This window comes from Rhizobium sp. 862_C5_N1_2 (genome assembly GCF_051811205.1).
GTDB classification, from domain to species: Bacteria; Pseudomonadota; Alphaproteobacteria; order Rhizobiales; family Rhizobiaceae; genus Rhizobium; species Rhizobium leguminosarum.
In genome coordinates this window covers 1,573,837-1,630,114 of record NZ_JBPWPT010000001.1, presented here as the reverse complement: position 1 = coordinate 1,630,114, position 56,278 = coordinate 1,573,837, and the positions used below count along the sequence as shown (strand labels likewise).

The window sequence follows — 56,278 nt, the reverse complement described above, 5'->3', positions numbered from 1 at the left end:
CTTTCATGAGATCTATGTCAGACACCCTCGCACGCCTTGCTGCGCTGCGAGGAACCCTTCGCGCCCAACCCACGCAGGGCAGCCCCGATCTCGTCGCCTTGGACGCATTTGGCTCAAACCCAGGCGCCTTGGGGGGCTACACCTATTTGCCGTCGAAGCGCGGGAAAGATATGGCTCTGGTCGTTGTCCTGCACGGCTGTACCCAGACTGCCGCCGGGTATGATATCGGATCCGGCTGGTCTGGATTGGCCGAGGACTATGGCTTCGCGCTGCTGTTTCCCGAGCAGCGAAGGGCAAACAATGCAAATCTCTGCTTCAATTGGTTCAACCCGGAGGACATTCGCCGGGATCACGGCGAGGTCTTTTCCATTCGCCAGATGATCGCAAAGGTCGTCACGGAACACGGTATCGACAGCAGGCGCGTGTTCGTGACCGGGCTTTCGGCCGGCGGCGCCATGACCGCCGCCATGCTTGCCACCTATCCCGAGGTTTTTGCGGGTGGCGCGATCATTGCCGGCCTGCCATATGCAAGTGCTGCAACCATTCCCGAGGCGTTCGACCGAATGCGCGGCCATGGCGGCCCGACTGCCAAAGAGCTGGAACGGCGGTTGAGAAACGCTTCAGGACACAAGGGCCGATGGCCGACATTAGCAATATGGCAGGGAACCGCAGACAGCACCGTCGTGCCATCCAATGCGAATGCGATCGTGGAGCAATGGAAAAATATCCACGGCGTCGACGCATCGCCAAGGCGCGTCGAAGATTTCGGACGACATCAGCGAAAGGTCTGGACTGATGCTCATGGCGTTGAAGTGATCGAGCTCTATACGATTGCCGGTATGGGTCACGGCACGCCTCTCGATGTCGGCACCGGCTACGGGGCAAGCGGCCCCTTCATGCTTGACGTCGGAATTTCCTCGACCGTCGAAATTGCCAGGTCCTGGGGTCTGGTGCCCTCATTTGAAAAACGGCGCAACACGAAAGCCCCTGCTGCGCAACCGGAAAACGCTGCAGATCCATTCGGCACGGGCAGCGATCGTGGCGGCATTCAAAAAATCATTGAAGACGCCCTCCGGTCCGCCGGGCTGATGCGGTAGTCGCAAGGCACACGACGGCCATCGGCGAGATTGCCGCTATCGGTTTTGAGACTTGGGCAGTGGTCCGTTTTGATGGCTGAAGACCAGTTCGCTCTGGACATCTTGCTGAAACTGCAGCACCCGCTGACCGACATCGCTCTCCGGTATCCCGGCCGCCAGAAGCTGATCGGCAAGCCTCCGGCATTCGGCCTTCCAGAATTCTATCGCATCTGCGCCATGCCGGCGGCCGAGTTCGCGAGCGCAACGCTCAATATTCGCAATTCCGGTTCCAGCAGGAAAGGCAATAATTCTGCCTTCATTGGCGCCGGCAGGCCGGCGGGTCATTTCAGTAGCCATCGAACACAGGTTCCTTTGATCCTGTTCGTTGTCTACGAGACTATGGTTAACGCTTTCTATTTGCTGCAGTAAGAAGATCAATCAGGTGGAATTTTGGCGGGCCGCAACGTCACCAGACGATCGGATGGGTTTTGCCGGTGAGCACGTTGACGAACCCCTCCGGCGCCAGCTCCGACGGCGCGACCAGGACCCAGCGCCAGGGCGAGCAGGTCAGCGTCGCAAATGACAGGCGTTCGGGAAAGCCTGGCCACCATCGAGGTGAGAAGGTCGGCTCGTACATCCAGTCGATCCCGGCGCCGGCCGCATAAAGGGCCTGCATCTCCGCATCGAGCGCTTCTGCCGAACGCGCCGTCATCAGACCACCGACCTCGTATCGGACACGAGCAAGAATCTTGCCGCCGGAGACCAGCGCCCAGCCGCCCTGCTGCTCGTTCAGGGCATTCACGGCCATCGCCATCGCCTCGTCCGATGAGCCGACCGTCCAGATATTATGCTTGTCGTGCCCGAGTGTGGAGGCGAGCGCAGTCTCCGGCGTGCGCGGTCCGGTGCCCAGCCAGAACATCCTGGAGACCTTGGCCTCCCCGGAAAACCGGTCGACAATCGAGAATTTGGTGACATTGCGCGCGGGATCCCGCTGTACGGCGCCATCCTCCACCGGCAATTCCATGGTGATGAAATCGTCGTGCCAGTGAAACGGCCGCAAAAGTGCTGCGTTGACCGTGGTCCGGTTCGTCGGCGCCTCGATGCGGAAATCGTCAGCCGTGACCGTCCTGTCTATTTTCACGGTGCGCGTCGCCCATTGCGGCCAATCGATTTCGGGACGCACGCCAATGAATGTCGCACCCTCGGACACAGGACGCCCGTCCGCCCATACTTTTTCGATCGACAGGCTGGCGACGTCGCTGACAAGAACGAAATCGGCGAAACGGCCTGGCGCGATCGATCCGACCCACGGCGTCAGCCGCATGTGGCGTGCCGGATTGAGGGTGACGCACTGGATGGCGATCTCCGGCGCAAGGCCGTTTTCGATGGCGAGGCGGACATTGTGATCGGTCGCGCCGATTTTCAGTGTGTCCGAGGCGCTGCGGTCGTCGGTCACCAGAGCGATCTGCGACCAGTCCGTCAGCCCCTTGTCGATCAGCCCGCGGATCACCTCCGGCAGGGAATGCGGCCTCAGCTCGATGAAAAGACCGTGGAGGAGCTTCTGCCAGATCTCATCGAGAAACCAGCCTTCGTGATCGGAGGCGAGACCCGCTGCGGCGAAAGCATTGATCGAGGCCATGTCGCGCAGCCCGGCGCCGTGGCCTTCGACCACGCCGCGCTGCTCGAAGGTCGCGCCGATCATGCCCCATAGCCGATCGTAGGAAGGATTACCGGGATCGGATATGGACGGCCAGTCCATGACCTCGTCGAGCCCGGCGACCATCAGGCTTTCGGAAAGGAAGGCCTTCTGCTCATCGTAACCGAACCAGCCGCCACCCCATTCATAGGCGGTCGGTGGCACGGCGGAGCCAGGCAGGGGAAAGATTTTCATCGGCGATCCGCGCCGGCGCGCTTCCAGCCAGAATTCCAGATTGCGGGCGCCGTTGACGTTGGAAAACTCGTGGCTCGCCTCGCATGTCCAGGTCACGCCATGCGGCATCACCAGAGCCGCCTCCCATTCGGGCGTCAGGTGGGAGCTTTCGATATGTTTATGCGCCTCGCCGAAGCCCGGCACGGCCGCAAGATCCGGCTCGGATAAGCGCTCGCTCACCTCGCCTGCGTAACTGCCGGCGGGGCCGACATAGGCGATGCGGCGGCCCTTGATGACGATCTCCTGATCGTCGAGCCATTTCCTGGTGTGGACATCGAGCAACCTGCCCACGCGCAACAGCCTGTCGGCGGGCCGGCGTCCGAGCGCCGTCAGCACCAGATCCTGGCGCGTCAGCACCTCGTCGGACGCGTTGATTAGCAGATCATCTGGAAGAGCAGTGCGCGAAGTGGCCATGAATGAAATGCCCGTGAGAAGCTGGAACCGCCGGACCGTAAAGACCACACCCGGATGTGTAAAGCGCTGATGAACCACACGTTTCGTGAGCGGCGACAAGGCGTCGGCAACCGGGAGCTACTGACGGGATCGGTCTGGGAAAATTTCCCGCATAAGAGCGTATTTGCTCAATTATTGAGCTTGCGACCTGACCGATCAAAAAATAGTATCCCTCAAATCCAGGGGGTTGATCCCGATTATCAAATCCGTTTTTCACAGAAGGACATTGCTCATGAAGGCCAGACGTTTTGCCCGAATCCTGTCTCTAGCGCTGCTTGCCGCCGTCGGCAGCACCGTTGCGGCACATGCGCAATCGAAGACTCTGACCATCTCCTGGTGGGGCTATAATGGCGAGAAGATGAATGCGAACATCATCACGCCCTTCAAGAAGATCTGCGGCTGCGAGATCGTGTTCGAGACAGGTAACAATGCCGACCGGCTCAACAAGCTGAAACTGCGCGACGGCAAGGGCGTCGATGTCATCTATCTCACAGACAGCTTCTCGCAGCTCGGCATCGAACAGGGATTGTTCCAGGAAATCGATGCGTCGAAGATCCCCAACCTCGCTGATATCTACGAGCTGGGCAAGGCGCCTCAGGGCAAATACGGGCCTGCCTACACGATCGGACGCGTCGGCATTGTCTATGACTCCGCCAAGGTCAACCCACCGATCACCGCCTGGGGAGACCTGTGGCGCGAAGATCTGAAAAGCTCCGTCTCCTTGCCCGGAATCACCACTACGGCCGGCCCGCTGGTCGTGCTGGAAGCCGGCAAGCATGGCGGTGCGGATGCCTATGAAGACGCCGACAAGGCCTTTGCGGAAATCGAGGCACTCAAGCCCAATGTCGTCAAGAACTACAACACCGGCTCGGAGCTGGTGAACCTGATATCAACAGGCGAAGTTCGCGTTGCGCTGGCCCAGGACTTTACCCTGGCATCGATGCAGGCGGCCGTTCCGACGATGACATGGGCCAAGCTCAAGGACGGCGACATCGCGACGCTGAACACCGTGAACATCCCGAAGGGTTCCGAAAATGTCGAACTCGCCCATCAGTTCATCAACTTCATCCTGTCCAAAGAAGTCCAGCAGGCTGAAGCCGAACAAGGCGTCGACGCGCCGATCTCGACAAAGGTCAGCCTGACGCCGGACCAGGCGAAGATCTGGACCTATGGCCCGGATATGGTGGCAGGCCTTACCCGCATCGACTATGCCAAGATGAATGCTGCCAAGGCCGACTGGATCGACCGGTGGAACGAAGTCTTCGGTCAGTAAGCTGCGCGATATTCTCGGCCTGAGGCCGGTTTATTGCCGGACCTGGGCCAGACCTAGGCCAGACATGGAAGCGCCGCACGTCCGAGATGCGGCGCTCGTGATATCAGGACATGCCACGAGTTTTAAGATGAAGCATTTTGCCAGGTGGGGATTGACGATGCCGGCGACGATTGCCGTCGTTGTGCTTCTCATCGTTCCCGTCGCCATCACCATCGCGGCAACGTTCGCGGAGCCGAAGGGCGTGTTTGCGCCCTATGTGACATTCTTCAGCAGCGGTTTTCGCCGGGCGGTTCTTTATCGGACGCTGGAGGTCGCCCTGGTCACGACGGCGATTTCGCTCACTGTGGGCTTCATCACCGCCTATGTGATCGCGCAAATGCCCGGTCGCGCAAAGAGCATCATGATCATCGCAGCGGTTTTTCCGCTGCTGACGGGTGTCGTCGTCCGATCCTTCGCATGGCTGATCATTCTCGGGAAGAATGGCATCCTGAATGCCATGCTGATCTCGACCGGCATTATCGGGGAGCCGCTTTCGATGCTCTATACCGAAGGCTCGGTCATCGTCGCCATGGTCTATCTCTTCGTTCCCCTGATGATCCTGACGCTGGTCGGGGTGCTTGAAGGCATCCCGCGCGATCTGATCGACGCCTCCGCCTCGCTCGGCGCGAGACCACTGATGACATTCTTTCAGGTGATCCTGCCGCTCGCGACACCCGGCCTCATCGTCGGCGCGGTCCTGGTCTTCACCGGCAGCTTCACCTCCTATGCGACACCGCAACTGCTCGGCGGAGAAAAGCAGATGATGATGGGGACCTTCCTCTACCAGCGCGCCATGGTGACCTTCGATTGGGTGGGCGCATCGACGATCGCCGCCATCATGGTGGTGCTGACGCTCGGCGTCGTCCTCATCATGAGCCGCATCGCACGCCGGCTCAATCCGATGGCGGTATGATGGACAGGCGCGTTCACCCGATCCTCGCCGCCTTTGCGGCCTGCGTTTTCTTCTTCCTGCTCGCACCGCTGGTCATCATCGTGGGTGCGGCCTTCAGCGACACGACCTATCTGACCTTCCCGCCGCAGGGCCTGACATTGCGCTGGTTCGTCAATATCTTCGAGATCGAGGCCTTCCGCACGACCGCGCTGACCAGCCTGCAGGTCGCCTTTTTCGGTACGGCGCTGTCTCTGCTGATCGGTGTCCCGGCGGCCTATGCGATCAACCGCTACCGGGTGGAATTGCCGCGCTGGCTTTCCACCATTTTCGTACTGCCGATCCTGGTGCCGGAGATCGTCTTCGGATTTTCGCTGATGAAATCGGTCACAATTGGCCTCGGGCTTCCGATCTTCATCAGCCTGCTGGTCGGCCATGCGCTGCTGATCCTGCCCTATTCGGTGCGCGTCGTCGGCGCCAGCCTGGCGGCCTTCGATTTTTCCGTCGAGGAGGCGGCGATCAGCCTGGGTTGCCCGCCGCTGAAAACCTTCCTGACCGTGGTCCTGCCGAATATTCGGGCCGGGGTCATTGCCGCCTTCATCCTCGCCTTCATCACCTCGATCAACGACGTGTCGGTTTCGGTCTTCCTGACCGGGCCGGGCATCTCGACGCTGCCGATCCAGATCCTTGCGCATATGGAACAGTTCTTCGATCCGACGATCGCATCGGTATCGGTGCTGCTGATGTTCCTGACAGTCGGCGTCATGGCCGTCGTCGAGGCTACGCTCGGTCTCACCTTCCTGACAAAGTAGAACGCTCTTGACCGTATCCCTCACCATCGATTCCATCTCCGCCCATTACGGCAGCACCCAGGTGCTTAAGGACCTGTCGATCTCAGTCATGGCCGGGGAGCTGGTCTCCCTGCTCGGCTCCAGCGGCTGCGGAAAGACGACGACATTGCGCCTCGTCGCCGGTTTTCTGCAGCCGAGCAGCGGCAGCATCAAGCTCGGCGAGCGCGACCTCACCGGCCTTCCCGCGCATGCGCGCGACATCGGCCTGGTCTTTCAGAACTACGCGCTTTTTCCTCATCTGAGCGTCCAGGACAATGTTGCCTTCGGCCTGAGGCAGCGTCGCATTCCCCAGCCGGAACGGTCGAAAAGAACGATGGCCATGCTGGACCGCGTCGGCCTTTCGGCCTTCGCCGACCGGCTGCCGTCGGCCCTGTCAGGCGGCCAGAAACAGCGCGTGGCTCTCGCCCGGGCACTGGTCATCGAGCCGCCGCTTCTGATGTTCGACGAGCCGCTTTCCAATCTGGATGCAAAGCTCAGGATCGACATGCGCGTCGAGATCAGGCAGCTCCAGCGCGCCAACGGCACGACATCGCTTTACGTCACCCACGACCAGGAGGAGGCATTCTCGATCTCCGACAGGGTGGCGATCATGAATGCCGGGCGCATCATGCAGCTCGACGCGCCGGAGGTGCTGTATCGCCAGCCGACCAACGCTTTCGTCGCCCGCTTCGTCGGATTCGAGAACCTGATCGGCATGAAGGTGACCGCGCGCAACGGCGCGCTTGTGATGGCCGAGACGACCGGCGGAGCGCGGCTGCAGCTGTCACAGGAAACGTTCGGACCGATCAAGGACGACTTCGTGCTGGCCTGCCGCGCAGACGGTCTTGCCGTTAGCCGTGACGGTGGTGGCATCGCGGCCGTGCTCGGCACGCGCACCTATCTTGGCCGGGCCTATCAGTACAAATGCACGACATCAGCGGGAGAGATCACCGCCAATGGGGCTTTGTCCGACCCGCTGGAAACGGGGTCGTCCGCCGTGCTGATACCGCTCGCCGAGCAATGCTGCATTCTCGATCCGGAAGATTGAACCGCTGAGGAGAGACGATGACTAGTGCCATGGATCAAGATATCGATGCCGTTCTTGCCCATGTGGACGAAAGCCTCGATAGTAGCCTGGCGCGGCTTTTCGAGCTGATCCGCATTCCGAGCGTCTCGACCGACCCGGCCTATCGCGATCACTGCCGCACTGCTGCCGAATGGCTGAGCCGGGATCTGGCTGCGATCGGCTTCGAAGCATCGGTGCGTAAAACGACCGGGCATCCGATGGTCGTCGCCCATGAAAAGGCGGCGTCCGGACCGCATCTGCTGTTTTACGGCCATTACGATGTCCAGCCGGTCGATCCGCTGGCGCTGTGGACGAGCGATCCGTTCGAGCCCCGCATGGAAGCCTTGCCGAACGGCGATACCGCGATCGTGGCGCGCGGCGCATCCGACGACAAGGGACAGCTGATGACCTTCGTCGAAGCCTGCCGCGCTTGGAAGAGCGTCACGGGTAAACTGCCGGTGCAGGTGAGCATGCTGTTCGAAGGTGAGGAAGAGGCCGGCAGCCCGAGCCTCGCACCCTTTCTGGATGCTACGGCGGACGAGTTGAAGGCCGATGCGGTTTTCGTCTGCGACACGGATATGTGGGATCGCGAAACGCCTGCCGTCACGACGATGCTGCGCGGTATCTTTAGTACGGAAATCGAGGTCACCTGCGCCGATCAAGACCTGCATTCCGGCATGTTCGGCAATGCCGCGCGCAATCCGCTGCAGGTGCTGTCAGACGTGGTTTCGAGCCTGCGGCGTGCCGATGGCGGCGTCGCAGTCGAGGGTTTTTATGATGGCGTGAAAGAGCTCCCCGACGCTATCAAGGCGCTGTGGAAAAGACTGCCCTTCGACGAGGAGGCCTTTCTCGGCGATATCGGCCTGAGAGATCCGGCCGGCGAGGCAGACCGTTCTGTCCTCGAACAGATCTGGGCGCGGCCGAGTTGCGAAATCAACGGCATGAGTGGCGGCTATACAGGAGAAGGCTTCAAGACCGTCATTCCGGCGAAGGCAAGCGCCAAGATTTCGTTTCGCCTGGTTGAAGGGCAAGATCCTCAGACAATCCGTGATGCCTTCCAGCGGCACGTGCGCGCACGTATCCCTAGGGATTGTTCGGTCAGCTTCAGGGATTACGGGCTTTCGCCGGCAACCGTCATGCCGATCGACAGTCCGTTTCTCACCAGGACGCTTCAGGCGCTTTCGACGGAATGGCAATGCGAAGCTGCCCTTGCCGGCACGGGAGGTTCGATCCCCATCATCGGCGAATTCAATCGCCGGCTCGGATGCGATGCCCTCCTCGTCGGCTTCGCCCGCTTCGACAACCGCGTCCATAGCCCGAACGAAAAATACGATCTCTCAAGCTTCCATAAAGGCATGCGATCCTGGGTCCGTATCCTGGCCGCCCTCGCCGACTGACGCCGTAGCACTTTGAATTGCTGCATAATTTTATCCTTCGATCGATTCCGATTTAAGGAATTATGCCGTAGGCTATGGTGCAGCCAGCGCACCCCGCTGATCCTGCAGGCCGAGAATAACGGACAATCCCACATCGACACCGAGGCAGCAGAGACCACCGATGACGATATCAGCTCCCCGCGATTTTCTGAAAAGCCTGTTCGACGCGGCGGTTCGCGCCGCCGATCCGCTGACTGGCATCAAGGCGAACCTCCCTGATAGGCCGAAGGGAAGGACCGTGGTGATCGGCGCCGGCAAGGGCGCGGCGCAGATGGCGCGGGCGCTCGAAAGGGTCTGGGACGGAGCGCTCGAGGGTCTGGTGGTCACCCGCTACGGATATGGCTGCGAGACACGCGGCATCGAGATCTTCGAGGCCGCCCATCCGGTGCCGGATGCGGCTGGCCTTGCCGCCGCAAAGCGGCTGATGGAGACGGTGAACGGGCTGACGGAAGACGATCTGGTGATCGCGCTGATCTGCGGCGGTGGCTCGGCGCTGCTGCCCGCCCCGCCGGACGGGCTGACCCTTGAAGATGAGATTGCGCTCAACGAAATGCTGCTTGCCTCGGGCGCACCGATTTCGGCAATGAATGTCGTGCGCAAGCATCTCTCCACCATCAAGGGCGGAAGACTTGCAGCAGCGACCAAAGCGAGGGTCGTCAGTCTGATCGTCTCCGACATTCCCGGCGACAACCCTGCCCATGTCGCCTCCGGGCCGACGGTCCCTGATGGTTCGACACGGCACGATGCGCTCGAGATCATCAGGCAATACGGATTGCAGCTGCCGCAGGCCGCATTCGACCATCTGAACTCGCCGAAGGCCGATGCACCGCGACCGGACGATCCGGTATTCTTACGGCACGCGCATCACATCATCGCCTCCGCCGGCGTTTCGCTGGAGGCGGCGGCCGCACTGGCGAAGTCGCAGGGGATCGAGACGGCGATCCTTTCGGATGCGATCGAGGGGGAATCGCGCGACGTGGCGCTGGTGCATGCGGCGATTGCCCGCGAGGTATTGGGCCGCAACAGGCCGTTTTCCAAGCCGGTCGTCATCCTTTCCGGCGGCGAGACGACGGTGACGCTGAGAGCCAAGGGTGGCAAGGGCGGACGCAATGGCGAATTCGCGCTCGCCATGGCGCTTGCGATCGACGGACAGGAGGGTATTCATATCCTCGCCGCCGACACGGACGGGATCGACGGCTCGGAGGATAATGCCGGCGCTTTTGCCGATGGCGGCACGGCAAGGCGCCTTCGCGCCGCCGGGCTCGATCCGCGCCGGCTGCTCGACGGCAATGACAGCTATTCTGGCTTTGCGACCACCAGTGATCTCTTTGAAACCGGCCCGACCGGAACCAACGTCAATGATTTCAGGGCTATTCTGATCCGTTAGGATCCGGCGGCGATGGCGGATCAGGTCTTGATCCGCCCCTGCCCGACCAGCCAGCTGACCGATTCCTGCACTGCCTGCAGGGATGTGTATCTTGGGGTGTAACCCAGCAGGCGCCTCGCTTTGGCGATCGAGCAATTCGGGCTGCGGGCGATATGTTCCCATGTCGCCTTCGCATCCTCAGCCGTCTGACCTTCGGCCCAGGCGTCGAATGGCGCGAAGCTGAGCTTCGGCTCGTGCCCGAACCAGCGAGACATTGATTCGGCATAGCCGCGAAGGGTCAATGCCTGCTCCGAAACCGCGTGAAAACTTTCGCCGGTCGACGTGTTCCAGTTGGCGATCGCATCCATGAACATCGCCGCCACGTCATCGGCATGGACGTGATGAACGGTCTCAAGGCCGAAATTGGGCAGCGCCAGGACCTCTCCGCGGGCAAGGGTCGAAAAGACCTGCAGGTTGAAATTGCCGGCCGGATTGAGCGGCGCCCAGCCGGGACCAACAATATGGCCGGGATGGATGATGGTTGCCGGAAATCCGCGCAGCCTTGCCTGCTGCAGCAGATAGGTTTCGATCGCCGCCTTCTGCGTGCCGTACTCGCCGAAGGGAAATTTCGGCGCCTCTTCCAGTGTCGGCACGGCTGTCGGCTGGCCGTGCGTCCAGATCGTGCCGGTATGCAGGAAATGACCGACATGCCCCGATAGCGCCGTCACCAGGTGCTCGGCACTTTCCAGCGAGAAGCAGATCATGTCGATGACGATATCGGCTTTCACACCACGCACGGCCGGGCCGAAATCACCCGTCCGCTCCATGGCTGTCCGATCCATCTGACGCTGATCGACGGCAGCCCAGGCGTGGTTTGCCGTATAAGGCTTTGCCGTGCCGCGGCTGATCGTAACGACGTCGTGGCCGGCTTCCACCAGACGGGGAACGAGATAGGTTCCGACATGGCCCGTTGCCCCGATTACCAAAACCCGCATCATCGCTCCTCCCTTTGCATTTCCGTGTCGAATACGCTGCGCTTAGCTGATCCTGCAAGCAGACTTTTCGTGATCAATTCGGCTCAACCAGGCCCGCTATTCCTGAAAACAAGGCAGGTGCCGCCCTGTTTGCGGATCTGGTTGCAGAGGTCGTTGGCTTCCAGGCGTGTCTGCCGGCCGATGCGGGCAGCATAACGCGGGCGAAAACCAAAGCTGCGATCGCGCTGGCGCAGGATCAGCGGCTGCTCCGCATTCAGGGGCGCGGGCAGATCCTGCACTGCATCGAGAAACATGCGCCTGACTACCGCGACATTCGCATTCGCCGCAAGCTGGACGCCCCAGGGCGCCCATTCACCCTCCTGACGCCAGGGCGTGTCCTTCAACGTCCGTCTCTTCGCAAGCGCCACGCAAGCATCGAGGAAGGACTTGTCCTTGTCGAGCGGGGCAGCCGCATCTTCCGGAGGATTATCCTTCCATTCCTCGATGGTATGCGCGGTGATTGCCAGGACGTAACCGCGTGTCTCGTAAGGTAATCTCCCTGACGTTAGGTAAGAGGAAAGTCCGTTTTCGCCAGCATTATAGGCGGCGGCGGCAAGGCCGAGATTGCCGAAACGATTGCGCAATTCGTCGAGATATTGAGCCGATTTCCGCAGGGCTTCCAACACCTGGTAGCTGTCTTCAAGACCGCGCAGTTTCGCCGTTCCGGGCATGAACTGCGCAATGCCCTGCGCTCCTTTGAAGCTGACTGCATCGGGGCGAAAGGTGCTTTCCCGCCAGATGAGACGGGCGAAATAATCCGGCGGCAATTGATTGGCGCTGGCGAAATGCTCGATCGCGACGCAAAGGTCTCGATTGAAACTGTCCTTACGGATGCAAAGCGTCTCACCCGATTCCGACGCCGAAGTCCCCGAATAGAGACAGGCCGGCGCCCCAGCGCTTCCTTCCGGCTGGGCCCTTACCGTGTCTAGTTGGGAAAACAGAAGGCAGAGCGAAAGCATGGCTTTCGCCGATCTCCTCCCCATGTCGGACTGACATTTCCGGCCTATCATCGGATCTCGGCGGGTTCGAACTTCCATCGCGACGCTGAATTCTCAATACCATCGATACGGGTAGGAAGCTTCCCCCATTTCCCTCTCTGCACCAGGTTTCTAATTTCGCCAGCAATTTTGGAACAGATATATTCGACCTGCCACGGTCGCAGCGTCATCCTCTTCACCAGGACTATCTAAGCGAACGAGGATAAGCAGATGATTGATCTCCACTACTGGCCGACGCCGAACGGCAAGAAGGTTTCGATCTTCCTGGAGGAAACCGGCACGCCCTACCGGCTGGTGCCGGTCAATATCGGCCGGGGCGACCAATTCAAACCTGATTATCTCAAACTCAACCCCAATCACCGCATGCCGGCCATCGTCGATCACGAGCCTGCCGATGGCGACGGTCCGTTGAGCGTGTTCGAATCCGGCGCGATCCTCTTCTATCTCGCCGAGAAGACCGGTAAATTCTGGCCGCAGGATCTGCGCGGCAAATACGAGGTCACGCAATGGGTGATCTGGCAGATGGCGAACCAGGGGCCGAAACTCGGCGAAGCCGGTCATTTCCGTCGCCTTGGCGATCGCGAAGGCGACCAGTCCTATGCGGTGCGGCGCTTCACGGACGAAGCCAACCGCCTCTACGGCGTTCTCAACATGCGGCTTCGCGACCGGCGCTATCTGGCCGGTGAGGAATTCACCATCGCCGATATCGTCAGCTATCCCTGGACCGTCAACTGGCAGGCACAGGGTCAGGACATCGACGAGTTCAAGCATTTCAAGCGATGGTTCGAGGAGGTCGGCGCACGGCCTGGTGTCCAACGCGGCCTGGCGGTCGGCGCCGATCTTGGCACCGACAACAGTAAGCTCTCCGAAGAGGAGCAGGCGCGCATCCGCAAGATCCTCTACAACCAGCGCGCCCTTCCCGTTCCGGATTGAGCATCGGCTGCGATAGCTCTTGCACCGTCATTGCGGCAAAGGATATCCATAGTGACAACCGGGCCCGCAGCCAGCCAAAGGCCGGTTCCCGCTTCGCGTCGTTGCAGATCACCTGCCCGCGGATCTTGACGGTTTGGGCAGCAGCTGGCGTTGCGACTTGGGGTGTGGCCAGCAATGACGAGACCTGTAATCGGCATCATCGGGAACGCCCGCATCGTCGAAAGCCGCTTTGCGGCCCAGCTTGTCGGAGAAAATAATCTGCGAGCAGTGGCCGATGTTGCCGAAGCCTTGCCGCTGATGTTTGCCGGCAATCCTAAACTAGCCGATATCGCGGATCTGCTGGCTGTCGTCGACGGCATTCTGCTGACGGGCGCCAGAGCTAATGTCCATCCCAGCCGCTTCAACATGGTGCCTGATCCCAAGCACGAACCTTACGATGAAGATCGTGACGGGCTGGCGCTACCATTGATTGAAGCCTGTGTTGCGCAAGGCGTTCCTGTTTTCGGTATATGCCGCGGTTTTCAGGAAATGAACGTCGCCGCCGGCGGCTCGTTGCATCCTGAAATCCGGGAATTGCCAGGACGCATGAACCACCGAATGCCGCGCCTGGAGACCGGCGAAATCCATCCCGACCCCGCCATCGTTTTCGGCGATCGTCACGATGTTCGACTTATCCAGGACGGGATGTTTGCGCGCATTCTCGGCCGAGAGACGATCCGGGTGAACTCGCTACATGGACAGGGCATCCTCGAACTTGGCGAGAGGGTCGTTGCCGAAGGAATTGCCGAGGACGGGACGATCGAGGCGATACGGTTCAAAGACGCGCCGGGATTTGCGCTCGGCGTGCAATGGCACGCCGAATACGATCCGCAAACCAACCCTGTGAATCGTGCGCTGTTTCAGGCATTCGGCGACGCTGTGAGAGCCCGCAAAGCCATCACCTAAGGTTCGATCGGTTACGGCCGACACTTCACCGCTATCAGCACCACAAAGAAAAGCCGCCGCGAAGATGTTTTCGCGACGGCTCTGTAGAGGTTCGGGAGCCGGATCAGGCGGTCGGCTGCTTGGTCTTCCGGAGATAGGGCAGAACCGTATCGAAGGAGCCGAAACGCGTAATCGCGTCTTCGTTGGAAACCGCGGCAGTGATGATGACGTCTTCGCCCTGGTTCCAGTTCGCCGGTGTGGCCACCTGGTGCTTGGCCGTCAGCTGGATGGAGTCGATGGCGCGCAGGATCTCATTGAAATTGCGGCCCGTCGTCATCGGATAGGTCAGGATCAGCTTGATCTTCCTATCGGGACCGATGATGAAGACCGAACGCACCGTCGCGTTGTCGGCAGGCGTGCGGCCTTCCGAGCTCTCGCCGGCGCCGGCCGGCAGCATGTCGTAGAGCTTGGCGACCTTAAGGTCCTTGTCACCGATCAGGGGATATTCAACGTCGAAGCCAGTGGCGGTCTTGATGTCGTTCTTCCACTTGGCATGGCTTTCCACAGGATCGACGGAGATGCCGATGATCTTGGCGCCACGCTTGGAAAACTCTCCCGCAAGGCCGGCCATGGCGCCGAGCTCGGTCGTGCAAACAGGCGTGAAATTCTTCGGATGCGAGAACAGGACGGCCCAGCCGCTGCCGATCCACTCATGGAAGCTGATCGGTCCCTGCGTGGTGTCGGCGGTAAAATCGGGGGCAATATCGTTGATGCGTAAGCTCATGGTCGGCCCTCCAAAGCCTTGTGTTCAATGTTTTTCGTCTCAAATCGAGGCCATGGGATCCGTCCGCCGGAAGCGGTCGAGAGATTGCGGTCAACAGGATCGCGCCGGCCGAAGGCAAAGACTTCCCATTCCTGGATTTTAAGTAAGTTATATATCACGATCACCGAAGGCATGCTCTTTCGATTTCCGGCCTGCTCCGGCATTATTTTTCCGGCAAGTGCGCGCGATGAAGAGACCGATGGTTTTTCCATCGGTCCCGTCAAAAGCTGCAGGCGAACCGCCCTGCCTCTTGCTCAGGCGGCCTGGACGGATTTGATTCTGTCGATGCCACCGACAACAGGTGCGAAATCGTCCCACACACCCTGGGCGCCCTTCTGCCATTCCTCGAAGGCTTCCGGCTTCAAGAGCTTTCCGCCGTTGGCAAGCGCCGTCTCGACGGATTTGGACTCGTCGTCGACGATCAGCTGGTTGAAATAGGTGGCCCCTTCGCTGGAAGCCTGCTGGAATACCGCCTTCTGCTCGTCGTTGAGGCCGGCCCAGAAGGTCGAGGCATAATAGATGACGCCGGATGCCCAGATGTGGCCGGTCTCGGTCATATCGGGCACGACCTCATAGAGCTTGAAGCCGGCATAGGCCGATTTGGTCAGATCCATCGCGTCGGCGACACCGGTTGCGAGCGCATTATAGGTCTCGGTGATCGGAATGCCGATCGGCGTCGTGCCGAATGCACTCCACAGCTTGGTGTGCAGCGGGCTCTGGATGACACGGATGCGCTTACCCTTGAGCTGCTCCGGCCGTGTCACCGGTTCCTTGGTCAGGAGATGGCGGGCGCCGTAATTGATGAAATCGCCGACGACGAAATTCTGCGCCTGCAGTTTCTGCTTGAGATCGGCGCCGACATCACCACCAACAGTCCGGCGCACGTGGTCGGCATCGCGGAAGAGGAAGGGCAGATCGAGGATCTGCAGTTCCGGCGCCCAGCCGGAGAGCGACGAGACCGTCGAGAGACTGGCCTGGATGGAGCCGAGGCGCACGCCCTCGGCCACTTCCTTCTCGCCGCCGAGCGCACCGTTCCTGACGATATTGAACTTGAACTGGCCGGGCAGCTTCGCTTCGACCAGTTCGCCGATCTTCACCCAGATCTTCGTTTCCGGCTTGTCGTCGCCGAGCAGCGAAGCGATCGTGATCGTCGTCGTGCGGGCGGCGGCGGTGCGGACGAAAGCGGGCGCTGCAAGCACCGTTCCGGTGAGAGCAGCGGTCTTCAGGAAATGGCGTCGATTGAAATTATCCATGGGGTTGTCCTGTTTACGAGAAGATGATGGCCCAGGCGCAAAGGATTGCGAGCGAGACCAGGAGAGCGAGCAGATAGGGAACCACCGCCCGGAAGAGTTCCGAGGCGGGAATGCGCGTGACGCCGCTGACGACGAAGATCAGCATGCCAAGCGGCGGCGTCAGTCCGTGGATCATCAGGTTGACGACGATGATCACCCCGAACTGAATGGGATCGATGCCGGCGGCAACAGCTGCCGGCAGCAGGATCGGGCCGAACAGCAGGATCGCAGCGCCGATATCGAGAACAAGGCCGACAACCAGCAGGATGACGTTCGACAGCAGGATGACCGCAAGCGCGCTGCCGCCGAGTGCCGTCGTCAGATGCGAGATCAGCCCGGACACGTCGTCGACAGCCAGCAGGAAGGCAAAGGGGCCGGCCGTGCCGATGAGGAGACCGATTGCCGCCGCTTCAACTGCTGCCTGGCGAAAGGCGGCATAGAGCGAGAGAATGCCGAGCCGCGCGCCGATGCCGAGCAGCAGCGTGTAGAAAGCAGCAAGCGCAGCCGCTTCCGTGGTCGTGACGATGCCGATGCGGATGCCGACGACGACGATGATGCCGAGCCCGAAGGCTGGGATAGCCTGGACTGCCGATTGCCAGCGCTGTCTCGCGTTTGCGCGCGGCAAAGGCACCTGTTCGCTGACCGTCAGATGGATGGCGACTGCCAGGCATATGGCCATCAGCCCGCCGGCAAAGAAACCGCCGACGAGCAGCGAGCCGACGGAAAGATTGGTCGCCGTCGCAAGGATGAGAAATGCGATCGACGGCGGGATGACGTTGTCGAGAACCGATGTCGAGGCGATGATCGCCGCCGCCTGCGCCGGCCGATAGCCGTGTTTGACCAGTTCGGGCTGGAAGGTCGACGCGCCGAAAGCGGCATTTGCGACCGACGAGCCGGAGGCGCCGGAAAAAAGGACGCTGGTCAAGAGCGTCGTCTGCGCCAGCCCTGCCCGGCGATGGCCGACCATGGCGGCGGCGAAGCGCACGAGCTGGTTGGCGACGCCGGAGGCCGTCAGCAGGCCGCCGGCAAGCAGGAAGAAGGGAATGGCGAGCAGCAGGAATTTCGAGATGCCGGTGACGGTCGCGGAAACGATCGCCGGCTCCGGCAGGCTGCTGCCGAAGGCGATGACGACATAGGCTGCGGCAAGAAAGGCGTGCGGCAGCGGCGCAGCAAGCACGAGACCGATTGCCGCAATAAGTCCGAGGAAGATGCTCGGCGGCCAGTCGAGATCGAGCGCGACATGCGGGATACCGGCATAGAGCGCGACCCCCACGGCAAGCGAGAGAGCAGCCGGCAGGAGCTTGCCTTCGGCGATGCGCTGCAGAAGCAGCACGACGAGGATCAGCGCGCCGCCGGCGCCGAGGAAGCCGAAGCGGATCCATTCCGGCACGCCGAGCGTCGGCGAGACACCGCCGAGCATCGTCATGATCTCGCTGCCGCCAAAACTCAGGATCAGCGCCGAGAGCACGGTGAAGACATCGGCGCCGATCCGCGAGACCTTCTGCAGGCCTTCCGGCAGTATCCTGACGAAAACGTCGAGGCGCATGGCAAGCGCGCTGTTGAGGCTGAGCGGCGCGCCAAGGGCGATCAGGCCGACATGCAGCCAGATGCCGAGATCCTCGGCACCGATGAAGCCGGCGCTGAAGAAATAGCGCAGGCAGACTGTGACGAGCACCATAAAAAGCAGCACGGCGAGAACAAGTGCCGCGGCAATGCCGAGAATCGCCTCGATCGCCCGCAGCAGGCGCGCTGCCACCCCGGTGTCCGGAGCGGCCTGTTCGATCGGATGAAATTCACTGGTGGCCACGAAACTTACCTTCTGGCGAGAGGATCAGGCATTCTTGACGGTCGAAAGATCGCGATCGAAGAGCGTCGACCAAGTGTAGTTGCGCGCCTTCGAGACCTCCCTGCTGACATCGAGCCGCGGCAGCACCTTTTCGCCGAAACGATAGGCTTCCTCAAGCAGCGGCATGCCAGAAAGAATGAAAGTATCGACACCAGCCTTCTGATAGGCTTCGAGCGTGCGCAGAACCGTATCCGGAGAGCCGACGATCGCCGTGCCGGGGCCGGGCCTGACCAGGCCGATGCCGGCCCAGAGGTTCGGTGCAACTTCGAGATCGCGCAGATTTTCCGGCTTCAGGCCGCCGTGCAAGGCCGTCATGCGCTGCTGACCGACGGAATCGCTTCTTGCGACGAAACGCTGGTTGGCGGTGATCGCCGCATCATCCATGCGGCCATAGAGATCGGCCGCCGCCTCCCAGGCCTTTTCGTCGGTGTCGCGAACGATGACGTAGAGACGGATGCCATATTCCAGTTCACGGCCGTAGTGGGCGGCCCGCGCCTTTACCGCTTCGACCTTCTCGCCGATCTGGGCGGGCGTCTCGCCCCAGGAGAGATAGGTGTCCACATGTTTCGCCGCGACTTCAAGCGCCTTATCCGAGGAGCCACCGAACCAGAGCGGCGGCGGTGCGATGCTCTCGCCGACCGGCAAGGCGAGCTTGGCGCCGTCCGTCGAGAAATACTTGCCCTGATGGGTAACGCTCTCGCCGGCAAAGAGCCGGTGCCAGAGCTGCAGATATTCGTCCGCCATGTCATAACGCTCGTCATGCGGCAACATCATCCCGTAAGCGCCGAGCATCTTGGCGTCGCCGGAGACGACATTGATCAGCAGCCGGCCGCGGGCGAACTCCTGGAAGGTCGCCGCCATCTTGGCAAGCAATGTCGGCGCGACGAGACCGGGATGGATGGCGACGAGAAATCGCAGCCGCTCGGTGTGAGCAAGCAGCGCACTCGCCAGCACCCAGACGTCGTGGGCGCCGGTCGCAAACAGGGCGCCGGTGTAACCCAGATGGTCATAGGCCTGGGCAAGCTGCTTGTAGTAGCCGTAGTCGACCTGACGTGAGCCTTCCGGCTGCCAGGGATAGGCGCCGTCGGGTGCGCACATGTACCAGAAAACGTTCATCTCCCGATTCCTTGTTATTTCGTCATTTCCGGGCGTTTCAGCACGATGGGCTTGGCGAAGTGGCCGTGACGCAGCAGCGTGTCGGCCTCTTCCTGTTGTTCGGCAATGATCTCGTCGTCGATCGGAAACACCGTGAAGTCGCGCGAGCGCACCACCTTTTCCCAGGCATCGATATCCGTTCCGCCGCGGTCGCCAGATCCGCCGCGGTCGCCCGATGCAAGAAGTCTGGCAGCAGTGCGTGGATCGGTAGCGATCTCGTTACCGATCCGGCTGAGTTCGGAGACGACCGCCCGAATTTCCGCCGCCGAAAGGCCGTTCCGCTCCAATGTCCAGAACAAAGAACGGTTGGGAATGGCCGCGCCGCAACGGACGATCAACCTGACGTCGTCGCGCTCCAGCGCCTTTTCGAGACGCGGCGACATGGCGACCCAGGCATCGACACGCCCTTCGAGCAGATCGGCGAGCGAGTCGCGCGCGCCGCTTTCGACCCGCTCAACATCGGGCAGGCTCATCCCCTCACCTTCGAGGCTACGGGCCAGCAAATAGGTGTGAAACGAACCGTCGACCAGCGAGATCCGGCGGTCTTTCAGCTCAGCGACGGAGCCGATCGGACTGTCGCTCCTGACGAAGATAGCGCCGTTGGCCGGGCGCGGCGCGGAGGCAGCGATATATTCGACGCCGAGCCCGCGCATATCCGCCTCGATCGGCGGCGTCGAGCCGGTGCCGCCGAGATCGATGTCGCCACTTTCCAGCAGCGCCCCGGTATCGCGGCCTTCGGCATAGGAGACGAATATCGGCTGCAGATCGACAAAGGCGCCGGGCCAGAGCCGCGCGAGACGAAGATGCAGGTTATTGGGATGAACACCAATTTTCATTCTGTGCGACCGATAACGTGGCTCATAGCAGTCAATTTACTTTTTTATAAATTGACTGCGAGGAAGCGATTGTCGTCAGCAGGAGAAAATCGCCTTTGAAATCCCATAAAATCGATAGGCAATGAAATCTTTTACCAGATCGAGCGAAGTGAGCGAGCCGGAGTTGAAAATTCAGCGCCGTCACTTTACTTTTTTATAGAACCTTCAAGGACGATACCGTTGACGAAGCCCGTTTCCTCAAGAGTCTGCCGCGATGTCGGCGCAGCCAGCGAATTGCTGAAGCTGATCGCCAATGCCAACCGCCTGGCGATCGTCTGCTATCTGATGGAGACGGAAGCCCCGGTCTCGGCGATGGAGGACGAACTCGGTATCCGCCAGCCGACGCTTTCCCAGCAGTTGAGCGAGCTTCGCGAGGCCGGTGTGATCGAAGGACGCCGCGACGGTAAGGCGATCGTCTATCGCGTCATTGACCCGCGCGTCGAGACGATCGTGCAAACTCTGCGGGACATGTTCTCTGGCCTCGACGATGTCACCGGGCGCTTCGGAATGACGAAGCTGCCGGTCGACGAAATGATGTTCGATTGAACCTGGGATGATCGACCTCTATACTTGGATCACGCCGAACGGGCTCAAAGTATCCATCGCACTCGAAGAGTTTGGCCTTTCCTATCGCCCCCATGCGATCGACATCACCAAGGGGGACCAATTCCTGCAGGATTTTCTCGCCATCAATCCGGGCAGCAAGATTCCTGTTATCATCGATCACGAGACCGGCATTACGCTTGCCGAATCCGGCGCCATCCTGCTCTACCTCGCCGAAAAGGCCGGCCGCTTCCTACCCCGGCAGGGTGCCGCCCGGCATCACACGATCGAATGGCTGATGTGGCAGATGGGGGGGGTCGGGCCGACGCTCGGTCACGCCCATTATTTCCTGACCTACAACAGCGGCGAAGCGCCATTCGCGGAGGATCTCTTTCGCAGGGACACCCGCCGCCTGTACGAGACGCTGAACGCGCGGCTCGAAGGCCGCGACTATCTCGTCGACGATTATTCCATCGCCGACATGGCGGTCTGGCCTTGGGTATCCCGTTTTAAGCGCCACGAGATCGACCTGAATGCATTCCCGAACGTCAAACGATGGTATCTCAGGCTTGCGGCGCGGCCACAGGTCAAGCGCGGCTATGATGTTCCGCATTTCACATCCGAAATACCGCAGCCCTGAAGACCTTGCCGACGTGGCGTATTGATCCAGCCCGAAATTTCGGCAATTTGATTAATTTTTGCACATACCTCTTTTTGCACATTTTTCAGGCGGACGCCTTGCTAAATTTGCTGCACTGCGTCATGAATATAGCAATGACGCATCTCGATCTGACAATTCTGGTGATCGACGAAAATGCCATTCGCGCCTCCATCATCGAAGAAGGCCTGCGCGAGGCAGGGCATGTGCGCGTCACCGTGGTCCATGAGGTCAACGGCATCGCGCGAATCATCGAAACGCTGATGCCCGACGTGATCATCATCGATATCGAAAATCCCAACCGCGACATGATGGAGCACCTGTTCCAGCTGACGCGCACCGTCAGCCGCCCGATCGCCATGTTCGTCGATCGCTCCGACACGGCCTCGATCGAGGCTGCCGTCGATGCCGGCGTCTCGGCCTATATCGTCGACGGATTGAAGAAGGAACGCGTCAAACCGATCCTCGACATGGCTGTCAGCCGCTTCAATGCCTTCAACCGGCTGCGGCGGGAACTTGCCGATGCCCGCTCCGCGCTGGAGGAACGCAAGCTGGTCGAGCGCGCCAAGGGCATATTGATGAAGATGCGCGGCCTCTCCGAGGAAGAGGCTTTCGCCCTGCTGCGCCAGACAGCGATGAACGAAAAGAAGAAGATGTCGGAAATCGCCCAGAGCGTCGTCACTGCCGCGGGGCTGTTGATGTAATGGCCGACCTGATGAATTTCCGGAGGAAACCGGAGTGGATATGATGACAACGACCTCCAACTCCGGCGGCGAGCTGCCCTCCCTCGTGCGGGTGAACAACGAAGGACCGAAAGTGCTGCGGGCCGGTTTCATTCCGCTCGTCGATGCATCGGTGCTGATTGCGGCGGCGGAATTCGGCTTCGCAAGGAAGGAAGGCCTGACGCTCGATCTCGTCAAGGACGTCTCCTGGGCGAATGTGCGCGACCGCCTGGCATTCCGCCAGTTCGACATCGCCCACATGCTGTCGCCGATGCCCGTCGCCTCCATGCTCGGTCTCGGCTCCAATCCCTCACCGACGATCACACCATTTTCGCTGGGGCGCGGCGGCAACGCGATCACGCTGTCGACGCGGTTCTTCGACAGGATGCGGAATGACGTGGGATTGCCGGAAACGGCAAGCGCGCTCGACAATGCCCGCGCCCTGGCAAAAACATTGGCGGCGATGAAGGCCCGCGGCGAGCCGCTGCCGACCTTCGGGGTCACCTATCCTTTCTCCTCGCACAATTACGAATTCCGCTACTGGCTGGCGGCCGGCGGCATCGACCCCGACAAGGATGTCAGGCTTGTCGTGGTGCCACCGCCCATGACTTCGGATGCGCTGGCAGCCGGTGCGATTGACGGTTTCTGCGTCGGCGCGCCGTGGAACATGGTCGCTTCGGAGCGCGGCGTCGGCCGCATCGTCGCCGCCAAACAGGATATCTGGCCGTCGGCACCGGAAAAGGTAATCGGCATGCGGCCGGACTGGGCGGAAAGCCATCCGGAAACCGTTTCCCGGCTGATCGTGGCCCTCGACGCGGCAGCCCGCTGGTGCGACCGGCCGGAAAATCACGACGCGCTGGCGGCAGCTCTAGCCGACCCGCGCTATATCGCTGCCCCCGTCGAGATTATTCGCCGTGTGCTCGCCGGCGAATTCAGCCTCGACGCAAAAGGTAACCGCCGCATCATCACCGATTATTTCATGTTCCATTCCGGCTTCGCCAATTATCCCCGGCCAAGCCATGCGCTGTGGATTTACAGCCAGATGATCCGCTGGGGACAGGCCGAGGTCAGCCTTAACATGGCAAGGGCCGCAGCATCCGCCTACCGCCCGGATCTCTACCGGACGGCTCTCGGCGACGGCAACGCACCCGACGATGCCGATATCCGCATCGAAGGCGGCGACGAGGGCGACCGCTTCATGGACGGCCACGTCTTCGACCCGGCCAGGTTGCCTGATTATGTCGCAGGCTTTGCCGTTAAAAGCGCCCTGCCCTTCATGTCCGACGACGAGGCCTGATTGACGCCGGCCTGCACAAAACGCCAGCAAGGATCTGCCTGCCTCACAACAAGCGCACAAAAGATTTGCACGACTGATGGCGGCCTGAAAAACATGCATCCGTCAGATTTTTGAATAATATGATTTACATTCAATGGCTTGCAGAAGTGACAACAAACTGGCACGCGGTTTGCATTACCATTATTGCACCGGTCAATGGCGATCAGCGCAGAATGAGCGCGCGATAGGCGCTCATAGGAGACACAGAGGTTACCCCTTCAGATCGAAGATGTAATCTAAGCTTGAGCAAGCCGGCATACGGATTGCTTCCAGGCAACAGGGCTAGAAGGCCCAAGAATTCGGCGTCCAACGGCGGGCGCCACCAGCAAAGCCGCTGATCAGGATATTTCGCGCACCTCGTGTATGCGCGTCCTGACCAGCGGCTTTTTGTTTTAACCCTCAGCGATGGATCGGCACGACCTTGTCGGGCCCCGGAGAAGTTATGTCTGTCATCGAGAAAGCACAGCCCATGTCGGCCGGCGAACCAGCCAAAGCATTGTGGATCTCCACTGTAGCCTTCACCCTCTGTTTTGCCGTGTGGACGATCTTCGCGATCATCGGCATTCGCATCAAGCAGGATCTCGGGCTGAACGAGGCCGAGTTCGGATTGCTGGTCGGCACCCCCGTGCTGACCGGCTCGCTCGTGCGCATCGTCCTTGGCATCTGGACGGGGCGCTACGGCGGCCGTCTCGTTTACACGCTCACCATGCTGGCCGCCGCATTGGCGACTTTCCTGCTCTCCTACGCCCAGACTTATACGCAGATGTTGATCGCCGGCCTTGGCGTCGGCCTCGCCGGCGGCTCCTTCGCGGTCGGTGTCGCCTATGTCTCGCCTTTCTTCCCGGCTGAGAAGCAGGGAACCGCGCTCGGCATCTTCGGGGCCGGCAATGTCGGCGCGGCTGTGACCAAATTCGCTGCGCCTTTCGTGTTGCTCGCATGGGGCTGGCAGGCGGTTGCCGAGATCTGGGCCGTCTGTCTGGCACTGATGGCAATCGTCTTCTGGTTCACCACCACCGATGATCCGGCCTACCGTCTCCGCCGCGAACGCCGCGTCGCCACCAAGAGTTTTGCCGAGGAATTCGCGCCGCTGCAGAACGTCCAGGTCTGGCGCTTCTCGCTTTACTATTTCTTCGCCTTCGGCGGTTTCGTCGCCCTGTCGCTGTGGCTGCCGCGCTATCTGGTCGGCGTCTACGGCTTCCACCTGGAAACCGCCGGCATGATCGCGGCCGCCTACTCCATCCCGGGCAGCATCTTCCGCGCCTTCGGTGGCGTGCTGTCGGACAAGAAGGGCGCGCGCAGCGTGATGTATACGATGCTTGCCGTATCGGCCGTGGCCACCCTCATCCTTTCGCTGCCGGCTGCTTCTGGGGCCGGGACAGGTCCGGCCTTCGGTATCACCCCCGTCATCTTCATCGTCGTCATCTTCGTGCTCGGGTTCTTCATGAGCCTCGGCAAAGCTGCCGTCTACAAGCACATTCCGGCCTACTACCCAGAAAACGTAGGCGCAGTCGGCGGCATCGTCGGGATGATGGGCGGCCTTGGCGGCTTCATCCTTCCGATCGCCTTTGGCCTCCTCAAAGACATGACCGGCCTCTGGTCCAGCTGTTTCCTGCTGCTCTTTGCGATCGTCGTGATCTCTCTCATCTGGATGCACCTGTCCGTCAAGCAACTGTCGCGCCAAGGGCACTCGGCGCCCCTGGCTGCAACCTGATCAAGGACCTGGAAATATGACCGAAAAACTTGTCATCATCGGCAATGGCATGGCGCCCGGGCGCATGCTGGAGCACCTCTTCGAGCAGGCGCCGGGTCGCTATGAAGTTACGATCTTCAATGCCGAGCCGCGCGTCAATTACGACCGCATCATGCTGTCGCCGGTTCTCTCAGGAGAAAAGGACTACGAACAGATCATCATTCACGGCGACGGCTGGTATATCAAGCATGGCATCATGCTCTACAAGGGCCACAAGATCGTCAACATCGATCGCGCCGCCAAGACCGTCACCTCCGACCACGGCGTCACCGAAAGCTACGACAAGCTGGTGATCGCAACCGGGTCCGTGCCCTTCATCATTCCCGTTCCCGGCAAGGACCTGCCCGGCGTCATCACCTATCGCGATCTCGATGACGTGCAGGCGATGCTGCTTGCCGCTCAGTCGCGCGAAAAGGCTGTCGTCATCGGCGGCGGTCTGCTTGGCCTGGAAGCGGCGGCCGGCCTTGCCCAGCGCGGCATGGACGTCACCGTCCTGCATGTCATGCCGACGCTGATGGAACGCCAGCTCGACCCCGCCGCCGGCTACCTGCTGCAGAAGGCGGTCGAGGAACGCGGCATTAAGGTCATTTGCAAGGCCAATACCAAGGCGATCGTCGGCAACGGCAAGGTCGAGGGCATCGAGCTTGACGACGGCCGCATCATCCCGGCAACGCTGGTCGTCATGGCCGTCGGCATTCGTCCGAGTGTCGGCCTGGCGAAGGACGCCGGCATTGCGGTCAATCGCGGCATCGTCGTCGATGCCGGCATGCAGACCTCGGACGGCGATATTCTTGCGCTCGGCGAATGTGCCGAGGTCGGCGGCATGGTCTACGGCCTCGTTGCGCCGCTCTATGAAATGGCCCGCATCGCCGCCGCGCATCTCTCCGGCGATCGCTCGCCCGCCTTCGTTCACGCGGATACGCCGACCAAGCTCAAGGTCACCGGCATCGAGCTTTATTCACTCGGCGATTTCGCCGACGGCGACGACCGCGAGGAGATCGTGCTGCGCGATGCTTCAGCCGGCGTCTACAAGCGTCTGGTGCTGAAGGACAACAAGATCATCGGCACCGTGCTTTACGGCGAAACCGCCGATGGTGCCTGGTTCAATGACCTGAAGAAGAAGGCAACCGATATTTCGGAGATGCGCGAGACGCTGATCTTCGGACAGGCCTATCAGGGAGGGTCGCCGCTGGACCCTATGGCGGCCGTTGCAGCCTTGCCGGATGACGCGGAGATCTGTGGCTGCAACGGCGTATGCAAGGGCAAAATCACCTCGACAATTTCAGGCAAAGGGCTGACGTCGCTCGACGACGTGCGCGCCCATACCAAGGCATCCGCCTCGTGCGGCTCCTGTACCGGCCTCGTCGAGCAACTCATGGCACTGACGCTCGGCGACAGCTACAATCCGGCTGCCGTCCAGCCGATGTGCACCTGCACCGAACTCGGCCATGACGATGTCCGCCGCCTGATCAAGGCGAAGGGGTTGAAGAGCATCCCTGCCGTCATGCAGGAGCTCGAATGGAAGACTTCCTGCGGCTGCGCCAAATGTCGGCCGGCGCTCAACTACTACCTGGTCTGCGATTGGCCCGACGAATATGCCGACGACTACCAGTCGCGTTTCATCAATGAGCGCGTGCACGCCAACATCCAGAAGGACGGCACCTACTCCGTCGTTCCGCGGATGTGGGGTGGCGTCACCAATGCGAACGAGCTGCGCGCCATCGCCGATGTCGTCGATAAGTTCGAAATCCCGATGGTAAAGGTCACCGGCGGCCAGCGCATCGATCTGCTCGGCATCGAGAAGGAAGACCTGCCCGCCGTCTGGGCCGATCTCGGCAAAGCCGGCTTCGTCTCCGGCCAGGCTTATGCCAAGGGTCTGCGCACGGTGAAGACCTGCGTCGGCTCTGACTGGTGTCGCTTCGGCACGCAGGATTCCACCGGTCTCGGCATCCGCATCGAGAGGTTCATGTGGGGCTCCTGGACGCCGGCCAAACTGAAGATGGCCGTGTCCGGCTGCCCGCGCAACTGCGCGGAAGCAACCTGCAAGGACATCGGCGTGATCTGCGTGGATTCCGGTTTCGAGATCCATTTTGCCGGTGCAGCCGGTCTCGACATCAAGGGCACGGAGGTCCTTGGGCTTGTCCGGACCGAGGACGAGGCGTTGGAGCATATCGTGGCACTGACGCAGATGTACCGCGAGCAGGCCCGCTATCTCGAGCGGATCTACAAGTGGGCCAAGCGCGTCGGCCTGGAGGAAATCCGCCGCCAGATCATGGGCGATGCCGAAAAGCGCAAAGCCTATTACGAACGCTTCGTCTTCAGCCAAAAATTTGCCCAGGTCGATCCCTGGTCAGAGCGTGTCTCCGGCAAGGACAAGCACGAGTTCAAGCCGATGGCGACGATCGGCTATCCGCAGGCTGCAGAGTAAGGAGATGGATATGAACTGGATCGCAATCGGTGACATCTCCGATATCCCGCTGCGCGGCGCGCGCTGCGTGAAGACGCCGCAGGGCAAGATCGCCGTCTTCCGCACGGCCGAAAACGAGGTCTTCGCCATCGAGGATCACTGCCCGCACAAGGGCGGCCCGCTCTCCCAGGGCATCGTCCACGCCAAGTCAGTCACCTGCCCGCTGCACAACTGGGTGATCTCGCTGGAAACAGGCAAGGCGCTCGGTGCCGACGAAGGCGAGGTCCGGACGATACCGGTGCTGAACCAAGACGGCCGGCTGTTCATCGCCTTGGAAAGCCTGATGATGGCGGCGGAATAGATGGCGGCTGAGGTCAAAACCACCTGTCCCTATTGCGGCGTCGGCTGCGGCGTTCTCGCCACGATCGACGAGGCAGGCGCAGTCAGCGTCAAAGGAGATCCCGAGCATCCGTCGAATTTCGGCCGGCTCTGCTCGAAGGGTTCTGCCCTTGCCGAAACCATCGACCTCGATGGCCGGCTTCTTTATCCCGAGATCGGAGGCGAACGGAGCGACTGGGACGAGGCGCTTGATCTGGTCGCCCGGCGTTTTTCTGAAACGATCGCCGAACACGGGCCTGACGCGGTTGCCTTCTACGTCTCGGGCCAGTTGCTGACCGAGGATTACTACGTTGCCAACAAGCTGATGAAGGGCTTCATCGGTTCCGGCAATATCGACACCAATTCAAGGCTCTGCATGTCCTCCTCCGTGGCGGGGCATCGCCGCGCCTTCGGCGCCGATACGGTGCCCGGGACCTATGAGGATATCGAGCTTGCGGATCTGGTGATCCTGACCGGCTCCAATCTTGCCTGGTGTCATCCCGTCATTTACCAGCGGCTTGCCGCCGCAAAGACGGCGCGGCCAAACATGCGGATCGTCGTCATCGATCCGCGCCGGACGATGACATGCGACATCGCCGACCTGCACCTCGCCATCCGTCCGGACGGCGACGTCGCGCTGTTCATGGGACTGCTTGCCCATCTCGCGACAAGTCCGGCAATCGACCAGAATTACATCGGCGCCCATACCGAAGGTTTCGCCGAAGCTTTTGCGGCTGCCGCCGCGCTTGATATCAACGATCTCCTGGAACGGACTGGCCTGCCGGCCATGCAGATCAGGGAGTTCTTCCGCCTGTTCGAGACGACGCCGAAGGTCGTGACCTGCTACAGCCAGGGCGTCAACCAATCCTCCTCCGGCTCCGACAAGGTCAATGCAATCCTCAACTGCCACCTGGCGACCGGTCGCATCGGCCGTCCCGGCATGGGACCGTTCTCGCTGACCGGCCAGCCGAACGCCATGGGCGGGCGCGAGGTCGGCGGTCTCGCCAATATGCTTGCCGCCCATATGGCGATCGAGAATGCCGACGATCGGGATCGCGTGCAGCGCTTCTGGAACTCGCCCGTCATCGCCGCAAAGCCCGGCCTGAAGGCAGTCGACATGTTCCGCGCCGTGGCCGACGGGCGCATCAAGGCGCTCTGGATCATGGCGACCAATCCGGTCGTCTCGATGCCGGATGCCGACAGCGTCGAAAGCGCGATCGCCGCCTGTCCCTTCGTCGTCGTGTCGGACATCCTCAAAGAGACGGACACGACCCGGCACGCAGATGTGCTTCTGCCCTCGCTCGGCTGGGGCGAGAAGGATGGCACCGTCACCAATTCCGAACGGCGCATTTCAAGGCAACGGCCGTTTCTCGACATCCCCGGCGATGCGAGGGCCGACTGGTGGCAGCTTGCAGAGGTCGGACGCCGCATGGGATTTGCTGCCGCCTTCGATTTTGATGCGCCGGACGCAATCTTTGCGGAGCACGCGGCGCTTTCCGCCTTCGAAAATAACGGCAGCCGCGATTTCGACATCGGCGCGCGCGCCGGCATGAGCAGCGGCGCCTATGAGGAGCTGTCGCCCTTTCAGTGGCCGCACGCCGCTGGGTCCGCACCCAGCGTCACCCGCTTCTTTGCCGAGGGCGGTTTCTTCCATCCCGATGGCAAGGCGCGCTTCGTCGCGGTCAAACCGCCCGCAACCGATCGCACCAATGCCGAGTACCCCTTCTCGCTGAATACCGGGCGCATCCGCGACCAGTGGCACACGATGACGCGAACCGGAAAAAGCGCACGGCTTTCTGCCCATATCGCCGAACCTTTTGCGGAAATCCATCCGCGCGACGCGATCGAGACCGGTATATCGAGCGCGGGCCTCGTCGAAATCGACAGCCCGCACGGCAAGGCAATCGTCAGGGCGCTGGTCACCGATCGCCAGGCACGCGGCGGCATCTTTGCGCCGATGCACTGGAACGACCAGTTCGCCGCAAGAGCGCGGATCGACGCCGTGGTCGCGCCGATCACCGATCCTGTTTCCGGTCAGCCGGCATCGAAGAACGTTGCCGTCGCCGTCCGGCCGTTTCGCGCCACCCATTACGGTTTCGCCGTCTCCGCCACAAAACCCGCTACGCCTGACGCGGCCTATTGGGCACTGGCGAAAGCCGCCGGCGGCTGGCGGCTGGAGCTTGCTTTCGGCGAAACCGTCGAAGACTGGACGGCCTGGTGCCGCGCGGTTTTCGCCATTCCGGCAGAGATCGAACCGCTTGGTTATGCCGACCGGCAATCCGGCGACCTGAGGCTCGCCTTCTTCGATGGCGAGGTCTTGCTTGCCGCGCTGTTTCTCGCCCGCGAGCCCGTCGCCGTCGCACGCAACTGGGCGATCTCGCAGCTTTCAGCCTCGCATGGCGACCTCAGGAAACGCTTTGCGCTCGTTGCAGGCCGTCCCGGCGCCGGCAGGCCGGATCCGGGCGCAACCGTCTGCTCCTGCTTCAGTGTCGGGGTCAACCAGATCGCTGCTGCCGTGCGCGGCGGATGTCACAGCGTCGAGGCGGTCGGCAAGGAAACGAGCGCTGGAACCAATTGCGGCTCCTGCCGCAGCGAAATCGGCAGGATCATCGATCGCTGTCTTGCCGCAGCCGCGGAATGAGACGTACAAAAGCAAGCAGGACGCAGCCGGAGCATTGTCAGGCCCTGTTCGGGACGATCAGCATCCTGTGTTCGGCGGCGATGCGGACGGAGACCTCGTCATAGGATGAGAGGGTCGGGTGCTGCGTCTCCATCTTGTGGTGATGTGTTGCCGTGATGACCATGACATCGGCACCCGCCGCCTCGCCGGCGGTGATGCCGGCTGCGACATCCTCGAACACCAGGCAATCCTGGGTGCTGACGCCGAGGCGCTCGGCTCCCAGAATATAACATTGCGGGTCGGGTTTTCCGACCTTGACGTCCTCAGCCGTCACCATGAATCTCGGCACCGGCAAGCCTGCTGCCTCCAGTCGCCGGTGAGCAAGGCGCAACGGCGAGGAGGTGACGATCGCCCAGCGATCCGGGGGCAATGAACTCAGAAAGGTCGCGGCGCCGGGAATGGCAACGACATCGCTGACATCGGCGATTTCAGCCTCGGTCACAAGTCTTGATTCATGTTCGGGATCGACGCCGGGCAAGTTCAGCCGGGTGATCGTGTCAATGCCGCGCGATCCATGCATCTTCGGCAAAAACGTGGCGACATCGAGCCCATGGCGCCTTGCCCAGTCACTCCATGCACGCTCGGCCGCATGGATCGAATTGAGGATGGTGCCGTCCATATCGAACAGGAAGGCGGCATAGGGCTTCTCGAAGCCGCGGGGCATCGGCATAGACAAAAGGCTGAATCCTTCAGGGAAAGAGTCGAACGGTGGTCGCTGTCTCGATGAAACGGCAAATCATGGCGTTTTGCAAGCTTTCGGGAGGATGGCGGTGACGCCTTCCAAACGCCTTCGCCTAGAAGGCCGCCGTACCCGAGGTGACGATCAAGTCGCAGGAAAGCCGGAGGCCAATCGGGTCGTGGCAGAGGTCATCGGCACCATCGGCGAGTTCCAGTGCGGCCGAAGCATCGGCGCGCAGGTAGGCTTGCGTAGCCGGATCGACGCGCATCGGTGCGGCGGTCCAGAGCGAGGGACGGCTGACGTCGATTGCGGAAATTTTAGCCTTGTCATTCCTGACGGCGTAGGAGGCGACCGCCATGCCACTCATCGTTAGGGTGAGCACAAGTGCGATCTGGAGACCGAGATCTGCGGCTTCGCGAAAGGAGATGAACATAGCGGCCTCATGCCACGGTTTTTTAGTATCTCCGCATGCAAGTAGGACATGCGCCGGCGCCGATCCAGCGACATCGCCCGTTAAGGTTTACGCATAACCATGCCGGGTACGCAGCGAGGCTTGAATGCATGTTTTCGGCAAATTTCGGAACAACGATTCCATCAGCCGGTTACCCCTGGGTCATCCAAGATGAAAATCCAAGGAGGATATCCCATGTCTAAGTCCCTTATCGCCGCTTCGCTGCTTGCGATCGGCATGGCATCGTCAGCCTTTGCCCAGTCGAACCCCGATCCAATCGGGCCGACGAATGGCGGCTCGATTGATCCGAATTCGGGTACCTATTCATCCGACTACACCAACGATGACAACGGCATTCGTCCGGTACCCGTCTCGCCGGTCGATCCGACAACGACTCAGAGCATCGGCCAGCCGAGGACGATGGAATGCCCCGGCATGCCGGAACAGATGTCCGGCGTCGACACGCGCGGTGGCCAGAGCGGCGCATCGATCAGCGAAGCCTGCCGCGAATACGACAACTAACCGACAGACTGCCGCTCTCAGAAAAGGCCGGTTCACGCCGGCCTTTTTTAATGTCGCGAAGGCCATGAAAGCTTTTCCGCCGGATGAAACTTTTGATCCGCGCGCTCCGTACATCCGTAGCAGATTGAAAAGAACACGAACGGAGCGGCTTCATTGGCAAAGGACACCGCAAACCCTGTTATCCTCTGGTTTCGCAAGGACTTGCGCCTTGACGACAACCGGGCTCTCGATGCCGCCCATCGCTCCGGGCGTCCTATCATCCCCCTCTATATAAGCGAGCCGGAGGCAGCAGGCACCGGTCCGCTGGGCGCTGCGCAGGCCTGGTGGCTGCATCATTCGCTGGAAGCGCTCGACAGATCGCTGCGCAAGCGGCAAGGGCGGCTGGTGCTGGCAAGCGGCGAGGCGCTCGAAGTGCTCCGCGCCTTCAGCAGGGATAGCGGGGCCGAAGCCGTCTTTTGGAACCGGCGCTACGATCCAGCCGGCATCTCCATCGACGTCCGTATCAAGCACGAATTGGAAAAGCAGGCGATCGAGGCAAGAAGCTTTGGGGGCCAGTTGCTGCACGACCCTTCCCGGCTGGTGACCGGCAACGGCACGCCCTATCGCGTCTACACGCCGTTCTGGTGCGCGCTGGAGGGCGGCGGCGAACCGGAGCCGCCGCTGGAGGCGCCGGCAAAACTTCGGCTTGCGTCGCAATTTCCGAAATCAGAAGCGCTGGAGAGCTGGAAGCTGCTCCCGACGAAACCAGACTGGGCGGGCGATTTTGCCGATCTCTGGACTCCCGGCGAAGATGGCGCGCATGAGAAGCTGCGTGCCTTCATCGAAGACGCGCTCGACGGCTACAAGGAAAACCGAGACTATCCTGCGAGACCCGCGACGTCGATGCTGTCGCCACACCTGGCGTTCGGCGAGATATCCCCTGCCCGCGTCTGGGATGCCACACGCGGCCTGTCGAAACGGGTGGCAGCGGCCGATGTCGTGCATTTTCGCAAGGAGATCGCCTGGCGCGAATTCTCCTATCACCTGCTTTTCCACTTCCCGCGTCTTGCATCGAACAACTGGAACAAGCGTTTCGACGGCTTCGAATGGCGCAACGACGACGACGATTTCAAGGCGTGGCGCCGCGGCATGACCGGCTATCCGATCATTGATGCCGGCATGCGCCAGCTCTGGCGCCATGGCTGGATGCACAATCGCGTGCGCATGATCGTCGCCTCCTTCCTCATCAAGGATCTGATGATCGACTGGCGCCGGGGCGAAGCCTGGTTCCGGGATACGCTTGTCGATGCCGATCCCGCCAACAATGCGGCAAGCTGGCAATGGGTGGCGGGCTCGGGAGCTGACGCCTCGCCGTTTTTCCGCATCTTCAATCCGGTGCTGCAGGGTGAAAAATTCGATCCCGACGGCAAATATGTCAGGACCTATGTGCCAGAGCTTCGAGAGCTCGGGGCAAAATACATCCACCGGCCGTTCGAGGCGCCGAGGAGCATGCTCGACGAGGCCGGCATCGCGCTTGGCCAGACCTATCCGAAACCGATCGTCGATCACGCGAACGCCCGCAACCGGGCGCTCGCCGCCTACAATGCCACGAGGGATGCCGCATGAACGCGCACTTCCGTGCAGCTCCACGCCGGCTGAAGATCGCCGTCATCGGCTCCGGCATCTCGGGCGCCTCCGCGGCCTGGGCTTTAAACCCAGTGCACGACGTTACGCTTTATGAAAGCCAAGCGCGGGCCGGGGGCCATACGGCGACCGTCGACGTGGATTACGACGGGGGGGTTGAAATTGCGGTCGATACCGGCTTCATCGTCTATAACGAACAGAATTACCCCAACCTGACGGCGCTGTTTGCCGAGCTCGGCATCGCGACACATGCAAGCGATATGAGCTTTTCGCTCTCACTGGATCGCGGCAAGCTGGAGTGGAGCGGCGGCGGGCTGTCCTCGATCTTTGCGCAAAAGCGCAACCTGCTGCGGCCATCGTTTCTATGGATGATCCGCGAGATTTTGCGCTTCAATCGCAGCTGCCTCGAAGATCGCGCTGCCGGCCATCTCGCCTCGCGCTCGATCGGCGATTATCTCGACTGGCGCGGCTTCTCGCCCGGATTCACCAACAACTATCTCGTGCCGATGGCGGCGGCGATCTGGTCGACACCATCAACCCGCATGCTGCAGTTTCCCGCCGAGCATTTCGTCAATTTCTTCGACAATCACCGGCTGATCTATCGCCGGCAGCACCAGTGGCGCACAGTGACCGGCGGCAGCCGTACCTATCTCGACCGGCTGCTTCGGCCGCTCGGCGAACGCGTGAAACTTTCCTGCGGCGTGCGCAGCGTCATCCGCTCCGAGCGCGGCGTCACGATCATCGACGAGACGGGGATCGCACACCCGTTCGATAAGGTGATCTTCGCCTGCCATAGCGATCAGACAGCCCGCCTGCTCGCCGATGTCACCGATCGGGAAAGCAGGCTGCTCGCCGCCATCCCCTATCAGCCGAACCGCGTCGTCCTGCACCGCGACCAATCGCTGATGCCGCAGCGGCGCAAGGTTTGGGCCTCATGGAACTATCTCCGTTCGAGCCGTGAAGATGGAAAGGCCGACGTCGCCGTGACTTACTGGATGAACCGGCTGCAGGGCATCGACGATAAATTCCCGCTATTCGTGACCCTCAATCCCGACCGCGAGCCGGAACGTTGCAAAGTGTTTGCCGAATTCACCTACGAGCATCCGCAATTCTCGGCGGAAGCCATGGCTGCGCAACAGGCGCTTGTCATCATTCAGGGACAAAGCAATTGCTATTTCGCCGGTGCCTGGACGGGGTACGGATTCCATGAGGATGGTCTCGTTTCCGGTCTAGCTGCGGCAGAGGCCTTGGGCGGGATCATACCCTGGCGGACTGCCCGAACCTGGGAACCTCAACCGGACGTGGCGGCATGACAGGACGCGGCAAAAAGCGTGGCATGAACGCGGCGGCCAACGGCGCTCCACCGGATGCCGCCGCAGCACTCTATGTCGGCGAGATCATGCATCAACGCATGAAACCGTTCAGCCATCGCTTCGGCTACCGCGTCTTTTCGCTGCTTGTCGATCTCGACAGACTGGACGAGGCCGGCGGGTTATCGGTGCTGTTTTCCGTCAATAAGCCCAACCTCATCTCGTTTCACGAGAGGGATCATGCCGATACCAGAGACACATCACTGCGCGCCTATGCCGACCGGCTGCTCGCTAAGGCGGGGCTCGACCGCGCGGACAGGATCCTGCTCGTCTGTTATCCCCGAATTCTCGGCTATGTCTTCAACCCGCTCTCTGTCTATCACGCCTATGATGCCGGTGGCGCAGTCGTCGCGATGATCTATGAGGTGCGCAATACTTTCGGCGAGCGGCACAGCTATGTCTGTCCGGTCGGCCGTGGCGAGATGTCGGAGAGCGGGCTTCGCCAGAGCTGCGACAAGCTCTTCCACGTCTCACCCTTCATCGGCATGGCGGCGCGCTATCATTTCCGCATGCTGCCGCCCGGCGCCGAAATCCGCTGGCGCATCCTTGAAACCGATAATGAAGGACCGCTGCTCTCGGCGACATTTTCCGGACGACAGGTGCCGTTGACCAGCGCCTTGCTGCTGGGGTTGACGGCGCGCATCCCCTTCCTCACCTTCAAGATCATCGCCGGCATCCATTGGGAAGCGTTGAAGTTGTGGCTGAAGGGGGCGCGCTACGTCCGGCGTCCTGCGCCCCCGCCTGAAGCCAGCGTCCGCCAGCCCCGCCCGCTTGCGGAAGCGGCGGAATGACATTAGCGTTCGATGCAATGGTCGGGGGGCGGCCGCGCGTATCATTAAGGGTGCTTCGTCCCTAACCGGCAGGAAAATGCTGGAGGAGGAGAAATGAGCAAGGCGCAGGACTGGAATCTGCTGGCTCGTGATGCAGTGACGCTGACGGCCGAAAACATGTCCCGCATGGTGAAGGGTCTGCCCTTCAAAGCAAAGCTGGCGCTGCGCGGACTTCTGCACATGCAGCACGGTTCGCTTGCCGTTACCCTTCCCGACGGCCGCAGGCTGCTGGTCGAGGGCAAGAAGGCCGGGCCAAAGGCGGCGCTCAGCCTCCACAACTGGAACCTTGCCTATCGGGCGCTGACGAGCGGCACGATCGGGGTCGCCGAAACCTATATGGACGGCGATTGGGACAGCCCGGACATCGCCGCCTTCCTCGAACTCTTCCTCGTCAATGGCGAGGCCGCGTTCAGCTATGCGCATGGCAAGGGCGGTCTTGGCCGCCTCTTCGAGCGCGTCCGCCATTGGATGAACACCAATACCAAAACGGGCTCGAAGCGCAACATTTCCGCCCATTACGATCTCGGCAACGATTTCTACAGGGAATGGCTCGATCCGAGCATGACCTATTCCTCAGCACTCTATTCCACCGGCGCCAACGATCTGCAATCGGCCCAGAACGCCAAATACCGGGCGCTTGCCGAGGCGACCGGCATCGGGCCCGGCGACCATGTGCTGGAGATCGGCTGCGGCTGGGGCGGTTTTGCCGAATTTGCCGCAAGCGAGCTGAAGTGCAAGGTGACAGGGCTGACGATCAGCCGCGAGCAGCTTGCCTTTGCCGAGGAGCGCATCCACAAGGCCGGCCTCGATGACCGCGTGGAATTCCGCTTCCAGGATTACCGCGATGAAGCAGGGCTCTACGACCGGATCGTTTCGATCGAGATGTTCGAAGCGGTCGGCGAAAAATACTGGCCGTCCTATTTCTCCAAGCTCAGGCAATGTCTAAAGCCGGGCGGCAAGGCTGGCCTGCAGATCATCACCATCCGGCCGGAATCCTTCGACCAGTATCGCAGCAACCCTGACTTCATCCAGAAATATGTCTTTCCAGGCGGCATGCTGCCGACGCGCAACCATCTGGCCGAACTCGCCGGCAAGGTCGATCTGTCGCTGGTCAAGGACTTCGGCTTCGGGCTCGACTACGCCCGCACGCTTGCCGAATGGCGCGAGCGTTTCTGGTCGGTCTGGGAGCGCATTCGCCCGATGGGCTTCGACGAGCGCTTCAAACGGCTCTGGGAATTCTATCTGTTCTATTGCGAGGCCGGCTTCCGCGCTCGCAATATCGATGTGCGCCAGGTCGTGTTTTCGCGTCGTTGATCATTCCGCCGCATGCGGCGTCACCGGATGGTGACCAGGCAATGGCGGCCGCTCCCGCCAGCCGGTCACGCGGTTCACCAGCGTGAAATAAGCGCCATAAGGGAGCAGGCGCGCGAGCTTCAGCATGGTGGTGAAGCGCTTCGGGAAAGTGATCTCGAAGGCCTGCGATTTCAATCCGGCAGCAATCTCCCGGGCGGCTTCCTCGACCGATACCAGGGCCGGCATCGGAAAGGCATTTTTCCTCGTCGCCGGCGTATCGACGAAGCCCGGGCTGACGAGCTGGATGCGGATGCCCATCTTGTCGAGATCGAATTTCAGGCTTTCGGCCATATTGATTAGCGCCGCCTTGGTGGCGCCATAGGCAGCTCCTGTCGGCAAGCCGCCATAGCCGGTGACGGAGGAAACGATGGCGATCTGTCCCTGCCCTTTCGCCTTCATATGGCGGATCGCGGGCAACAGACAGTTGACGACGCCGGAGAGATTGACGGCAAAGCTCTTTTCGAAATCGCTGCGGTTCAGGTCCTCGGCGTGGACCGGCAGATAGACGCCGGCATTGAGGATCGCCATGGCGAGCGTCCCGTGCTCATATTCGATGGAGGCCATGACATGTTCCATGTCCTCGGCATCGGTGACGTCGCCGTCGAGAACGACAATGCTGCCGGAAAGGCCGCGGGCTTCGGTCTGCAGCTCCACCAGCTTTTCGTGACTTCTGGCGGTGACGGCGACCTTGTATCCTTCGGCGGCGAGCTTTAACGCAAGCGCCCGGCCAATGCCTGAACTCGCGCCTGAAATCCAGACGATTCCATGTTCGGGATGGGCAATGAAATCACGCATGACATGTTCCTCCGGGCCGCCTGATCAACACGAAAACAGGTCCGGAAGTTTCTCTGCTCCTCCCGGATTTGGGGCTCTATCACACCATTGTGGCTGCTTTCAGCCGATCAGGTCGCCGATCATCTGACGAAAGGATCCGGTGAGCTTGACCGGCCCGTCCGAAACGGCAAAGGCGATGCAAGGCCTGTCCTTTTCGGCGACCGGCCGGTGGTCGACCGTCTCGTCGGCAATGGAGATGTCGCCGGGACCGAAACGGCCGCGTTCATCGTTGAAGGCGCCGTCGAGGATGAGGATCAGTTCCATGCCTTTATGGGTGTGCGCCGGCAAGGCGCGGCCCGGCCGGATCCACATCAGGCTGACCTCGCAGCCGTCCATGTCGAGCGAATATTCCCTGAAACCGGGCAATCGCCGGCGCCAGGGCACATCCTCGGCCTCGAAGCCCAAGAGAGCACGCAACGCTTGAGGAAACAGCGAATTTTCCGGTCGCGTGGCCGACTGCGCCGCCGGGACGGGAGATGCAGAGGAAAAGATCGCCGCAAGCCGCCCGTCGCGATCGGCAATCGCGACTTCAGGCGCGTTTTCCAGAGCTTCGCCTGCCAGCAGCTCGAGGCTGTTTACCAGGCTGCGATTGTCCGGTTTCATTTCGAGATGAGACTGCACCAGCACACGCGCCGGCTCAGGCAAGGAGCCGGCGACATAATGCGCCATCAATGCATCGATCGTGTCGATCTGCTCGTGAACCATCTCGGTTTCGGTCACGCCCTGTTGCCGCGCTCCGTTTTCGCTTTGTCGTCATCCGTACGGGGAAAGTCAATCTTCGGATCACCCCGCACACGGCGGGATTGCGGGGCCATAGTCATTTTGGGGAGGAAAGCCAAATTTTATCGCGTCCGACAGAGGTGTGGAATAGCTTTTCTTGCCAACTCAGCCTTGTGAAGGGAAAAGACCGTTCTTAAAGTAAGAGTTCGAATAGAGGCAGATTCCATGACCTTCCACCCCTCCGTCCTTGAAGCCATCGGCAACACGCCCCTGATCAAACTCAAGGGCGCCTCAGAGGTGACCGGCTGCACCATTCTCGGCAAGGCGGAGTTCCTGAACCCCGGCCAGTCGGTGAAGGATCGCGCCGCGCTCTACATCATCCGCGACGCAGAGCGGAAGGGATTGCTTCGTCCGGGCGGCGTCATCGTCGAGGGTACGGCCGGCAATACCGGCATCGGACTGACGCTGGTCGCCAAGGCGCTCGGTTATCGCACCGTCATCGTCATCCCGGAAACGCAGAGCCAGGAAAAGAAAGACGCGCTGAAGCTGCTTGGCGCCGAACTCGTCGAAGTGCCCGCCGTTGCCTACAAGAACCCGAACAACTACGTGAAGGTGTCCGGGCGGCTCGCAGAGCAGCTGGCGAAGACCGAGCCGAACGGGGCGATCTGGGCAAACCAGTTCGACAACGTCGCCAACCGTCAGGCGCATATCGAAACGACCGCCAAGGAAATCTGGAAAGACACCGACGGTAAGGTCGACGGCTTCATCTGCTCGGTCGGCTCCGGCGGCACGCTGGCAGGCGTGGCTACCGGCCTCAAGGCTTTCAAATCTGACGTCAAGATCGGCATCGCCGATCCCGATGGCGCCGCTCTCTATGAATTCTACCAGAACGGCGCGCTGAAATCCGAGGGATCCTCGATCACCGAGGGCATTGGCCAGGGCCGCATCACCGCCAATCTCGAGGGTTTCACGCCTGACTATGCTTATCGGATCTCGGATGCCGAAGCGCTTCCCTATCTCTTCGACCTCGTCGAGAACGAGGGCCTCTGCCTTGGCGGCTCGACAGCGATCAACATTGCCGGCGCGGTCAATCTCGCCCGGGATCTTGGACCTGGTCACACGGTGGTGACGATCCTCTGCGATTACGGCAACCGCTATCAGTCGAAGCTCTTCAATCCGGATTTCCTCACCTCGAAGGGGCTGCCCGTTCCGGGCTGGATGGCCAAGTCGCCCGATATCCACGTTCCCTACGAACCCGTGTGAGAGCCCATGCCGGTCAATGCCCTCTATCGTGACGACTTCTATCTCTCGACGTGCGAGGCGGTCGTCACCGCCATTCACGAAGACGGGGGCATCGAACTGGACCAGACCTGCTTCTATGCGACATCAGGTGGCCAGCCTGGTGACACCGGCCAGCTCGAACGTGCCGACGGCAGCAAGATCGCGCTCGGTCAGACGAAGCATGGTCCAGGCAAAGATGTCATCATCCATGTGCCGCTCGAAAACGAGCCGCGGCCTGCGGTCGGCGAGACGCTGGTGCTGCATGTCGACTGGCCGCGCCGTTACAGGCTGATGCGCATGCACACGGCCTGCCACCTGCTTTCCGTCGTCTGCTCCTATCCGATCACCGGCGCTGCCGTCGGCGAGGAGGAGAGCCGCGTCGACTTCGATATGGCCGAAACGATCGACAAGGACGAGGTGACGACCAAACTGATGGAACTGGTCGAGCAGAACCATCCGGTCTATCTGCAATGGATCACCGACGAGGAGCTTACGGCCAATCCCGACATCGTCAAATCGAAGAACGTGCGCCCGCCGCTGGGGCTCGGGCGCGTCAGCCTCGTCTGCATCGGCGAGAACTCCTCGATTGACAGCCAACCCTGCGGCGGCACACATGTCTCCGAGACTCAGGAAGTCGGCCGGATCCATATCGCCAAAATCGAGAAGAAGGGCAAAGAGAACCGGCGCTTCCGCATCCGCTTCGGCACGCCCGGCGACGAAGCCTGACCATCAAGGGAGACCATCATGAGTGAGACCAAGAGCCGTTTCGTCGTTTCGGCCGACTGGCTGCAGTCCGAGCTCGGCAAAGCTGACCTGCGCGTGCTGGACGCCTCCTTCTATCTGCCGGCGCAGAAGCGCGATGCTGATGCCGAATATGCGGCCGGCCATATTCCCGGCGCCATCCGCTTCGATCAGGACAAGATTGCCGATCATTCAACGTCGCTGCCGCACACGATCCCCTCGCCCGATTATTTTGCCGCCGAAGTCGGCCGGCTCGGCATCAGCGAGAATGATCGGATCGTCGTTTATGACGGCATCGGCCTGTTCGCCTCGCCGCGCGTCTGGTGGCTGTTCCGGGTGATGGGCGCGAAAAACGCCTTCGTTCTCGACGGCGGTCTCGACGGCTGGAAGGCCGAGGGCCGTCCGCTGGAAACCGCAGCACCCAAGCATGTGCCGGCGACCTTTACGCCGAATTTCGATGAAAGCCGCGTGGTGACGCTCGATACGATGCGCGACATCGTCTCCAGCGCCGCGATGCAGATCGCCGATGCCCGCAGCGCCGGCCGCTTTGCAGCCGCCGAACCCGAACCGCGTGCCGGCATGCGCTCCGGCCATATGCCCGGCGCCCGCAGCCTGCCATCCGGCGTCTTCGCCAACCAGGGCCGGTTCAAGTCGCTGCCCGAACTCAGGCAGACGATCGAAGATGCAGGCATCGATCTTTCAAAGCCTGTCGTCACGTCTTGCGGCTCGGGAATCACCGCCGCCATTATCACGCTGGCGCTGGAATCGCTCGGTCATCACGACAACAAGCTTTATGACGGCTCGTGGAGCGAATGGGGCAGCCGTGACGATACGCCCATCGTCGCCGGTCCGCCGACGCCGGTCAAAGCCTAATCGCCATGGGGAAGACACCCGCTTCGCTGAAAGCTCACATCACCCGGCTCGAAATGACGGCGCCGCCGAAGGCAAGCATGCCGGTGCCCGTCAATATCCAGACGGCGATCATGCGCGCTCCCGAGATCCCATTGCCCTTCTACCGCTATCTCTACCGGCAGGTGGGTGCGCGCTGGCAATGGGTGGATCGGTTGCGCATGAGTGACGAGCAGCTTGCCGAGACGCTAAACGACAAGCGCAACAATATCAGCGTTCTCTACGTGAACGGCGCGCCCGCCGGATTCTACGAATATTTCTGCGAAGACGAGGATATGATCGAGCTCAGCCATTTTGGCCTGATCGAACATGCGCTCGGTCTCGGCATCGGCAAATGGTTCCTGCTGCAGGCGCTCTATGCCATCTGGTCGCTCAATCCGAAGCGGGTCACCACCACCACCAACAATCTCGACCATCCGCGTGCGCTGCAGCTCTACCAGATGTACGGCTTCTCCCCCGTTTCGACCGGCACCGGCATCGTCCGGCCGCTCAGCGACAAGGAGCTTCTGGAGATTGCGCGGAAAAGCTGACGGCTTCTTTCCCGACGTCAGCGGAGGTGGCTAACGCCGCGTCAGGCTATTCGGGCGGCGCGGGTCGTTTCGGCGTTCGAAATCGAGCGTGCGGCCCGACTGTTCCTTCAGTTCCGCCACTTCCCGGCGCAGAGCCCTGAGCTCTTCCAGTATTTCTGCATTCTGTTGCGCCAGCAGCGCCAGATCGATGTCGGCCAAGGCGTTCTCCTTTCGGCTTACAACGTACGCGCAGAAGATACTCCGCTTTTCACTCTCCGGCGATCTCATATGCAGACGCAGGCAAGAATCGGGTGGCTTGCCCGCTCGTCCAGGTGCATTTCATGGCAATCACAAAGGAGGTGGCATGAAAGAGGCCGCGGCCGTTGAGAGAACGGATCACTGAGATGCAGATGATGATCGAGGGACAGTCACACTTCCAGCCTTTCGGCTTATCTTATTGGGGTTTCGAAGATCTCAATAAGGGAGTTGGAAGCATGACTGCCTCTTATGAATACCATATCGGGGTCGACTACCACAAATCCTACAGCCACCTGGTGGTTCAGGACAGCAGCGGCAAGACGCTGAGATCCGGCCGGGTGAAGAACGACCGACAGTCGCTCGGCGGGTTTCTCGAACGCTATCGGGAGAACTCGCATGCGGTTGTCGAGGCGACGCGCAACTGGATGGTGATCTACGACTGGCTCGACGACATTTGTGATGATGTCGTTCTCGCCCATCCGCTGAAGGTTAAGGCGATCGCCGACGCCAAGATCAAGACCGACAAGATCGACGCGACGGTGCTGGCACATCTGCTCAGAGCCGACCTGGTACCCGAAGCCTGGGCGCCAAGCGAGAGATCGCGGGACCTTCGCGTCGCGCTACGCGAACGGATGTTTTACGTGCGGCTGCGCACGATGACCAAGAACCGCATCGTCACGGTGTTCGACCGCTATCCGGAGCAGACGGCGCAATTGAAGAAGCTTGGCGACCTGTTTGGCAAGGCCGGCCGCGTCCAGCTGGCTCAAGTGAACGTCTCTGAGATCGACCGCATCCAGATTGACCGTGGTCTCGCCTTCATCGGCGACATCGACATGCGGATCAAACAGTCGGAAGCAACGATCCGGGCGATGACCAAGGCCAATGCCAACGTCAAGCTGTTGAAGACGATCCCCGGCATCGGCGAGTTCTTCGCCCGGCTGATCGATGCGGAGATCGACGACATATCGCGGTTCCGCCAACCGAAGAAGCTTGCCGCCTATGCCGGGCTTGTGCCCTCGACCTATTCCTCCGGCGGCAAGACCTTCCACGGCAAGATCATCAAGCAGGGCAACAAGTGGCTGCGCTGGGCCTTCGTCGAGGCGGTAACACCTGCCATCGCCAGCGATCCACAGCTGCGCGCCCAATACGAGCATCTGAAGATCAAAGGAATAAACAAGGCGCGGGTTGCCATCGCGCGCAAGCTTTTGACGATCACCTTCCAGATCCTGCGTGACCAGCGCGCCTACGAGCCGCGCGGCGAAAGCACCATGGAAGGCGCGTCGACGATATCCCGGTTGTCCTGATGGCAGTCTAGCGAGCCCGGTAGAACTGGGTTGCGCTTCTCAAGGAGAATGGGAAACCGGGAGCCGAACGCCACTCTGTGACCGAAGCCCCAGGCATCAGGTCACGCATTGGAGACTGGTTCAAGAACCGAAGGACAGCAAAGCGATCTGTCCGGCGGAAAGAGAGACTTTGCCGATCGGTACGAATGCCGGTCAAAACTTAACCGAACCCAAGGAAAAGCCGCCAAATGCTGGTGTTCTGCCCCTTGCGTTCTTTCATTGGAGATCTGCCATGACCGCCATTCGTTTTGTCGCCATGCCGACGACCGACGCCGAACACCTCTGGAACGGCGGCCGCGACGCCTATGACAGGCTGCCCGAGACGATCGTCTCCGATGGTCCCGGCCATCCCTGCCGCCATTGCCTTCAGAATATCGATGCGGGCCAGGCGTTGCTGGTCTTTGCCTACCGGCCCTTCCCCGAGTTGCAGCCCTATGCCGAAACCGGCCCTGTCTTCCTGCACAAGCAGCCTTGCGCACGCTATGCCGCCGAAGAGATCATGCCGCCGATGCTGACGACGAGCCGTGACTTCATCGTCCGCGGCTACAGCGAGAACGACCGCATCGTCTACGGTACCGGCGCGGTGACTGAGATCGGCGATATTCCGGCCTATGGCAAAGAGCTGCTGGGACGATCTGATATCGCCTATGTGCATGTGCGTTCCGCGCGCAACAACTGCTTCCAATGCCGGATCGACAAGGTAAAGGCGCCGGCCCTGGCGGAGACCGGCGCCTGATAGGCGGAGGGCGAAGCGCAACAGGAAGTCGTCAACTCGCCCGCACGCTCCTTCTGCAGTGATCGGCGAGGCAGTTTCGGTTTCCCCTGACGAATGCTGTCGGGATCGCGCGCCCTCGAATCTTATTAAACGCCACGCAAGGCAATGATCCGCGAACCTGCGGCCGCCTGCCGTTGGTGTGCGAGCGGCGCATATCCGGGCGATGCAAAGAGACCACGGATGGCATCCATATCGTGAAACTCGATGATCAGCATATTCGTCGCCTGCCAGCCTTCGAGTTCGAGCGGCGCGTCATCGAGAGCAATGAGGCGGCCGCCGGCCTTTGCCACCAGAGGCAGGGCCTTGGAGCGGTAATCGGCAATGGCTTCGGGGTCGTGGATATCGAGATCGACAACGAGATAGGCGGACATGTTCATATCCTTTCAATCAATGTGAAGTTTAGGGATGTTTTTTTGCGTGCAGCGGCGCGCTTTATGGCAAGTGCCGCCACTTGACCATGCGCTTCCGGAGATCGAGTGTGCCGCCATCCACGGTGAAGCTGCCGTCACCGCGATGATGCATGGTCCGTCGTTCCTTGCGGCTCTCGTCAATCCAGATCCTCTTTGCTTCGAGGATGAAGAGATTGTATCGATCGACGAAGCTCGGATCGGCAACACGGCATTCGATATTGGCAAGGCAGTCCACCAGCAACGGCGCCGCGACATCCTTTGCTGGACGAGTCCTCAGGCTGAACCGCTCGAACTTGTCCACCGTGTCACCGGAGCAATTACCGATGTCCACCACGGTTTCGGCAAGATCGACCGCTGGAATCGCGATCACGCATTCGCCGGTCTTTTTCAAGGTCTGGTGGCTGAAGTCCCAAGGGCCGATGACGCAACCGATCAGCGGCGGCGCATGCTGGATCATCATGTGAAAACCCATCGTCATCACATTGGGCGTTCCCTCAAGGCTCGTCGTCACAAGAACGATCGGGCCGGGTTCGAGCAGGCGATAGGTCTGGGAAGCGGAAATCTCATTCATCGTCCGGCTCCTTCGTGAGTCTCTTCCCCGCATGTATGCGGGGAAGCTGAAAGACCTTCTGGTGTGGTTACCAGCCCTGTTCGACCGGCAGAACGAAGAGTTCTGCGACATTCACATGGGCAGGCGCCTGCGCCGCGAAGACGATGGTGTCGCCGATGTCTGCGCCCTGCAGGAACGTCATCTGCTTGGCAAGGTCGTCCATCTGCTTGATATAGCCAGGCTCCGTGATGTGATCATACAGCTCGGTCGCCACGGCGCCTGGCTGGATGCACGTCACCCGAATGTTGTGCTTCTGGCCCACTTCCATGCGCAGGCCGTCGGAGAACGCGGCCACCGCATGTTTGGTGGCGCAATAAACCGACAGGCCTTTGAAGACCTTGCGGCCAGCAATCGACGACATGTTGAAGATGTGGCCCGAATGTTGATTGATCATCTGCGGCAGAACTGCAGCAGTGGTGTTCAGCAGGCCTTTCACATTGACGTCGACCATCCGGTGCCATTCGTCGACTTTAAACTGATCCACATCCGAAAGCGGCATCAGGCCAGCATTGTTGACGAGAATGTCGATCGAACCATAGGCACCCACCAGCTTTTTGACGCTGGCTTCGACGGAGGCTGGATCGACCACGTCCATTTCGATCACGAGGGCTTCACCGCCCCCAGAGGCGATCTCCTTTTGGAGGCCTTCAAGTTTGTCGGTGCGACGGGCGGCGATACCGACCTTTGCGCCGGCCTCGGCGAGCTTCAACGCGGTAGCGGCACCGATGCCGCTCGAGGCGCCGGTGACCAGCGCGATTTTTCCATTGATATTCGTCATGGTTTATCTCCTTGACTGGGCGCCCTTCCAACCGAAAGGACGGTCGTGTTCGACAAGGAGGAACATAAGGAGGAGTGATCGATCCCTCTCTCGGGACCTTGCGAGACCTGTCGGGATCTTGCTCAAATCCGCAAGGACCAAGCTGAAATGCTAAAGCATGTCGCACAAAAGTGTGCAGCGGTTTTGCGACAACGACATGCGTAGAAACCAAGACCTAAAGCGCAATGAGCGAATCTGAAAAAGATCGCGACGCGCTTTAGCTGCGACGGTAGTCGCTGGGGGAGACGCCAGCCTCCCGGCGGAAAATTTGAGCAAAATGGCTAGGGCTCGAATACCCCACGGACATGCCGATCTCGATGATGCTGGTGCTGGTTTCCTGCAGAAGTTGCTGGGCTTTGGCTATGCGTTGGCGAATGAAATAATGGGATGGAGAGAGGCCGGTGGCCTTCTTGAAGAGGCGGCTGAAGTGAAAAGCGCTCATGCCGGCCGTTTGCGCCAGACGTGCGAGATCAAACGGCTCTTGAAGGTTGGCTTCCATGAATGCGATCGCCCGCCGTAGCTTGGCGCCCGGGAGTGCATTTGACGGCCGTGCCTCTGCGTCGAATGTTGCATATTGTCGGATAAGGTGAACAGCGAGCGTCTGCGCCAATCCCTGCACGAAGAGCCGACTTCCCTGCCCTTCTGCCGTCAGTTCAGCATGGATCAGTTCCAGCATGCTGGAGAGATGTTGGTCGCGGCCGCCCGATATGTCGCGCAGGCGCACGGCGCTGGCAGCCTTGCCGAGAACCCCTTCCGCCACCCGGTCAAACAACGGAACGGAGAGATAGAGATGCATTACCTGGAAAGGTTCGTCTCCCTCGGCGTGCCAGCGCATTTCGTATGGCGTGGGCGACCGCGTCAGAAAAAAGTCCCCGACTCTGACTGTATTGGCCTCCCACTCCCCGCCCAGATCGCGTTCCTCGACACATGCCTGACCTGAGATCACCCAAACAACGAGAGGCTCGGCGACCGCTGGGACAAGAAAGGGATGTTGCACCTTCAGGCGGGAAAACACCTGCACGAATATATCAGTCCAGGCTGGTCCATCCCCGCTGACGAGTGTGCTGCCGGCAATATATGTTTCGAGGCCGATAGGTGATGTTCGAAGCGGAACCGGCGATGTTTGCTCCCGACTATCAACCGTCATTGCTGCTCCGTTTGGATGGCGACTGCCCATCAGCATGATACGATGCCAACTGATCGGGCGGGACACAACTCGTCGCGCTGCGTGACGAGGAAAAGCATAGCTCCAACGCCGCCGACGGTCGCGGTTCGATTACAGGTGCGCCGTCATACAAAGAAGGCGGCATCTCTTCGGATACCGCCCTGCCGGCCGAAAATAGCGCAGTAAGTCGTCACCTGGAGTCAGCTAGCTTACGCTACGTTCAGCACGCTCTCCGGCGCAAAGGCTTCGTAGCCAAGTGCGTCGGCGACCGGCTTGCTGGTGATGCGGCCCTTGTGGACGTTGAGGCCGTTCCTCAGATGCTTGTCTTCGGCGATGGCGCGCAGACCGCGATCGGCAAGCGCCAGGCCATGAACCAATGTGGCATTGTTCAGCGCGTGCGCCGAGGTGACCGGCACGGCGCCCGGCATGTTGGCAACGCAATAATGCACGACGCCGTCGACTTCGTAGGTCGGATCCGAATGGGTGGTTGCATGCGAGGTCTCGAAGCAGCCGCCTTGGTCGATGGCGACATCGACGATGACGGAGCCCTTCTTCATGCCGGAGAGCATCTCGCGGGTGACGAGCTTCGGAGCAGCAGCGCCGGGGATCAGCACAGCGCCGATAATGAGATCGGCCGAGAAGACTTCCTCCTCCAGCGCCTGGATGCTGGAATAACGCGTGTGGATGCGGCCCGAGAAGATATCGTCAAGCTGGCGCAGGCGCGGTAGCGACTTGTCGAGAATGCTGACATCGGCGCCAAGGCCGGCGGCCATCCTGGCGGCATGCAGGCCGACAACGCCGCCACCGATGACCGCGACCTTGGCCGGCAACACGCCGGGTACGCCGCCGAGCAGGACGCCAAGGCCGCCATTGGCCTTCTGCAGCGCGGTCGCTCCCGCCTGGATCGACAGGCGTCCGGCGACCTCCGACATCGGCGCCAGCAACGGCAAGCCGCCGCGCTCGTCGGTCACCGTCTCATAGGCGATCGCGGTAACGCCCGAGGCGATGAGACCCTTGGTCTGTTCGGGATCCGGCGCCAGATGCAGATAGGTGTAGAGAAGCTGGCCGTCACGGAGCTGCGCCCATTCGGCGGGCTGCGGCTCCTTCACCTTGACGATCATGTCGCACTTTTCGAAGATATCCTTGGCGGAGGCGGCGATCCTCGCGCCGGCCGCGGCATAGGCGGCATCATCAGCGCCGATACCGACGCCAGCTTTGGTCTCCACCCAGACCTCGTGGCCGTGGGCAACATATTCGCGCACCGAAGCCGGCGTCAGACCGACGCGATATTCATGATTCTTGATTTCCTTCGGGCAACCGACACGCATGCGCGTTCCTCTCAATTTTATCTCCGCGGCCGCGGATTTTTCAGATGAGGAATCCAACCATCAAGGCAGTGAAATGTCCTTGCAAAGACGATTTGCGAAGAGGTGATTTTTCGGCGATTATTGCGTTCATTCTATCTTTTTTCGAAAGTTCTTCGAATGGCCGATCTCGACACCATCGATCTTGCGATTCTTAAGGCGCTGCAGGCCAATGCCCGCATGACCAATGCGGAGCTTGCCGAAAGGATCGGACTGTCGCCTTCGGCCTGTTCGCGCCGGCTCGACATCTTGGAAAGAAGCGGCGTCATCGGCGGCTACCATGCGCGGCTTTCACACAAGGCGCTCGACTACAAGATGATCGCCATCGTGCATATCTCGCTCTCCGGCCAGTTCGCCAAGACTCTGGCGGAATTCGAGGCAGCGGTGAAGCTCTGTCCGAACGTACTCGTCTGTTACCTGATGTCGGGCGAATACGACTATATCCTCAGGGTCGCCGCCCGCGACCTCGAGGACTATGAGCGCATCCACCGTGACTGGCTGTCGGCCCTTCCCCACGTCGTCAAGATCAATTCGAGCTTCGCGCTCAGAGAAATCATCGACAAGCCGAATGTCGGCCTTTGAGGCCTTGCATCTTTGCCGAAAGCCTGTCCAGACTTCGATGCGCGCGGGCGTTTCCCGCTCATTGGCAAGTCATGACATCGAAGACCCAAGGCTATATTTTCGCGCTGTTGGCGCTCACCATTTTTTCACTGCAGGACGCCATCTCGAAACATCTGGCGACGGCCTATCCGCCAATCTTCGTGACGATGATCCGCTACTGGGCCTTTGCGCTTTTCACGATCATCCTCGCGTCAAAGATGCGCGGCGGGATTAAGACGACGGCCCGCACCAAACGCCCCTTCCTGCAGGTGACGCGCGGCGTTCTGCTTGCGGTTCAGGTGGTTCTGGCCATCACCTGTTTTGCCGTGATCGGCCTTGCCCGTTCACAGGCGATCTTTTCCGCGACGCCGATCCTGATCGCACTGCTGGCGATGCCGATCCTCGGCGAGCGGGTCGGGTGGCGGCGGTGGGCAGCGATCGGCGCCGGACTTTTCGGGGTACTGCTGATCCTGAAGCCGGAAGGCGAGTTTTTCGACGTGAAGCTGCTTCTCGCCGTCATTTCCTGCTTCAACTTCGCCTTCTACGTTATCGCCACCCGCCTGGTCAGCCGCGACGATTCGTCGATGACCAGCTTCTTCTATACCGGCGTCGTCGGCGGCGTCACGATGACGCTGGTCGGGCCGTTCTACTGGAGCTGGATGGCGCCGGGCGACTGGGGCTGGATGGCGCTCGTCTGCATGACCAGCATCTCCAGCCATTATTTCCTGATCCGCGCCTACGATGTTCTCGATGCCGCCGCTGTCCAGCCGCTGACCTATCTGTCGCTCGTCTATGCCTCTATCATCGGCATGGTGATCTATGGCGAAACGCTCAGCTTCAACATGATCGTCGGCTCGGCGATCGTGGTTGCCGCCGGCATCTTCACCGTCTGGCGCGAACATGTGGTGGGACGCAGAGCGGCCGCCGCCAACTGACGGTTTCACTGCAATTTTAGCCAAGCCCCTAAAACCATTTCAATTTTCCGGCGCTATGCTCCCCGGCTGTACCAAGGGAGACAGTATGACCCGCAACTTGAAAATCACGGCCCGAAAGGCCGACCGAAAAAACTGCCGCGTGTTCGGCCATGTCAAATATCTGAACAGCCAGGTGGATGCCCGCATCCTCAACCTATCGCCGACCGGTGCCGCCCTGGAGATGAAGGGACCGCTCCATGCCGCCTCCGGCAGCAAGGTGCGCATCGAGGCCGAAAACCTCGGCCTGCTCGAAGGCGTCATCCGCTGGAAGCACAATGGCCGAGTCGGCATCCAGTTCGACGTGAATTCGAATGCGCGGGCACAGATCTCCTCCTATTTCCGCTTTTTCCACAAGGAGATGCGGCCTGTGCTGGCGGTACGCCCGCTGGTTAGAACCGCCACCAACGTCGAGCGGACGCCTCACTTGGCGACATCGACGCTGAAATCGTAAGGCTGCACCCTTTGCGCCGAAGGAGCGGCTGAGATCGTTCCAGTAGCTGCGATCGACACCGACCGCCGAGGGTGACCGTGGCCCTACGTCTGCGGCAGCCGGGCGCCGAGTGACTGCACCATAAATTGCATTTCAGAGCCACGACGCTTTTCCGGCGGATTGTTTCGACGTCCTGTCATTTTCGCAGTGTACTCCTCGCCAAATCGTCCTAATTCTGACGGGCCGGACGATGCATGATCCTGAAGGAGAGTTTCCATGTCTTCCATTTTCGATGTTGGTGTAATGAGCCGCCGTTCCCTGCTCGGCGGCCTGGCCGCCACTTCCGCCCTGGTGCTGCTGCACCCTTTCAGCGCGCGCGCCAGCGCCAACCAGGCGCATCTCAGGCTGATGGAAACGACCGATATTCACGTCAACGTCTTTCCCTATGACTATTATGCCGACAAGCCGAACGACACGATGGGCCTGTCGCGCACCGGGACGATCATCGACGGTATCCGCGCAGAGGCCATCAACTCGCTGCTGATCGACAATGGCGACGTGCTGCAGGGCAATCCAATGGGCGACTACATGGCCTATCAGCACGGCATGAAGGACGGCGACGTCCATCCGGTGATCAAGGCGATGAACACGCTCGGCTATACTGTGGGCACGCTCGGCAATCACGAGTTCAACTACGGCCTCGACTTCATGTTCAAGGTCCTATCAGGCGCAAACTTTCCCTTCGTGTGCGCCAACCTGACCAAGGGCCAGCTCGCCTCGGACCCGAAGCAGGACGATCTCTTCTTCAAGCCCTACATCATCGTCGAAAAGCAGATCAAGGACGGCGCCGGCAACGAAAGCCCCGTCAAGATCGGCTTCATCGGCTTCGTTCCGCCGCAGATCATGCTCTGGGACATCAAGAACCTTGAGGGCAAGGCGCAGACGCGCGATATCGTCGAGGCGGCCAAGGCCTGGGTTCCCGCCATGAAGGAAGCCGGCGCCGATATCGTGATTGCGCTCTCGCACTCCGGCATCGATGGCAGCGCACCGTCCGAAAAGATGGAAAACGCCTCGCTGCATCTCGCCGCCATCGATGGGATCGACGCGATCTTCACCGGCCACCAGCATCTCGTCTTCCCAGGCCCGAAGAGCTGGGACGGCGTCGCCAATGCCGATCCCGTCAAGGGCACGCTGCACGGCAAGCCCGCCGTGATGGCCGGTTTCTGGGGCTCGCATCTCGGCCTTATCGACCTGCTGCTCGAAAAAGACGGCAACAGCTGGAAGATCGTCGATTTCACCTCGGAAGCACGACCGATCTATCATCGCGACGACAAGAAGAAGGTGGTTGCCGACTACGCCGACAAGAAGGAAGTGGTCGAAGCCGCCAAGGCCGAGCACGAGGCGACACTGACCTATGTCCGCACCCCCGTCGGCAAGACGTCCGCGCCGCTCTATTCCTACTTCGCACTGGTCGCCGACGATCCCTCCGTGCAGGTCGTCAGCCAAGCCCAGACCTGGTACATCAAGCAGATGCTCGCCGACACCAAGTTCAAGGACCTGCCGGTGCTTTCGGCGGCGGCCCCCTTCAAGGCCGGCGGTCGCGGCGGCGCCGATTACTATACTGACGTTCCGGCCGGCGATATCGCCATCAAGAACGTCGCCGACCTCTATCTATACCCGAACACGGTCCAGGCGGTTGCCATCACCGGCGCCCAGGTGAAGAACTGGCTCGAAATGTCAGCCGGCATGTTCAATCACATCGAGGCCGGCTCGAAGGATGCGGCGCTGCTCAACAACGATTTCCCGTCCTACAATTTCGACGTCATCGACGGCGTCACCTACCAGATCGACCTGTCGCAGCCGCCGAAATATGATTCATCCGGCAAACCGATCAATCCGGACGCCAACCGCATCCAGAACCTCGCCTTCAATGGAAAGCCGATCGATCCGGCTCAAAAGTTCGTCGTCGTCTCGAACAACTACCGCGCTGGCGGCGGCGGCAATTTCCCCGAGATCACCGCTGATAAGGTGATCTTCCAGGCGCCGGATACCAACCGCGACGTCATCGTCCGCTATATCCATGATCAGGGCACGATCAATCCGTCGGCCGACGCAAACTGGACCTTCAAGCCGCTCCCGGGCACGACCGCGACCTTCGAAAGCGGCCCGAAGGCGAAGCAGTTCCTCGCCGAGGTCAAGAGCGTGAAGATCGAGGATGCCGGCGAAGGCGCCGACGGCTTCTCGAAGTTCAGGCTCGTCCTTTAGGCGAAAAAATATGTCGACGAAGGCGCGGCGCCTGCGCCTGCGCTTTCGTCATTCGGCCGCAAGCGGCATACCGGGCTCGCGCAGTTCGGCGATCTGAGCATTGAAATCGGCGTGGTTTGGGCAGGCGGAAAGCCTCGTGCGGAACGCATCGATCATCCAGGTGGCAGCGGGTCCGGGCGGATTGGCGAGCTGGCGCACGGAATAGATGGCATATTCCCCCTGTTCGTAGGCATCCAGATCGAGAGGGACAAGCGCGCCGCTCACGAGATCATCACGGATGAGCGAAGCCGGAAGGCCACCCCAGCCAAGACCGGCCTTGATGAGCTGATGCTTCGTCGCAATATCGCTGACGCGCCATGTCTTGTAGGACAGAACATTGAAATCACGCCCCTTTGTCAGACCCGACGCATCGGTGACGACAAGCTGCACTTCCTCGCGCACGTCGCCGAGCATGAGCGGCCGGTCGATCGCAACAAGCGGGTGGTTGCGCGCGGCAACCGGCAGCATGAAGGAATGACCTATCCGCTCTGTGACGACCGAATCGTCCTGCTTTAGAACTGCGCCGCCGATCCCGATCGTCGCCTTGCCGCTGAGGACGAGATCCATGACCATCCCAAGTTCGCCGACGTTGAGGTTCAATGAAACGGACGGAAACATCTCGCGAAATTCGCGCAGGACCTCCACCAGGGCCCGCGAAGGCACCATGACACTGATGGCGACGGAAACCTCCGCTTCGAGCCCTTCCCTCAGGCTCTTGACGCGCGCCCGCATGACCTGCAGGTCGCCGAGAATGCGTCGCGCATCCTCCAGCATCGCCTTGCCTGCCTCCGTAAGCTTCGGCTGGCGCGCACCGGAGCGCTCGAAAAGCGGCACTTCTAGCTGCGCCTCCAGGTTGGCTATCGTATAGCTCACAACCGACTGGGCACGGTTCAGCGCCCGCGAAGCGGCTGAGAAGCTGCCGGTCTCGGCAACGGTTAGAAACACCTGCAATTGGTCCAGAGTCGGGTTCGGCAGCATCTTCTATCCATTCCATCGATAGTTTCGATCGACATTATCACCGTTTTTTCGATAGCAGGCCAGACCTATTTTCGCTTCGAGACTGCGGCTCACCTCCCAGCAACGGGCCGTCAAATTCCATTCGAAAGGAAATGCACCATGTCGTCCATCCTGCTTCTGACGTCCAGCCCGCGTGCCGAATCGCTCTCGACGCCGATCGCCGTCGATCTCGCCGAAAAGCTGAAGAGCCAGAACCCGGGCAGCGTCATCGTTCGCCGCGACCTTGCCGCCAACCCGCTGCCGCATATCGATGACCTCTTCACCGGCGCGATCCGCAAGCCGCCCGAGGCCCGCACCGCTGAGGAAAGCGTGGCCGTCGAGACCTCCGACAAACTGGTCAACGAACTGCTTGCCGCCGACACGATCGTCATCAGCACTGGCCTCATCAACTTCAACATCTATTCGTCGCTGAAGACCTGGATCGACAACGTCGCCCGCGCCGGCCTGACCTTCAAGTACACGGAAAGCGGTCCGGTCGGCCTCGCAACCGGCAAGAAGGTTTATGTCGTGCTCGCTTCGGGTGGCGTCTACTCGCAGGGACCGGCCGCCCCCCTGAACCATGCTGTGCCATACCTGAAGTCGGTTCTCGGCTTCCTCGGCATCACCGACATCGAGACCATCTATGTCGAAGGCCTGGCCTTCGGTCCGGAAGCTGCCGAGAAAGCCATCGACGCCGCCAAGTCGCGCGTCCAGGAAATCGCACTGGCCGCCTGATCGGCTTTTCAACGCTCCATGAAACGGCCGGCTTTTGCCGGCCGTTTTTCATTTGTCGATACCGGCGATAAAATCCCGGACCGTCACCAGGATTTCGGCCGAGAGTTCCTCATCGGACGAAATCCTGGCAAGGCCGACGGCGGCATGAACCGCTCGGCCGCAGAGCGAAGCCGACGAAATCGCCAAGGCGGCGCTCTATCTGGCATCGGATGATGCGACCAATGTCACCGGCATCGAGATCACCGTCGACGGCGGCATGACGAGCGCGCCCTCCGGCGCCAAGATCTTCCGCGCCGCCTGAGCGAGCCGGGCCGAGCAACTCAAACTTGCCCGGCCCCGCGCCAATTTCGTTTCTATTTTCTCTTGGGACGCTCTGCTTAGCTCTGACGCGTCGCGCGGTGGGCAATGCGAAACAGGACGATTGCCAAATTCAGGACGGCAAGCAGAAGCAATACACAGAGCATGGTCTGGATGCCGGAGGAAACGATCAGATTGCCGGCCACCAACGGAAAGCCGAAGACGCCGATCATATAGGCCAGCGAGAATAACAAAAGCGACTGCGGCATAAGGCCAGTTGGAGCCTCATTTGCAGCCAGGCCGTTGATGACCGAATAGGTCAATCCATAGCCCACCCCCAGCATCGCTGCGCCTCCCAGATAGGCAAGCTGACTTGATGTCAGCATCAGGAACAGCACGATCGATGCCAGCGTCAGGCTTGTCAGGACCAAAAGCGAATAGAGTGGGTCTTTCTTGACCACATATCCCGCCACGAACAGCCGGCTCAGAATCGCGGCGGACATGAAGCCGATGAAGAACAGGGAGTAGTCGAACCCATGCGCATTGGCGTAGCTGGTCTGAAAGCTGGACAACCCGCCGAAAATCGCGCCGCCGATGCCGACCATAATGATGGAATAGACGGCCCGCGAACCGATCACCTCACGCGCTGAGGCAAATGAGATCTTG

55 protein-coding genes and 2 pseudogenes (1 of these 57 cut by a window edge) are annotated in these 56,278 nt (G+C 60.9%); 34 read left to right on the top strand and 23 right to left on the bottom strand.

All coding sequences use genetic code 11. The features are described 5' to 3' along the window. The first annotated feature begins 5 nt into the window (after window positions 1-5). A complete protein-coding gene (locus ACD590_RS08245; RefSeq protein ID WP_026230561.1) occupies window positions 6-1,097 on the top strand; it encodes an extracellular catalytic domain type 1 short-chain-length polyhydroxyalkanoate depolymerase in 1,092 nt (363 codons plus the stop codon). A 36-nt stretch (window positions 1,098-1,133) separates the two neighbouring features. On the opposite strand, the gene ACD590_RS08240 is transcribed toward ACD590_RS08245, so the two are convergent. Both ACD590_RS08240 and ACD590_RS08235 read right to left on the bottom strand, forming a co-directional pair. Then, window positions 1,134-1,433 (bottom strand): DUF6074 family protein, encoded by a 300-nt coding sequence (locus ACD590_RS08240; protein ID WP_028732131.1) that lies wholly within the window; start codon window positions 1,431-1,433, stop codon window positions 1,134-1,136. 109 nt (window positions 1,434-1,542) lie between these two features. Continuing rightward, window positions 1,543-3,420: an adenine deaminase gene (locus ACD590_RS08235; RefSeq protein ID WP_439002414.1), complete on the bottom strand. Its 1,878-nt coding sequence runs from the start codon at window positions 3,418-3,420 to the stop codon at window positions 1,543-1,545. Between the two features lie 271 nt (window positions 3,421-3,691). On the opposite strand from ACD590_RS08235, the gene ACD590_RS08230 reads away from it, so the two are divergent. The 6 genes from ACD590_RS08230 to ACD590_RS08205 all read left to right on the top strand — a co-directional run bounded on the left by ACD590_RS08230 (window position 3,692) and on the right by ACD590_RS08205 (window position 10,379). Continuing rightward, window positions 3,692-4,732: an ABC transporter substrate-binding protein gene (locus ACD590_RS08230; protein ID WP_018241767.1), complete on the top strand. Its 1,041-nt coding sequence runs from the start codon at window positions 3,692-3,694 to the stop codon at window positions 4,730-4,732. A 127-nt stretch (window positions 4,733-4,859) separates the two neighbouring features. Continuing rightward, the gene (locus ACD590_RS08225; protein ID WP_018241766.1) at window positions 4,860-5,684 is read left to right on the top strand and encodes an ABC transporter permease; all 825 of its coding nucleotides are present in this window, start codon (window positions 4,860-4,862) and stop codon (window positions 5,682-5,684) included. Then, window positions 5,681-6,472 carry an ABC transporter permease gene (locus ACD590_RS08220; protein WP_026230563.1) on the top strand — a complete coding sequence of 264 codons (792 nt, stop codon included), beginning with the start codon at window positions 5,681-5,683 and terminating at the stop codon, window positions 6,470-6,472. Before ACD590_RS08225 ends, ACD590_RS08220 begins: the two co-directional genes overlap by 4 nt. 7 nt (window positions 6,473-6,479) lie before the next feature. Beyond that, window positions 6,480-7,538: an ABC transporter ATP-binding protein gene (locus ACD590_RS08215; RefSeq protein WP_439002413.1), complete on the top strand. Its 1,059-nt coding sequence runs from the start codon at window positions 6,480-6,482 to the stop codon at window positions 7,536-7,538. A 17-nt stretch (window positions 7,539-7,555) separates the two neighbouring features. Next, window positions 7,556-8,953: a dipeptidase gene (locus tag ACD590_RS08210; RefSeq protein WP_283186466.1), complete on the top strand. Its 1,398-nt coding sequence runs from the start codon at window positions 7,556-7,558 to the stop codon at window positions 8,951-8,953. Between the two features lie 160 nt (window positions 8,954-9,113). Further along, window positions 9,114-10,379, top strand: a complete 1,266-nt coding sequence (locus ACD590_RS08205) for a glycerate kinase type-2 family protein (RefSeq protein ID WP_439002412.1) — start codon at window positions 9,114-9,116, stop codon at window positions 10,377-10,379. A gap of 20 nt (window positions 10,380-10,399) precedes the next feature. Here the strand turns inward: ACD590_RS08205 and ACD590_RS08200 are convergent, their stop codons facing one another. Together ACD590_RS08200 and ACD590_RS08195 are read right to left on the bottom strand one after the other, a co-directional pair. After that, window positions 10,400-11,356 carry an NAD-dependent epimerase/dehydratase family protein gene (locus ACD590_RS08200; protein WP_439002411.1) on the bottom strand — a complete coding sequence of 319 codons (957 nt, stop codon included), beginning with the start codon at window positions 11,354-11,356 and terminating at the stop codon, window positions 10,400-10,402. A gap of 80 nt (window positions 11,357-11,436) precedes the next feature. Next, complete coding sequence (locus ACD590_RS08195) at window positions 11,437-12,429, bottom strand: lytic transglycosylase domain-containing protein (RefSeq protein WP_439002410.1); 993 nt, start codon at window positions 12,427-12,429, stop codon at window positions 11,437-11,439. Between the two features lie 171 nt (window positions 12,430-12,600). Here ACD590_RS08195 and ACD590_RS08190 point away from each other — a divergent pair, with 171 nt between their 5' ends. Further along, on the top strand, window positions 12,601-13,323 hold the full coding sequence (locus ACD590_RS08190) for a glutathione binding-like protein (protein ID WP_018241759.1): 723 nt from the start codon (window positions 12,601-12,603) through the stop codon (window positions 13,321-13,323). A gap of 174 nt (window positions 13,324-13,497) precedes the next feature. Then, window positions 13,498-14,268 carry a gamma-glutamyl-gamma-aminobutyrate hydrolase family protein gene (locus tag ACD590_RS08185; protein ID WP_018241758.1) on the top strand — a complete coding sequence of 257 codons (771 nt, stop codon included), beginning with the start codon at window positions 13,498-13,500 and terminating at the stop codon, window positions 14,266-14,268. A gap of 103 nt (window positions 14,269-14,371) precedes the next feature. On the opposite strand, the gene ACD590_RS08180 is transcribed toward ACD590_RS08185, so the two are convergent. Genes ACD590_RS08180 through ACD590_RS08155 form a run of 6 tightly spaced genes read right to left on the bottom strand, consistent with a single transcriptional unit; the run spans window position 14,372 to window position 20,199 of the window. Next, window positions 14,372-15,031, bottom strand: coding sequence for a peroxiredoxin (locus ACD590_RS08180; protein ID WP_439002409.1), 660 nt, complete (start codon window positions 15,029-15,031; stop codon window positions 14,372-14,374). Next, complete coding sequence (locus tag ACD590_RS08175) at window positions 15,028-15,282, bottom strand: hypothetical protein (protein WP_246724224.1); 255 nt, start codon at window positions 15,280-15,282, stop codon at window positions 15,028-15,030. Before ACD590_RS08175 ends, ACD590_RS08180 begins: the two co-directional genes overlap by 4 nt. 42 nt (window positions 15,283-15,324) lie before the next feature. Continuing rightward, a complete protein-coding gene (locus ACD590_RS08170) occupies window positions 15,325-16,323 on the bottom strand; it encodes a TRAP transporter substrate-binding protein (RefSeq protein WP_439002408.1) in 999 nt (332 codons plus the stop codon). Between the two features lie 13 nt (window positions 16,324-16,336). Continuing rightward, window positions 16,337-18,169: a TRAP transporter large permease gene (locus ACD590_RS08165; protein WP_018241755.1), complete on the bottom strand. Its 1,833-nt coding sequence runs from the start codon at window positions 18,167-18,169 to the stop codon at window positions 16,337-16,339. Between the two features lie 24 nt (window positions 18,170-18,193). After that, window positions 18,194-19,324, bottom strand: a complete 1,131-nt coding sequence (locus ACD590_RS08160; RefSeq protein WP_018241754.1) for an LLM class flavin-dependent oxidoreductase — start codon at window positions 19,322-19,324, stop codon at window positions 18,194-18,196. Window positions 19,325-19,338: 14 nt separating this feature from the next. Next, window positions 19,339-20,199 carry an ABC transporter substrate-binding protein gene (locus ACD590_RS08155; protein WP_439002407.1) on the bottom strand — a complete coding sequence of 287 codons (861 nt, stop codon included), beginning with the start codon at window positions 20,197-20,199 and terminating at the stop codon, window positions 19,339-19,341. Window positions 20,200-20,418: 219 nt separating this feature from the next. On the opposite strand from ACD590_RS08155, the gene ACD590_RS08150 reads away from it, so the two are divergent. From ACD590_RS08150 to ACD590_RS08115, 8 genes are all read left to right on the top strand, one after another. Further along, window positions 20,419-20,784 (top strand): ArsR/SmtB family transcription factor, encoded by a 366-nt coding sequence (locus ACD590_RS08150; RefSeq protein WP_018241752.1) that lies wholly within the window; start codon window positions 20,419-20,421, stop codon window positions 20,782-20,784. 7 nt (window positions 20,785-20,791) lie between these two features. Continuing rightward, window positions 20,792-21,421 (top strand): glutathione S-transferase family protein, encoded by a 630-nt coding sequence (locus ACD590_RS08145; protein WP_439002406.1) that lies wholly within the window; start codon window positions 20,792-20,794, stop codon window positions 21,419-21,421. Between the two features lie 134 nt (window positions 21,422-21,555). Continuing rightward, entirely contained in the window at window positions 21,556-22,143 is a 588-nt protein-coding gene (locus tag ACD590_RS08140; protein WP_018241751.1) for an ANTAR domain-containing response regulator, read from the top strand. A gap of 34 nt (window positions 22,144-22,177) precedes the next feature. Then, window positions 22,178-23,458, top strand: a complete 1,281-nt coding sequence (locus ACD590_RS08135) for a CmpA/NrtA family ABC transporter substrate-binding protein (protein WP_439002405.1) — start codon at window positions 22,178-22,180, stop codon at window positions 23,456-23,458. A gap of 481 nt (window positions 23,459-23,939) precedes the next feature. Continuing rightward, entirely contained in the window at window positions 23,940-25,208 is a 1,269-nt protein-coding gene (locus ACD590_RS08130) for an MFS transporter (RefSeq protein ID WP_028732146.1), read from the top strand. Window positions 25,209-25,224: 16 nt separating this feature from the next. Then, complete coding sequence (nirB, locus tag ACD590_RS08125) at window positions 25,225-27,675, top strand: nitrite reductase large subunit NirB (RefSeq protein WP_003558768.1); 2,451 nt, start codon at window positions 25,225-25,227, stop codon at window positions 27,673-27,675. Window positions 27,676-27,679: 4 nt separating this feature from the next. Beyond that, window positions 27,680-28,015, top strand: a complete 336-nt coding sequence (nirD, locus tag ACD590_RS08120; protein WP_168281692.1) for a nitrite reductase small subunit NirD — start codon at window positions 27,680-27,682, stop codon at window positions 28,013-28,015. Further along, entirely contained in the window at window positions 28,016-30,673 is a 2,658-nt protein-coding gene (locus ACD590_RS08115; protein WP_439002404.1) for a nitrate reductase, read from the top strand. A 37-nt stretch (window positions 30,674-30,710) separates the two neighbouring features. Here the strand turns inward: ACD590_RS08115 and ACD590_RS08110 are convergent, their stop codons facing one another. Together ACD590_RS08110 and ACD590_RS08105 are read right to left on the bottom strand one after the other, a co-directional pair. After that, window positions 30,711-31,388 carry an HAD family hydrolase gene (locus ACD590_RS08110; protein ID WP_026230566.1) on the bottom strand — a complete coding sequence of 226 codons (678 nt, stop codon included), beginning with the start codon at window positions 31,386-31,388 and terminating at the stop codon, window positions 30,711-30,713. A 118-nt stretch (window positions 31,389-31,506) separates the two neighbouring features. After that, window positions 31,507-31,824: a hypothetical protein gene (locus ACD590_RS08105; RefSeq protein ID WP_247264390.1), complete on the bottom strand. Its 318-nt coding sequence runs from the start codon at window positions 31,822-31,824 to the stop codon at window positions 31,507-31,509. Between the two features lie 213 nt (window positions 31,825-32,037). Between ACD590_RS08105 and ACD590_RS08100 the strand changes: the two genes are divergently transcribed. The 5 genes from ACD590_RS08100 (at window position 32,038) to ACD590_RS08080 (ending at window position 37,501) form a co-directional block, all read left to right on the top strand. Continuing rightward, window positions 32,038-32,364: a hypothetical protein gene (locus tag ACD590_RS08100; RefSeq protein ID WP_439002403.1), complete on the top strand. Its 327-nt coding sequence runs from the start codon at window positions 32,038-32,040 to the stop codon at window positions 32,362-32,364. 153 nt (window positions 32,365-32,517) lie between these two features. Next, a complete protein-coding gene (locus ACD590_RS08095) occupies window positions 32,518-33,969 on the top strand; it encodes a cryptochrome/photolyase family protein (RefSeq protein WP_439002402.1) in 1,452 nt (483 codons plus the stop codon). Next, window positions 33,966-35,300 carry an NAD(P)/FAD-dependent oxidoreductase gene (locus ACD590_RS08090; RefSeq protein WP_439002401.1) on the top strand — a complete coding sequence of 445 codons (1,335 nt, stop codon included), beginning with the start codon at window positions 33,966-33,968 and terminating at the stop codon, window positions 35,298-35,300. The genes ACD590_RS08095 and ACD590_RS08090 overlap by 4 nt, the downstream gene beginning before the upstream one ends. Beyond that, window positions 35,297-36,148, top strand: coding sequence for a DUF1365 domain-containing protein (locus ACD590_RS08085; RefSeq protein WP_439002400.1), 852 nt, complete (start codon window positions 35,297-35,299; stop codon window positions 36,146-36,148). Before ACD590_RS08090 ends, ACD590_RS08085 begins: the two co-directional genes overlap by 4 nt. A 93-nt stretch (window positions 36,149-36,241) precedes the next feature. Beyond that, window positions 36,242-37,501 carry an SAM-dependent methyltransferase gene (locus ACD590_RS08080; protein WP_018241741.1) on the top strand — a complete coding sequence of 420 codons (1,260 nt, stop codon included), beginning with the start codon at window positions 36,242-36,244 and terminating at the stop codon, window positions 37,499-37,501. On the opposite strand, the gene ACD590_RS08075 is transcribed toward ACD590_RS08080, so the two are convergent. Together ACD590_RS08075 and ACD590_RS08070 are read right to left on the bottom strand one after the other, a co-directional pair. Beyond that, window positions 37,502-38,335: an SDR family NAD(P)-dependent oxidoreductase gene (locus ACD590_RS08075; RefSeq protein WP_018241740.1), complete on the bottom strand. Its 834-nt coding sequence runs from the start codon at window positions 38,333-38,335 to the stop codon at window positions 37,502-37,504. It abuts the gene before it with no gap. A gap of 99 nt (window positions 38,336-38,434) precedes the next feature. Further along, window positions 38,435-39,094, bottom strand: coding sequence for a ChrR family anti-sigma-E factor (locus ACD590_RS08070; RefSeq protein WP_018241739.1), 660 nt, complete (start codon window positions 39,092-39,094; stop codon window positions 38,435-38,437). 225 nt (window positions 39,095-39,319) lie between these two features. On the opposite strand from ACD590_RS08070, the gene ACD590_RS08065 reads away from it, so the two are divergent. The 4 genes from ACD590_RS08065 to ACD590_RS08050 are packed head-to-tail and all read left to right on the top strand — an operon-like array spanning window position 39,320 to window position 42,555. Continuing rightward, window positions 39,320-40,357: a cysteine synthase A gene (locus ACD590_RS08065; protein WP_018241738.1), complete on the top strand. Its 1,038-nt coding sequence runs from the start codon at window positions 39,320-39,322 to the stop codon at window positions 40,355-40,357. A 6-nt stretch (window positions 40,358-40,363) separates the two neighbouring features. Next, the gene (locus ACD590_RS08060; RefSeq protein WP_018241737.1) at window positions 40,364-41,101 is read left to right on the top strand and encodes an alanyl-tRNA editing protein; all 738 of its coding nucleotides are present in this window, start codon (window positions 40,364-40,366) and stop codon (window positions 41,099-41,101) included. A gap of 18 nt (window positions 41,102-41,119) precedes the next feature. After that, window positions 41,120-41,989, top strand: a complete 870-nt coding sequence (gene sseA, locus ACD590_RS08055; protein ID WP_018241736.1) for a 3-mercaptopyruvate sulfurtransferase — start codon at window positions 41,120-41,122, stop codon at window positions 41,987-41,989. Window positions 41,990-41,994: 5 nt separating this feature from the next. Further along, complete coding sequence (locus ACD590_RS08050) at window positions 41,995-42,555, top strand: GNAT family N-acetyltransferase (protein ID WP_017963991.1); 561 nt, start codon at window positions 41,995-41,997, stop codon at window positions 42,553-42,555. Window positions 42,556-42,585: 30 nt separating this feature from the next. On the opposite strand, the gene ACD590_RS08045 is transcribed toward ACD590_RS08050, so the two are convergent. Beyond that, entirely contained in the window at window positions 42,586-42,822 is a 237-nt protein-coding gene (locus ACD590_RS08045; protein ID WP_018241735.1) for a hypothetical protein, read from the bottom strand. Between the two features lie 206 nt (window positions 42,823-43,028). On the opposite strand from ACD590_RS08045, the gene ACD590_RS08040 reads away from it, so the two are divergent. After that, window positions 43,029-44,096: an IS110 family transposase gene (locus ACD590_RS08040; protein WP_222284184.1), complete on the top strand. Its 1,068-nt coding sequence runs from the start codon at window positions 43,029-43,031 to the stop codon at window positions 44,094-44,096. 271 nt (window positions 44,097-44,367) lie between these two features. Further along, on the top strand, window positions 44,368-44,871 hold the full coding sequence (locus tag ACD590_RS08035) for a DUF1203 domain-containing protein (RefSeq protein ID WP_018241734.1): 504 nt from the start codon (window positions 44,368-44,370) through the stop codon (window positions 44,869-44,871). A gap of 125 nt (window positions 44,872-44,996) precedes the next feature. Here ACD590_RS08035 and ACD590_RS08030 read toward each other — a convergent pair whose 3' ends face one another. The 5 genes from ACD590_RS08030 to ald all read right to left on the bottom strand — a co-directional run bounded on the left by ACD590_RS08030 (window position 44,997) and on the right by ald (window position 49,240). Beyond that, a complete protein-coding gene (locus ACD590_RS08030) occupies window positions 44,997-45,281 on the bottom strand; it encodes a DUF1330 domain-containing protein (protein ID WP_026188366.1) in 285 nt (94 codons plus the stop codon). Between the two features lie 61 nt (window positions 45,282-45,342). Beyond that, a complete protein-coding gene (locus ACD590_RS08025) occupies window positions 45,343-45,891 on the bottom strand; it encodes a flavin reductase family protein (RefSeq protein ID WP_018241732.1) in 549 nt (182 codons plus the stop codon). 67 nt (window positions 45,892-45,958) lie between these two features. Next, window positions 45,959-46,708, bottom strand: a complete 750-nt coding sequence (locus tag ACD590_RS08020) for an SDR family oxidoreductase (protein ID WP_018241731.1) — start codon at window positions 46,706-46,708, stop codon at window positions 45,959-45,961. A gap of 256 nt (window positions 46,709-46,964) precedes the next feature. Next, window positions 46,965-47,894, bottom strand: coding sequence for a helix-turn-helix domain-containing protein (locus tag ACD590_RS08015; protein ID WP_439002399.1), 930 nt, complete (start codon window positions 47,892-47,894; stop codon window positions 46,965-46,967). Between the two features lie 227 nt (window positions 47,895-48,121). Then, window positions 48,122-49,240, bottom strand: coding sequence for an alanine dehydrogenase (gene ald, locus ACD590_RS08010; protein WP_018241730.1), 1,119 nt, complete (start codon window positions 49,238-49,240; stop codon window positions 48,122-48,124). 156 nt (window positions 49,241-49,396) lie between these two features. Between ald and ACD590_RS08005 the strand changes: the two genes are divergently transcribed. From ACD590_RS08005 to ACD590_RS07990, 4 genes are all read left to right on the top strand, one after another. Continuing rightward, complete coding sequence (locus ACD590_RS08005; RefSeq protein ID WP_018241729.1) at window positions 49,397-49,858, top strand: Lrp/AsnC family transcriptional regulator; 462 nt, start codon at window positions 49,397-49,399, stop codon at window positions 49,856-49,858. Window positions 49,859-49,929: 71 nt separating this feature from the next. Beyond that, on the top strand, window positions 49,930-50,811 hold the full coding sequence (locus tag ACD590_RS08000) for a DMT family transporter (RefSeq protein WP_018241728.1): 882 nt from the start codon (window positions 49,930-49,932) through the stop codon (window positions 50,809-50,811). An 85-nt stretch (window positions 50,812-50,896) separates the two neighbouring features. Continuing rightward, complete coding sequence (locus ACD590_RS07995; protein ID WP_018241727.1) at window positions 50,897-51,301, top strand: PilZ domain-containing protein; 405 nt, start codon at window positions 50,897-50,899, stop codon at window positions 51,299-51,301. Window positions 51,302-51,556: 255 nt separating this feature from the next. After that, complete coding sequence (locus ACD590_RS07990) at window positions 51,557-53,545, top strand: bifunctional 2',3'-cyclic-nucleotide 2'-phosphodiesterase/3'-nucleotidase (RefSeq protein ID WP_247264399.1); 1,989 nt, start codon at window positions 51,557-51,559, stop codon at window positions 53,543-53,545. A 48-nt stretch (window positions 53,546-53,593) separates the two neighbouring features. Here ACD590_RS07990 and ACD590_RS07985 read toward each other — a convergent pair whose 3' ends face one another. Continuing rightward, the gene (locus tag ACD590_RS07985; RefSeq protein WP_018241725.1) at window positions 53,594-54,562 is read right to left on the bottom strand and encodes a LysR family transcriptional regulator; all 969 of its coding nucleotides are present in this window, start codon (window positions 54,560-54,562) and stop codon (window positions 53,594-53,596) included. Between the two features lie 138 nt (window positions 54,563-54,700). Between ACD590_RS07985 and ACD590_RS07980 the strand changes: the two genes are divergently transcribed. Next, entirely contained in the window at window positions 54,701-55,315 is a 615-nt protein-coding gene (locus ACD590_RS07980; RefSeq protein WP_018241724.1) for an FMN-dependent NADH-azoreductase, read from the top strand. Between the two features lie 48 nt (window positions 55,316-55,363). Here ACD590_RS07980 and ACD590_RS07975 read toward each other — a convergent pair. Continuing rightward, window positions 55,364-55,453, bottom strand: a pseudogene (locus ACD590_RS07975) (TetR/AcrR family transcriptional regulator); the annotation flags it as partial. Window positions 55,454-55,478: 25 nt separating this feature from the next. Between ACD590_RS07975 and ACD590_RS07970 the strand changes: the two are divergent. Next, a pseudogene (locus tag ACD590_RS07970) lies at window positions 55,479-55,616 on the top strand (SDR family oxidoreductase); the annotation flags it as partial. Window positions 55,617-55,692: 76 nt separating this feature from the next. Here ACD590_RS07970 and ACD590_RS07965 read toward each other — a convergent pair. After that, window positions 55,693-56,278, bottom strand: partial view of an MFS transporter gene (locus ACD590_RS07965; protein WP_247264400.1) — the 3' portion only. Its footprint extends 608 nt past the window's final position; the window shows 586 of its 1,194 coding nt (coding positions 609-1,194); the start codon falls outside the window, past its right edge; it ends in the stop codon at window positions 55,693-55,695.

Coding starts and splice junctions, on each gene's coding strand:
- ACD590_RS07995 (WP_018241727.1), top strand. CDS start 50,897: ATGACCCGCAACTTGAAAATCACGGCCCGAAAGGCCGACCGAAAAAAC.
- ACD590_RS08170 (WP_439002408.1), bottom strand. CDS start 16,323: ATGGATAATTTCAATCGACGCCATTTCCTGAAGACCGCTGCTCTCACC.
- ACD590_RS08045 (WP_018241735.1), bottom strand. CDS start 42,822: ATGAGATCGCCGGAGAGTGAAAAGCGGAGTATCTTCTGCGCGTACGTT.
- ACD590_RS08105 (WP_247264390.1), bottom strand. CDS start 31,824: ATGTTCATCTCCTTTCGCGAAGCCGCAGATCTCGGTCTCCAGATCGCA.
- ACD590_RS08020 (WP_018241731.1), bottom strand. CDS start 46,708: ATGACGAATATCAATGGAAAAATCGCGCTGGTCACCGGCGCCTCGAGC.
- ald (WP_018241730.1), bottom strand. CDS start 49,240: ATGCGTGTCGGTTGCCCGAAGGAAATCAAGAATCATGAATATCGCGTC.
- ACD590_RS07985 (WP_018241725.1), bottom strand. CDS start 54,562: ATGCTGCCGAACCCGACTCTGGACCAATTGCAGGTGTTTCTAACCGTT.
- ACD590_RS08100 (WP_439002403.1), top strand. CDS start 32,038: ATGTCTAAGTCCCTTATCGCCGCTTCGCTGCTTGCGATCGGCATGGCA.
- ACD590_RS08155 (WP_439002407.1), bottom strand. CDS start 20,199: ATGAAAATTGGTGTTCATCCCAATAACCTGCATCTTCGTCTCGCGCGG.
- ACD590_RS08160 (WP_018241754.1), bottom strand. CDS start 19,324: ATGAACGTTTTCTGGTACATGTGCGCACCCGACGGCGCCTATCCCTGG.
- ACD590_RS08085 (WP_439002400.1), top strand. CDS start 35,297: ATGACAGGACGCGGCAAAAAGCGTGGCATGAACGCGGCGGCCAACGGC.
- ACD590_RS08230 (WP_018241767.1), top strand. CDS start 3,692: ATGAAGGCCAGACGTTTTGCCCGAATCCTGTCTCTAGCGCTGCTTGCC.
- ACD590_RS08220 (WP_026230563.1), top strand. CDS start 5,681: ATGATGGACAGGCGCGTTCACCCGATCCTCGCCGCCTTTGCGGCCTGC.
- ACD590_RS08115 (WP_439002404.1), top strand. CDS start 28,016: ATGGCGGCTGAGGTCAAAACCACCTGTCCCTATTGCGGCGTCGGCTGC.
- ACD590_RS08185 (WP_018241758.1), top strand. CDS start 13,498: ATGACGAGACCTGTAATCGGCATCATCGGGAACGCCCGCATCGTCGAA.
- ACD590_RS08050 (WP_017963991.1), top strand. CDS start 41,995: ATGGGGAAGACACCCGCTTCGCTGAAAGCTCACATCACCCGGCTCGAA.
- nirD (WP_168281692.1), top strand. CDS start 27,680: ATGGATATGAACTGGATCGCAATCGGTGACATCTCCGATATCCCGCTG.
- ACD590_RS08175 (WP_246724224.1), bottom strand. CDS start 15,282: ATGGAAAAACCATCGGTCTCTTCATCGCGCGCACTTGCCGGAAAAATA.
- nirB (WP_003558768.1), top strand. CDS start 25,225: ATGACCGAAAAACTTGTCATCATCGGCAATGGCATGGCGCCCGGGCGC.
- ACD590_RS08200 (WP_439002411.1), bottom strand. CDS start 11,356: ATGATGCGGGTTTTGGTAATCGGGGCAACGGGCCATGTCGGAACCTAT.
- ACD590_RS08000 (WP_018241728.1), top strand. CDS start 49,930: ATGACATCGAAGACCCAAGGCTATATTTTCGCGCTGTTGGCGCTCACC.
- ACD590_RS08030 (WP_026188366.1), bottom strand. CDS start 45,281: ATGTCCGCCTATCTCGTTGTCGATCTCGATATCCACGACCCCGAAGCC.
- ACD590_RS08040 (WP_222284184.1), top strand. CDS start 43,029: ATGACTGCCTCTTATGAATACCATATCGGGGTCGACTACCACAAATCC.
- ACD590_RS08005 (WP_018241729.1), top strand. CDS start 49,397: ATGGCCGATCTCGACACCATCGATCTTGCGATTCTTAAGGCGCTGCAG.
- ACD590_RS08245 (WP_026230561.1), top strand. CDS start 6: ATGAGATCTATGTCAGACACCCTCGCACGCCTTGCTGCGCTGCGAGGA.
- ACD590_RS08210 (WP_283186466.1), top strand. CDS start 7,556: ATGACTAGTGCCATGGATCAAGATATCGATGCCGTTCTTGCCCATGTG.
- sseA (WP_018241736.1), top strand. CDS start 41,120: ATGAGTGAGACCAAGAGCCGTTTCGTCGTTTCGGCCGACTGGCTGCAG.
- ACD590_RS08190 (WP_018241759.1), top strand. CDS start 12,601: ATGATTGATCTCCACTACTGGCCGACGCCGAACGGCAAGAAGGTTTCG.
- ACD590_RS08015 (WP_439002399.1), bottom strand. CDS start 47,894: ATGACGGTTGATAGTCGGGAGCAAACATCGCCGGTTCCGCTTCGAACA.
- ACD590_RS08060 (WP_018241737.1), top strand. CDS start 40,364: ATGCCGGTCAATGCCCTCTATCGTGACGACTTCTATCTCTCGACGTGC.
- ACD590_RS08035 (WP_018241734.1), top strand. CDS start 44,368: ATGACCGCCATTCGTTTTGTCGCCATGCCGACGACCGACGCCGAACAC.
- ACD590_RS07990 (WP_247264399.1), top strand. CDS start 51,557: ATGTCTTCCATTTTCGATGTTGGTGTAATGAGCCGCCGTTCCCTGCTC.
- ACD590_RS08225 (WP_018241766.1), top strand. CDS start 4,860: ATGAAGCATTTTGCCAGGTGGGGATTGACGATGCCGGCGACGATTGCC.
- ACD590_RS08130 (WP_028732146.1), top strand. CDS start 23,940: ATGTCTGTCATCGAGAAAGCACAGCCCATGTCGGCCGGCGAACCAGCC.
- ACD590_RS07980 (WP_018241724.1), top strand. CDS start 54,701: ATGTCGTCCATCCTGCTTCTGACGTCCAGCCCGCGTGCCGAATCGCTC.
- ACD590_RS08065 (WP_018241738.1), top strand. CDS start 39,320: ATGACCTTCCACCCCTCCGTCCTTGAAGCCATCGGCAACACGCCCCTG.
- ACD590_RS08080 (WP_018241741.1), top strand. CDS start 36,242: ATGAGCAAGGCGCAGGACTGGAATCTGCTGGCTCGTGATGCAGTGACG.
- ACD590_RS08205 (WP_439002412.1), top strand. CDS start 9,114: ATGACGATATCAGCTCCCCGCGATTTTCTGAAAAGCCTGTTCGACGCG.
- ACD590_RS08140 (WP_018241751.1), top strand. CDS start 21,556: ATGACGCATCTCGATCTGACAATTCTGGTGATCGACGAAAATGCCATT.
- ACD590_RS08235 (WP_439002414.1), bottom strand. CDS start 3,420: ATGGCCACTTCGCGCACTGCTCTTCCAGATGATCTGCTAATCAACGCG.
- ACD590_RS08195 (WP_439002410.1), bottom strand. CDS start 12,429: ATGGAAGTTCGAACCCGCCGAGATCCGATGATAGGCCGGAAATGTCAG.
- ACD590_RS08180 (WP_439002409.1), bottom strand. CDS start 15,031: ATGAGCTTACGCATCAACGATATTGCCCCCGATTTTACCGCCGACACC.
- ACD590_RS08025 (WP_018241732.1), bottom strand. CDS start 45,891: ATGAATGAGATTTCCGCTTCCCAGACCTATCGCCTGCTCGAACCCGGC.
- ACD590_RS08240 (WP_028732131.1), bottom strand. CDS start 1,433: ATGGCTACTGAAATGACCCGCCGGCCTGCCGGCGCCAATGAAGGCAGA.
- ACD590_RS08090 (WP_439002401.1), top strand. CDS start 33,966: ATGAACGCGCACTTCCGTGCAGCTCCACGCCGGCTGAAGATCGCCGTC.
- ACD590_RS08075 (WP_018241740.1), bottom strand. CDS start 38,335: ATGCGTGATTTCATTGCCCATCCCGAACATGGAATCGTCTGGATTTCA.
- ACD590_RS08145 (WP_439002406.1), top strand. CDS start 20,792: ATGATCGACCTCTATACTTGGATCACGCCGAACGGGCTCAAAGTATCC.